General features: G+C 71.0%; 53 protein-coding genes (2 of these 53 running past the window's edge). 15 read left to right on the forward strand and 38 right to left on the reverse strand.

The window, feature by feature from the left end:
• The 8 genes from LNW73_RS00790 to LNW73_RS00825 form a co-directional block, all read right to left on the reverse strand.
• Positions 1-874, reverse strand: the 5' portion of a protein-coding gene (locus LNW73_RS00790) for an acyl-CoA carboxylase subunit beta (protein ID WP_250992763.1). 671 nt of this gene lie to the left of the window's left edge; only the first 874 of its 1,545 coding nucleotides appear in the window; the start codon lies at positions 872-874; its stop codon lies off the left edge, out of view.
• 150 nt (positions 875-1,024) lie between these two features.
• The gene (gene ahcY, locus LNW73_RS00795) at positions 1,025-2,479 is read right to left on the reverse strand and encodes an adenosylhomocysteinase (RefSeq protein ID WP_250988440.1); all 1,455 of its coding nucleotides are present in this window, start codon (positions 2,477-2,479) and stop codon (positions 1,025-1,027) included.
• Positions 2,457-3,350, reverse strand: coding sequence for a methylenetetrahydrofolate reductase [NAD(P)H] (gene metF, locus LNW73_RS00800; protein WP_250988441.1), 894 nt, complete (start codon positions 3,348-3,350; stop codon positions 2,457-2,459). Before metF ends, ahcY begins: the two co-directional genes overlap by 23 nt.
• A complete protein-coding gene (gene metH, locus LNW73_RS00805; RefSeq protein ID WP_250988442.1) occupies positions 3,347-6,844 on the reverse strand; it encodes a methionine synthase in 3,498 nt (1,165 codons plus the stop codon). The genes metF and metH overlap by 4 nt, the downstream gene beginning before the upstream one ends.
• Positions 6,841-7,824: a carbohydrate kinase family protein gene (locus tag LNW73_RS00810; protein WP_250988443.1), complete on the reverse strand. Its 984-nt coding sequence runs from the start codon at positions 7,822-7,824 to the stop codon at positions 6,841-6,843. The genes metH and LNW73_RS00810 overlap by 4 nt, the downstream gene beginning before the upstream one ends.
• Positions 7,825-7,841: 17 nt before the next feature.
• Positions 7,842-9,050, reverse strand: coding sequence for a methionine adenosyltransferase (gene metK / locus LNW73_RS00815; RefSeq protein ID WP_250979237.1), 1,209 nt, complete (start codon positions 9,048-9,050; stop codon positions 7,842-7,844).
• An 87-nt stretch (positions 9,051-9,137) separates the two neighbouring features.
• Positions 9,138-10,004 carry an NAD(P)-dependent oxidoreductase gene (locus LNW73_RS00820; protein WP_250979236.1) on the reverse strand — a complete coding sequence of 289 codons (867 nt, stop codon included), beginning with the start codon at positions 10,002-10,004 and terminating at the stop codon, positions 9,138-9,140.
• Between the two features lie 20 nt (positions 10,005-10,024).
• On the reverse strand, positions 10,025-10,384 hold the full coding sequence (locus LNW73_RS00825) for an antibiotic biosynthesis monooxygenase family protein (RefSeq protein ID WP_250979235.1): 360 nt from the start codon (positions 10,382-10,384) through the stop codon (positions 10,025-10,027).
• Positions 10,385-10,550: 166 nt separating this feature from the next.
• Between LNW73_RS00825 and LNW73_RS00830 the strand changes: the two genes are divergently transcribed.
• On the forward strand, positions 10,551-11,768 hold the full coding sequence (locus LNW73_RS00830; protein WP_250979234.1) for an FAD-dependent oxidoreductase: 1,218 nt from the start codon (positions 10,551-10,553) through the stop codon (positions 11,766-11,768).
• 74 nt (positions 11,769-11,842) lie between these two features.
• Here the strand turns inward: LNW73_RS00830 and LNW73_RS00835 are convergent, their stop codons facing one another.
• From LNW73_RS00835 to LNW73_RS00860, 6 genes are all read right to left on the reverse strand, one after another.
• Positions 11,843-12,595, reverse strand: a complete 753-nt coding sequence (locus LNW73_RS00835) for an SDR family NAD(P)-dependent oxidoreductase (protein ID WP_250979233.1) — start codon at positions 12,593-12,595, stop codon at positions 11,843-11,845.
• A 61-nt stretch (positions 12,596-12,656) separates the two neighbouring features.
• The gene (locus LNW73_RS00840; RefSeq protein ID WP_250979232.1) at positions 12,657-14,009 is read right to left on the reverse strand and encodes an FAD-dependent oxidoreductase; all 1,353 of its coding nucleotides are present in this window, start codon (positions 14,007-14,009) and stop codon (positions 12,657-12,659) included.
• A 30-nt stretch (positions 14,010-14,039) separates the two neighbouring features.
• Positions 14,040-15,329 carry a lysine N(6)-hydroxylase/L-ornithine N(5)-oxygenase family protein gene (locus LNW73_RS00845; protein WP_250979231.1) on the reverse strand — a complete coding sequence of 430 codons (1,290 nt, stop codon included), beginning with the start codon at positions 15,327-15,329 and terminating at the stop codon, positions 14,040-14,042.
• A 198-nt stretch (positions 15,330-15,527) separates the two neighbouring features.
• Complete coding sequence (locus LNW73_RS00850; RefSeq protein WP_250979230.1) at positions 15,528-16,295, reverse strand: SDR family NAD(P)-dependent oxidoreductase; 768 nt, start codon at positions 16,293-16,295, stop codon at positions 15,528-15,530.
• Positions 16,296-16,399: 104 nt separating this feature from the next.
• A complete protein-coding gene (locus LNW73_RS00855) occupies positions 16,400-17,599 on the reverse strand; it encodes a cytochrome P450 (protein WP_250988444.1) in 1,200 nt (399 codons plus the stop codon).
• Positions 17,600-17,678: 79 nt separating this feature from the next.
• The gene (locus LNW73_RS00860) at positions 17,679-18,839 is read right to left on the reverse strand and encodes a nucleotide disphospho-sugar-binding domain-containing protein (RefSeq protein WP_250988445.1); all 1,161 of its coding nucleotides are present in this window, start codon (positions 18,837-18,839) and stop codon (positions 17,679-17,681) included.
• 141 nt (positions 18,840-18,980) lie between these two features.
• Between LNW73_RS00860 and LNW73_RS00865 the strand changes: the two genes are divergently transcribed.
• From LNW73_RS00865 to LNW73_RS00875, 3 genes are all read left to right on the forward strand, one after another.
• A complete protein-coding gene (locus LNW73_RS00865) occupies positions 18,981-19,670 on the forward strand; it encodes a TenA family protein (RefSeq protein ID WP_250988446.1) in 690 nt (229 codons plus the stop codon).
• A gap of 108 nt (positions 19,671-19,778) precedes the next feature.
• On the forward strand, positions 19,779-21,638 hold the full coding sequence (gene asnB / locus LNW73_RS00870) for an asparagine synthase (glutamine-hydrolyzing) (RefSeq protein ID WP_250988447.1): 1,860 nt from the start codon (positions 19,779-19,781) through the stop codon (positions 21,636-21,638).
• Positions 21,639-21,643: 5 nt separating this feature from the next.
• Entirely contained in the window at positions 21,644-23,314 is a 1,671-nt protein-coding gene (locus LNW73_RS00875) for an MFS transporter (RefSeq protein WP_250988448.1), read from the forward strand.
• Here LNW73_RS00875 and LNW73_RS00880 read toward each other — a convergent pair.
• Positions 23,307-23,549, reverse strand: a complete 243-nt coding sequence (locus LNW73_RS00880) for a ferredoxin (RefSeq protein WP_250979224.1) — start codon at positions 23,547-23,549, stop codon at positions 23,307-23,309. The genes LNW73_RS00875 and LNW73_RS00880 overlap by 8 nt on opposite strands.
• Before the next feature lie 14 nt (positions 23,550-23,563).
• Positions 23,564-24,685 carry a cytochrome P450 gene (locus tag LNW73_RS00885; RefSeq protein WP_250979223.1) on the reverse strand — a complete coding sequence of 374 codons (1,122 nt, stop codon included), beginning with the start codon at positions 24,683-24,685 and terminating at the stop codon, positions 23,564-23,566.
• Between the two features lie 309 nt (positions 24,686-24,994).
• On the opposite strand from LNW73_RS00885, the gene LNW73_RS00890 reads away from it, so the two are divergent.
• On the forward strand, positions 24,995-26,005 hold the full coding sequence (locus tag LNW73_RS00890) for a methyltransferase (protein ID WP_250988449.1): 1,011 nt from the start codon (positions 24,995-24,997) through the stop codon (positions 26,003-26,005).
• A gap of 10 nt (positions 26,006-26,015) precedes the next feature.
• Positions 26,016-27,062, forward strand: a complete 1,047-nt coding sequence (locus LNW73_RS00895; protein ID WP_250979221.1) for an acetylserotonin O-methyltransferase — start codon at positions 26,016-26,018, stop codon at positions 27,060-27,062.
• A gap of 70 nt (positions 27,063-27,132) precedes the next feature.
• On the opposite strand, the gene LNW73_RS00900 is transcribed toward LNW73_RS00895, so the two are convergent.
• Positions 27,133-27,816: an SDR family NAD(P)-dependent oxidoreductase gene (locus LNW73_RS00900; protein WP_250988450.1), complete on the reverse strand. Its 684-nt coding sequence runs from the start codon at positions 27,814-27,816 to the stop codon at positions 27,133-27,135.
• Between the two features lie 137 nt (positions 27,817-27,953).
• On the opposite strand from LNW73_RS00900, the gene glnT reads away from it, so the two are divergent.
• The gene (gene glnT, locus LNW73_RS00905; RefSeq protein WP_250988451.1) at positions 27,954-29,315 is read left to right on the forward strand and encodes a type III glutamate--ammonia ligase; all 1,362 of its coding nucleotides are present in this window, start codon (positions 27,954-27,956) and stop codon (positions 29,313-29,315) included.
• A gap of 9 nt (positions 29,316-29,324) precedes the next feature.
• Here the strand turns inward: glnT and LNW73_RS00910 are convergent, their stop codons facing one another.
• From LNW73_RS00910 to LNW73_RS00930, 5 genes are read right to left on the reverse strand one after another with little or no spacing between them, the layout of a single operon-like run.
• Positions 29,325-29,660, reverse strand: a complete 336-nt coding sequence (locus LNW73_RS00910; RefSeq protein ID WP_250979218.1) for a hypothetical protein — start codon at positions 29,658-29,660, stop codon at positions 29,325-29,327.
• Positions 29,657-31,042, reverse strand: coding sequence for an FAD-binding oxidoreductase (locus LNW73_RS00915; RefSeq protein WP_250988452.1), 1,386 nt, complete (start codon positions 31,040-31,042; stop codon positions 29,657-29,659). Before LNW73_RS00915 ends, LNW73_RS00910 begins: the two co-directional genes overlap by 4 nt.
• On the reverse strand, positions 31,039-32,109 hold the full coding sequence (locus LNW73_RS00920) for an NAD(P)/FAD-dependent oxidoreductase (protein ID WP_250988453.1): 1,071 nt from the start codon (positions 32,107-32,109) through the stop codon (positions 31,039-31,041). The genes LNW73_RS00915 and LNW73_RS00920 overlap by 4 nt, the downstream gene beginning before the upstream one ends.
• Positions 32,106-33,452 (reverse strand): class I tRNA ligase family protein, encoded by a 1,347-nt coding sequence (locus LNW73_RS00925; RefSeq protein WP_250988454.1) that lies wholly within the window; start codon positions 33,450-33,452, stop codon positions 32,106-32,108. The genes LNW73_RS00920 and LNW73_RS00925 overlap by 4 nt, the downstream gene beginning before the upstream one ends.
• Positions 33,442-33,822, reverse strand: coding sequence for a cupin domain-containing protein (locus LNW73_RS00930; protein WP_250988455.1), 381 nt, complete (start codon positions 33,820-33,822; stop codon positions 33,442-33,444). Before LNW73_RS00930 ends, LNW73_RS00925 begins: the two co-directional genes overlap by 11 nt.
• 115 nt (positions 33,823-33,937) lie before the next feature.
• Between LNW73_RS00930 and LNW73_RS00935 the strand changes: the two genes are divergently transcribed.
• The gene (locus LNW73_RS00935) at positions 33,938-34,420 is read left to right on the forward strand and encodes a hypothetical protein (RefSeq protein WP_250988456.1); all 483 of its coding nucleotides are present in this window, start codon (positions 33,938-33,940) and stop codon (positions 34,418-34,420) included.
• 15 nt (positions 34,421-34,435) lie between these two features.
• Here the strand turns inward: LNW73_RS00935 and LNW73_RS00940 are convergent, their stop codons facing one another.
• Positions 34,436-35,965: a right-handed parallel beta-helix repeat-containing protein gene (locus tag LNW73_RS00940; protein WP_250988457.1), complete on the reverse strand. Its 1,530-nt coding sequence runs from the start codon at positions 35,963-35,965 to the stop codon at positions 34,436-34,438.
• A gap of 133 nt (positions 35,966-36,098) precedes the next feature.
• Between LNW73_RS00940 and LNW73_RS00945 the strand changes: the two genes are divergently transcribed.
• The gene (locus LNW73_RS00945) at positions 36,099-38,216 is read left to right on the forward strand and encodes an MMPL family transporter (RefSeq protein WP_250988458.1); all 2,118 of its coding nucleotides are present in this window, start codon (positions 36,099-36,101) and stop codon (positions 38,214-38,216) included.
• An 89-nt stretch (positions 38,217-38,305) separates the two neighbouring features.
• Here the strand turns inward: LNW73_RS00945 and LNW73_RS00950 are convergent, their stop codons facing one another.
• The gene (locus LNW73_RS00950) at positions 38,306-39,325 is read right to left on the reverse strand and encodes an acetylserotonin O-methyltransferase (RefSeq protein WP_250979210.1); all 1,020 of its coding nucleotides are present in this window, start codon (positions 39,323-39,325) and stop codon (positions 38,306-38,308) included.
• A gap of 211 nt (positions 39,326-39,536) precedes the next feature.
• On the opposite strand from LNW73_RS00950, the gene LNW73_RS00955 reads away from it, so the two are divergent.
• The gene (locus tag LNW73_RS00955; RefSeq protein ID WP_250988459.1) at positions 39,537-41,165 is read left to right on the forward strand and encodes an FAD-dependent monooxygenase; all 1,629 of its coding nucleotides are present in this window, start codon (positions 39,537-39,539) and stop codon (positions 41,163-41,165) included.
• Positions 41,166-41,305: 140 nt separating this feature from the next.
• On the opposite strand, the gene LNW73_RS00960 is transcribed toward LNW73_RS00955, so the two are convergent.
• The 13 genes from LNW73_RS00960 to LNW73_RS01020 form a co-directional block, all read right to left on the reverse strand.
• Positions 41,306-42,172, reverse strand: a complete 867-nt coding sequence (locus tag LNW73_RS00960; RefSeq protein ID WP_250988460.1) for an LLM class flavin-dependent oxidoreductase — start codon at positions 42,170-42,172, stop codon at positions 41,306-41,308.
• On the reverse strand, positions 42,165-42,902 hold the full coding sequence (locus tag LNW73_RS00965; RefSeq protein WP_250988461.1) for an SDR family NAD(P)-dependent oxidoreductase: 738 nt from the start codon (positions 42,900-42,902) through the stop codon (positions 42,165-42,167). The genes LNW73_RS00960 and LNW73_RS00965 overlap by 8 nt, the downstream gene beginning before the upstream one ends.
• A gap of 22 nt (positions 42,903-42,924) precedes the next feature.
• Positions 42,925-43,236: an antibiotic biosynthesis monooxygenase family protein gene (locus LNW73_RS00970; RefSeq protein ID WP_250979206.1), complete on the reverse strand. Its 312-nt coding sequence runs from the start codon at positions 43,234-43,236 to the stop codon at positions 42,925-42,927.
• Positions 43,226-43,549, reverse strand: a complete 324-nt coding sequence (locus LNW73_RS00975) for an antibiotic biosynthesis monooxygenase family protein (RefSeq protein ID WP_250979205.1) — start codon at positions 43,547-43,549, stop codon at positions 43,226-43,228. Before LNW73_RS00975 ends, LNW73_RS00970 begins: the two co-directional genes overlap by 11 nt.
• Positions 43,549-44,301 carry an SDR family NAD(P)-dependent oxidoreductase gene (locus LNW73_RS00980; protein WP_250979204.1) on the reverse strand — a complete coding sequence of 251 codons (753 nt, stop codon included), beginning with the start codon at positions 44,299-44,301 and terminating at the stop codon, positions 43,549-43,551. The genes LNW73_RS00975 and LNW73_RS00980 overlap by 1 nt, the downstream gene beginning before the upstream one ends.
• Positions 44,302-44,312: 11 nt before the next feature.
• Positions 44,313-44,774, reverse strand: a complete 462-nt coding sequence (locus LNW73_RS00985) for an anthrone oxygenase family protein (protein WP_250979203.1) — start codon at positions 44,772-44,774, stop codon at positions 44,313-44,315.
• Between the two features lie 27 nt (positions 44,775-44,801).
• The gene (locus tag LNW73_RS00990) at positions 44,802-45,257 is read right to left on the reverse strand and encodes an SRPBCC family protein (protein ID WP_250979202.1); all 456 of its coding nucleotides are present in this window, start codon (positions 45,255-45,257) and stop codon (positions 44,802-44,804) included.
• A 42-nt stretch (positions 45,258-45,299) separates the two neighbouring features.
• Positions 45,300-46,535, reverse strand: a complete 1,236-nt coding sequence (locus tag LNW73_RS00995; protein WP_250979201.1) for a ketosynthase chain-length factor — start codon at positions 46,533-46,535, stop codon at positions 45,300-45,302.
• Between the two features lie 2 nt (positions 46,536-46,537).
• Positions 46,538-47,815 (reverse strand): beta-ketoacyl-[acyl-carrier-protein] synthase family protein, encoded by a 1,278-nt coding sequence (locus tag LNW73_RS01000; RefSeq protein WP_250979200.1) that lies wholly within the window; start codon positions 47,813-47,815, stop codon positions 46,538-46,540.
• Positions 47,812-48,237, reverse strand: coding sequence for a cupin domain-containing protein (locus LNW73_RS01005; protein WP_250979199.1), 426 nt, complete (start codon positions 48,235-48,237; stop codon positions 47,812-47,814). Before LNW73_RS01005 ends, LNW73_RS01000 begins: the two co-directional genes overlap by 4 nt.
• Positions 48,234-48,569 carry a TcmI family type II polyketide cyclase gene (locus LNW73_RS01010; RefSeq protein ID WP_250979198.1) on the reverse strand — a complete coding sequence of 112 codons (336 nt, stop codon included), beginning with the start codon at positions 48,567-48,569 and terminating at the stop codon, positions 48,234-48,236. Before LNW73_RS01010 ends, LNW73_RS01005 begins: the two co-directional genes overlap by 4 nt.
• 213 nt (positions 48,570-48,782) lie before the next feature.
• A complete protein-coding gene (locus LNW73_RS01015) occupies positions 48,783-49,163 on the reverse strand; it encodes a SchA/CurD-like domain-containing protein (RefSeq protein WP_250979197.1) in 381 nt (126 codons plus the stop codon).
• Between the two features lie 108 nt (positions 49,164-49,271).
• Positions 49,272-49,529 carry an acyl carrier protein gene (locus LNW73_RS01020; RefSeq protein WP_250979196.1) on the reverse strand — a complete coding sequence of 86 codons (258 nt, stop codon included), beginning with the start codon at positions 49,527-49,529 and terminating at the stop codon, positions 49,272-49,274.
• Between the two features lie 200 nt (positions 49,530-49,729).
• Here LNW73_RS01020 and LNW73_RS01025 point away from each other — a divergent pair, with 200 nt between their 5' ends.
• Together LNW73_RS01025 and LNW73_RS01030 are read left to right on the forward strand one after the other, a co-directional pair.
• Complete coding sequence (locus LNW73_RS01025; RefSeq protein WP_250979195.1) at positions 49,730-50,776, forward strand: acetylserotonin O-methyltransferase; 1,047 nt, start codon at positions 49,730-49,732, stop codon at positions 50,774-50,776.
• Complete coding sequence (locus LNW73_RS01030) at positions 50,769-52,382, forward strand: FAD-dependent monooxygenase (RefSeq protein ID WP_250979194.1); 1,614 nt, start codon at positions 50,769-50,771, stop codon at positions 52,380-52,382. The genes LNW73_RS01025 and LNW73_RS01030 overlap by 8 nt, the downstream gene beginning before the upstream one ends.
• Before the next feature lie 108 nt (positions 52,383-52,490).
• Here the strand turns inward: LNW73_RS01030 and LNW73_RS01035 are convergent, their stop codons facing one another.
• Positions 52,491-54,080 carry an FAD-dependent monooxygenase gene (locus LNW73_RS01035; protein ID WP_250988462.1) on the reverse strand — a complete coding sequence of 530 codons (1,590 nt, stop codon included), beginning with the start codon at positions 54,078-54,080 and terminating at the stop codon, positions 52,491-52,493.
• Positions 54,081-54,270: 190 nt separating this feature from the next.
• Here LNW73_RS01035 and LNW73_RS01040 point away from each other — a divergent pair, with 190 nt between their 5' ends.
• The 3 genes in view from LNW73_RS01040 to asnB (LNW73_RS01050) are tightly spaced (each overlapping or abutting the next) and all read left to right on the forward strand, a layout consistent with a single transcriptional unit that may run on beyond the window.
• Positions 54,271-54,732 carry an anthrone oxygenase family protein gene (locus LNW73_RS01040; protein WP_250988463.1) on the forward strand — a complete coding sequence of 154 codons (462 nt, stop codon included), beginning with the start codon at positions 54,271-54,273 and terminating at the stop codon, positions 54,730-54,732.
• Complete coding sequence (locus LNW73_RS01045; protein ID WP_250979191.1) at positions 54,729-55,262, forward strand: hypothetical protein; 534 nt, start codon at positions 54,729-54,731, stop codon at positions 55,260-55,262. The genes LNW73_RS01040 and LNW73_RS01045 overlap by 4 nt, the downstream gene beginning before the upstream one ends.
• Positions 55,259-55,960: the start of an asparagine synthase (glutamine-hydrolyzing) gene (gene asnB, locus LNW73_RS01050; RefSeq protein WP_250988464.1), read on the forward strand. Its footprint extends 1,179 nt past the window's final position; 702 of the gene's 1,881 nt are visible here — the first part of the coding sequence; its start codon is at positions 55,259-55,261; its stop codon lies off the right edge, out of view. Before LNW73_RS01045 ends, asnB (LNW73_RS01050) begins: the two co-directional genes overlap by 4 nt.

Below are 55,960 nucleotides of genomic sequence, written 5' to 3' on the forward strand. Positions count from 1 at the left end.
CGACGATCTCCTCGATGACGGCCCGCATGTCGTACGCCTGGGTCGGGTCCGCCGGGACGAGGTCCACCAGGGCGTCGTTGGGCCGGTCGACCGGGTCGTCGCAGGGCCAGACCGGCGGCAGCTCACGGTTGTTCGACGGCAGCAGTGAGAGCAGGAACCTGACCTCCTCCAGGCACTCGTCCTCGTTGTCGTAGGCGAACGCCGCGACGCCCGAGGTCGCCGCGTGGGTGTCGGCGCCGCCGAGCACCTCCTGGGTGACCTGCTCACCGGTGACCGCGTGCACCACGTCGGGACCCGTGATGAACATCTGCGAGGTCCCGCGCACCATGAAGACGAAGTCGGTGAGCGCCGGCGAGTACGCCGCACCGCCCGCGCACGGGCCGAGCATCACGCTGATCTGCGGGATCACCCCGGAGGCCCGGGTGTTGCGGGAGAAGATCCCGCCGTAGCCGGCCAGCGCGGTGACGCCCTCCTGGATCCGGGCGCCCGCGCCGTCGTTGAGACTGACCAGCGGGGCGCCCGACGACTCGGCGAGGTCCATCAGCTTGTGGATCTTCTCGGCGTGGGCCTCGCCGAGCGCCCCGCCGAAGATCCGGAAGTCGTGCGCGTACGCGAAGACGGTGCGGCCGTGCACCTTTCCCCAGCCCGTCACCACTCCGTCGGTGTAGGGCTTGCGCGCCTCCAGGCCGAAGCCCGTCGCCCGGTGCCGGCGGAACGGCTCCACCTCGTTGAACGAGCCCTCGTCGAAGAGCAGTTCCAGCCGCTCGCGGGCGGTGAGCTTCCCGCGGTCGTGCTGGTTGCGGGTGGCCTGCTCACTCGGTCCCGCCTCGGCCTGCGCCTTGCGGCTCTCCAGTTCGGCGATCCGGCCGAGCATGTCCGCGGGCACGGCGGGACGGACGACGGGGGCCGGGTCCGGGTTCGGTGACGAGGGCGGCATGGTGACCGGTGGAGCACCGGTGATCTGTCGTTCCAGCTCGAAGATGCTCATGGTTTCCTTGTCGGTTCGCCGGACTGTGCCGATGGTTCAGTAGCGGTAGTGGTCCGCCTTGTACGGACCCTCGACCGGGACGCCGATGTAGGCGGCCTGCTCCGGGCGCAGCGTGGTGAGTCTGACGCCGAGGGCGTCGAGGTGGAGGCGGGCGACCTTCTCGTCCAGGTGCTTGGGAAGCACGTAGACGCCGGTGGGGTACTCGCTCTGCTTGGTGAACAGCTCGATCTGGGCCAGGGTCTGGTCCGCGAAGGAGTTGGACATGACGAACGAGGGGTGACCGGTGGCGTTGCCGAGGTTCAGCAGCCGGCCCTCGGACAGCATGATGAGGACCTTGCCGTCGGGGAACGTCCAGGTGTGGACCTGCGGCTTGACCTCGTCCTTGACGATGCCCGGGATGTTCGCCAGGCCCGCGATGTCGATCTCGTTGTCGAAGTGGCCGATGTTGCCGACGATCGCCTGGTGCTTCATCTTCGCCATGTCCTGGGACAGGATGATGTCCTTGTTCCCGGTGGTGGTGATGAAGATGTCGCCCTCGGCGACCACGTCCTCCAGCGTGGCGACCTGGTAGCCGTCCATCGCCGCCTGCAGGGCGCAGATCGGGTCGATCTCGGTGATGACGACCCGGGCGCCCTGGCCGCGCAGCGACTCCGCACAGCCCTTGCCGACGTCGCCGTACCCCAGAACGACGGCGACCTTGCCGCCGATGAGGACGTCGGTGGCGCGGTTGATGCCGTCGATGAGCGAGTGCCGGCAGCCGTACTTGTTGTCGAACTTGGACTTCGTCACCGCGTCGTTGACGTTGATGGCGGGGAACAGCAGCGCCCCGGCCTGGTGCATCTCGTAGAGGCGGTGGACGCCGGTGGTGGTCTCCTCGGTGACGCCGCGGATCTCCGAGGCGACCTGGGTCCACTTCTGGGCGTCCTCGCCGAGGGTGCGCTTGAGGAGCCTCAGGATGTAGCCGTACTCCTCGCTGTCCGCGGCGACCGGCTCCGGAACAGCGCCGGCCTTCTCGAACTCGACGCCCTTGTGTACGAGGAGCGTGGCGTCGCCGCCGTCGTCCAGGATCATGTTCGGGCCGCCGGTGGGGGTGTTCGGCCAGGTCAGCGCCTGCTCCGTGCACCACCAGTACTCTTCGAGGGACTCGCCCTTCCAGGCGAAGACCGGCACACCCTGCGGGTTCTCGGGGGTGCCGTTCGGGCCGACCGCGATGGCGGCCGCCGCGTGGTCCTGGGTCGAGAAGATGTTGCACGACGCCCAGCGGACGTCCGCGCCGAGCGCGACCAGGGTCTCGATGAGGACGGCGGTCTGGATCGTCATGTGCAGCGAGCCGGTGATCCGCGCGCCGGTCAGCGGCTGCGCGGCAGCGTACTCGGCACGGATCGACATCAGGCCGGGCATCTCGTGCTCGGCCATGATGATCTCCTTGCGGCCGAACACGGCGAGGGAGAGGTCCGCGACCTTGAAGTCAGCGGCGGTGAGGGACGGCATCTGCGCTCCTAATGTTCCGGTGGATCTCCAAGGCGGCCGTGGACCGATTCAGAGTGATGTAGTGAAGTCCCGGGGCGCCGGCGTCCAGCAGGCGCTGGGCCAGCCGCGTCGCGTGGTCCACCCCGATCCGGTGGGCGACGTCCGGGTCGTGCTCGACCGCGGCCAGCTGCGCGGCCAGGTCGTCGGGGAACGTCGCGTTGCTCAGTTCGGCGAAGCGCCGGATCTGCCGGACGTCGGTGGCGGGCATGATCTCCGGGATGATCGGCAGATCGCATCCCGCGGCCGCCACCCGGTCCCGGAGCCTGAAGTAGTCCTCGGCCCGGAAGAACATCTGGGTGATGGCGTAGTCGGCCCCGGCCCGCGCCTTGGCGACGAAGTACCGGACCTCGGACTCCCAGTTGGGTGAGCGGGGGTGCAGTTCGGGGAAGGCCGCGACGCCGATGCTGAAGTTCCCCGACCCCTTGACCAGCGCGACCAGTTCCCGGGCGTAGTTCAGCCCGTCCGGGTGCGGCACCCAGGCGCCGCGCGGGTCGCCCGGCGGGTCGCCGCGCAGCACCAGGACGTCCCGGACACCCGCGTCGGCGTACTGCCCGATGATGCGCCGCAGTTCACCGACCGAGTGCCCGACCGCGGTCAGATGGGCCACCGGGCGCAGACTGGTCTGCGCGGCGATCCGCTGGGTGACCGCGATGGTGCGGGTGCGGGACGAGCCGCCCGCGCCGTAGGTGACCGAGACGAAGGTGGGGGCGACGGCCTCGATCCGGCGGATGGTCTCCCACAGCGAGCGCTCGCCCGCGTCCGTCTTCGGCGGGAAGAACTCGAAGGAGAAGGACCGGGTTCCCGAGGCCAGGATCTCCCGCAGGGTGCTCATGAGGGGCCCCCATGTGCGTTGAAGTAGCTGGCCTCCGGATGGTGGATGACGATCGCGTCGGTGGACTGCTCGGGGTGCAGCTGGAACTCCTCGGAGAGGTTGACCCCGATGCGTTCCGGCTTGAGCAGGTCCATGATCTTGGCGCGGTCCTCCAGGTTCGGGCAGGCCGGGTAACCGAGGGAGTAGCGGCAGCCCTGGTACTCGGTGCGGAACATCGCGTCCAGGTTGTCCGGGTCGGCTGAGGCGATGCCCAGCTCGGACCTGACCCGTCCGTGCCAGTACTCCGCCAGCGCCTCGGTCAGCTGCACCGACAGCCCGTGCAGTTCCATGTAGTCGCGGTAGGCGTTCGCGGCAAAGATCTCGTTCGCCGCGACCGAGACCCGGTTGCCGACGGTGACGACCTGCATCTCGATGACGTCGATCTCGCCGGAGTCCTCCGGACGGAAGAAGTCCGCCAGGCACAGCCGGCGCCCGCGCCGCTGCCGGGGGAAGGTGAAGCGGGTGCGCTCGCCGCCGTCCTCGCCCAGGATGATCAGGTCGTCGCCCTTGGACACGCAGGGGAAGTAGCCGTAGACGATGGCCGCTTCGAGCATGTTCTCGGTGTGCAGCCGGTCCAGCCACATCCGCAGCCGCGGCCGGCCCTCGGTCTCGACGAGTTCCTCGTACGAAGGGCCGCTGCCGCGGGCCGACTTCAGACCCCACTGCCCCTTGAAGAGCGCCGCCTCGTCGACCCAGGCCGCGTAGTCCTTGAGCGGGGTCCCCTTGATGATGCGACTGCCCCAGAACGGCGGGGTGGGGACCGGGTTGTCGGTGACCACGTTCGACCGGACCGAACCGCGTTCCTCGTCCGGCTCGTCGACGACGATGGCCGGCCGGGCCGCGACGCGGCGCTGCTTGAGCTCGGGAAGGACGGCGCCGGGGACGCCGCGCTTGACGGCGATCAGCGCGTCCATCAGCCGCAGGCCCTCGAACGCGTCGCGGGCGTAGCGGACCTCGCCTTCGTAGATCTCGTGCAGGTCCTGCTCGACATAGGCGCGGGTCAGCGCCGCTCCACCCAGAATCACCGGATAGTCGGCGGCCATCTTGCGCTGGTTGAGCTCCTGCAGGTTCTCCTTCATGATCACGGTGGATTTCACCAGGAGACCCGACATCCCGATCACGTCGGCCTTGTGCTCGGTGGCCGCGTCCAGGATCGCCGCCACCGGCTGCTTGATCCCCAGGTTCACGACGTTGTAGCCGTTGTTCGACAGGATGATGTCGACGAGGTTCTTACCGATGTCATGGACGTCCCCGCGAACCGTGGCCAGCACGATCGTGCCCTTGCCCTCCGCGTCGGACTTCTCCATATGCGGTTCCAGATACGCCACCGCGGTCTTCATGACCTCGGCGGACTGCAGCACGAACGGCAGCTGCATCTGTCCGGAGCCGAACAGCTCACCGACGACCTTCATGCCTTCCAGCAGCGTGTCGTTGACGATCGCCAGCGCGGGGCGGGTCGTGAGCGCCTCGTCCAGGTCCCGGTCCAGGCCGTTCTTCTCACCGTCGATGATGCGGCGCTGCAGCCGCTCATCGAGCGGCAGCGCGGCCAGCTCTTCGGCGCGGCCGGCCTTCACCGACTTCATGTCGACGCCCTCGAACGCCGCCAGGAACGCCTGCAACGGGTCATAGCCCTCACGACGCCGGTCGTAGACCAGATCCAGGGCGATCTCCCGCTGCTCCTCGGGAATGCGGGCGATCGGCACGATCTTCGCGGCGTGCACGATCGCGGAGTCCAGCCCCGCCGCCACGCACTCGTTGAGGAACACGGAGTTCAGCACCACGCGGGCGGCGGGGTTGAGGCCGAAGGAGATGTTCGACAGCCCGAGGGTCGTCTGCACCAGGGGATGGCGGCGCTTCAGCTCCCTGATCGCCTCGATCGTGGCGATGCCGTCCTTCCGGGACTCCTCCTGACCGGTCGCAATAGTGAAGGTCAAGCAGTCCACCAGGATGTCGGACTCCTGAATGCCCCAGTTCCCCGTCAGGTCCTCGATCAGCCGCTCGGCGATGGCGACCTTGTGCTCCGGGGTACGGGCCTGGCCCTCCTCGTCGATCGTCAGCGCGATCAGCGCGGCACCGTGCTCCGAGGCCAGCGCCGTGACTTGCGCGAAACGTGACTCAGGTCCGTCACCGTCCTCATAGTTCACGGAGTTGATGACCGCCCGGCCACCCAGCTTCTCCAACCCCGCCCGCAACACCGGGACCTCGGTCGAGTCCAGCACGATGGGGAGGGTGGAAGCCGTCGCGAAACGGCCCGCGATCTCACTCATGTCGAGGGCCCCGTCGCGGCCGACGTAGTCCACGCACAGGTCCAGCAGATGCGCGCCCTCGCGGATCTGATCGCGGGCCATCTCCACGCAGTCGTCCCAGCGGCCCTCCAGCATCGCCTCACGGAACTTCTTCGACCCATTGGCGTTCGTCCGCTCACCGATCGCGAGATACGACGCATCCTGCTTGAACGACACCGTCTGGTAGAGCGACGCCGCACCCGGCTCCGGGCGCGGGCTGCGCGGGACCAGATCCAGGCCCCGCACCCGCTCCACGACCTGTCGCAGGTGCTCGGGGGTGGTGCCGCAGCAACCGCCCACCAGGGACAGCCCGTACTCACGCACGAACGTCTCGTGCGCGTCCGCCAGCTCCTCGGGCGACAGCGGGTAGTGCGCGCCGTCCTTGCCCAGCACCGGCAGCCCGGCGTTCGGCATGCACGAGACGGCGATACGGGCGTGCTGCGCCAGATAGCGCAGGTGCTCGCCCATCTCGGCAGGACCCGTCGCGCAGTTCAGGCCGATCATGTCGATACCGAGCGGCTCCAGCGCCGTCAGCGCCGCACCGATCTCGGACCCCAGCAGCATCGTGCCCGTCGTCTCGACGGTCACGTGCGTGATGATGGGGAGGTTGCTGCCCAGTTCCCGCATCGCGCGGTGCGCGCCGAGGATGGCGGCCTTGGTCTGGAGGAGATCCTGGGTGGTCTCCACCAGGATCGCGTCGGCGCCGCCCTCGATGAGGCCGGCGACGTTCGCCTGGTAGCCGTCCCGCAGCGCCACGTACGGCGCGTGGCCGAGCGTGGGCAGTTTGGTGCCGGGGCCGACGGAGCCGAGCACCCAGCGCGGCCGGTCCGGCGTGGCGAAACCGTCCGCCACCTCACGGGCCAACCGGGCTCCCGTCAGGGACAGTTCGTGGATCCGCTCAGGGATGTCGTACTCCCCCAGCGCCGCCAGGTTCGCCCCGAAGGTGTTGGTCTCGACGCAGTCCACACCCGCAGCGAAGTACTCCTCGTGCACCGACCGGACGATGTCCGGCCGGGTGACGTTCAGAACCTCGTTGCACCCTTCCAGGTTCTCGAAGTCGTCCAGCGACGGATCCTGCGCCTGCAGCATCGTGCCCATCGCACCGTCCGCGACCACCACCCGCGTCGCGAACGCCGCCCGGAGGGCGTCGGCCCGGGAGGTCCCGCTCATGACACGGCCGCCAGATTCGGTTCGATCTCGGCGGCGACGACTCCGCCGTGGGCGCTGTCGATCCGGCCGAGCAGGTCGGCGGCCGAGAGCACGTACTCCTGGGGGCCGACGGACTCGAGGACGACGGTGGCGAGGGTGCAGCCGAGCTGGGCGGACCGTTCGGCGGTCCACTTCCAGGCGGCGCCGGCCAGGAATCCGGCGCGGAACCCGTCACCGACCCCGGTGGGGTCGGCCGGCGTGTCGGTGAGCACGGCGGGGACCCGGATGACGGGCTCGCCGGTGCGCTCGATGCGGACGCCGTCAGCGCCGAGGGTGGTCACCCAGGTGCCGACCCGGTCGAGCACCTGGGCGGCCGTCCAGCCGCTGTGCTCCTGGAGGAGCGAGGCCTCGTACTCGTTGGTGAACAGGTACTGGGCGCCGGTCACGAGTTGCCGCACCGACGGTCCGTCCAGGGTGGCGAGCTGCTGCGAGGGGTCCGCGGCGAACGGGATCCCCAGGCAGCGGCACTCCTGGGTGTGCCGGAGCATCGCGTCGGGGTCGTTGGCCCCGACGACGACCAGGTCGATGCTGCCGGTGCGGGCCACGATGGGGCCGAGTTCGATCTCCCGGGCCTCGGACATGGCGCCCGGGTAGAACGTGGCGATCTGGTTCTGGTCGGCGTCGGTGGTGCAGACGAAGCGCGCGGTGTGCCGGGTTTCGCTGACCCGCACCGGGGACGTGTCGACGCCGTTCTTCTCCAGCCACTGCCCGTACTCGGCGAAGTCGGTACCGGCCGCCCCGACGAGCAGCGGCCGGATGCCGAGCCGCCCCAGCCCGATGGCGATGTTGGCCGCCACCCCGCCGCGCCGGACCACCAGGTCGTCGGCGAGGAAGGAGAGGGAGACCTTGTCGAGCCGGTCGGCGAGCAGCTGCTCGCTGAAGCGGCCCGGGAAGTTCATGAGATGGTCGGTCGCGATCGAACCGGTGACGGCGATCTGCACAGCGCTCTCTCCTTCGGTCAGCCCCGCACGGTGGCGAGCAGCTTTTCGACCCGGTCGGTGCGCTCCCAGGTGAGGTCCGGCAGCTCGCGGCCGAAGTGGCCGTAGGCGGCGGTCTGCGCGTAGATGGGCCGCAGCAGGTCGAGGTCGCGGATGATGGCGGCCGGGCGGAGGTCGAAGACGCTCCGGACGGCGTCCTGGATCTGTTCGACCGGGACGGACTCGGTGCCGAAGGTCTCGACGAACAGCCCGACCGGGGCGGCCTTGCCGATGGCGTACGCGACCTGGACCTCGCAGCGGCGGGCGAGCCCTGCGGCGACGACGTTCTTGGCGACCCAGCGCATCGCGTAGGCGGCCGAACGGTCCACCTTGGACGGGTCCTTGCCGGAGAACGCACCGCCACCGTGCCGGGCCATCCCGCCGTACGTGTCGACGATGATCTTCCGGCCGGTCAGCCCGGCGTCACCCATCGGACCGCCCACCTCGAACCGCCCGGTCGGGTTGACGAGCAACCGGTAGCCCTCCGTGGAGAGTTCGATGCCGGCGTCGGCGAGGGCCGCCAGCTCGGGCTCCACGACGAACTCGCGGATGTCCGGGGCGAGCAGGGAGTCCAGGTCGATGTCGGAGGCGTGCTGGGAGGAGACCACCAGGGTGTCGAGCCGCACCGCCTGGTCGCCCTCGTACTCGACGGTTACCTGGGTCTTGCCGTCCGGGCGCAGATAGGCGAGGGAGCCGTCCTTGCGGACCTGCGTCAGCCGGTGGGCGAGGCGGTGGGCCAGGGCGATCGGCAGCGGCATCAGCTCGGGCGTGTCATCGCACGCGTACCCGAACATCAGGCCCTGGTCGCCGGCGCCCTGACGGTCGAGGTCGTCCTCGCCGCCCTCCACCCGCGACTCGTACGCCGCGTCGACGCCCTGCGCGATGTCCGGGGACTGCGCGCCGATCGAGACCGACACACCGCACGACGCGCCGTCGAACCCCTTCGCGGACGAGTCGTACCCGATGTCCAGCACCGTCTGCCGCACGATCGCCGGAATATCGGCGTACGCGGACGTGGTGACCTCGCCGGCGATGTGCACCTGGCCGGTCGTGATCAGGGTTTCGACAGCGACCCGGGATGTCGGGTCCTGTCGCAGCAGCGCGTCCAGGATGGAGTCGCTGATCCGGTCGGCGATCTTGTCGGGGTGGCCCTCGGTCACGGACTCCGAGGTGAACAGTCGGCGGGACACGGTTCCTCCAGTTGGTCGGCGACCTCGGCCCATGCTGCGAGCTGTGCCTGCAAGGCGGCTCAAGACGGGGTCGACGCGGTCGGTGCGTCAGGTCCTGGTGTGCTCGATGAGGATGGCGGCGTCCTTGTCCCCGTCGCCCGCCTCGATGACCTCGGCGAACCGGGCGCGGACCATGTCGAGGACGGGGAGCAGGATGCCGGCCTCCTGGGCCGCCTTGTTGGCGAGCCGCAGGTCCTTCTCCATGAGCGAGGCACGGAAGAAGGCCGGTTCGTAGTTGCCCTTGAGCATGAGTTCGGCCCGGAAGCGCATCACCATCGAGCTGAACCCGCTGCCCGCGATGGACTGGATCAGCAGGTCACGGTCGAGGCCGGCGGCCACCCCGTAGGAGACGCCTTCGGCGAGTGCCGCGATCTGCGCGCCGAGCAGCAGGTTGAAGATCAGTTTGATGGTGCTCGCCATGCCCGGGTCCCCGGCCATGATCACTTCCGAGCTGATGACGTCCAGGACGTCGCGTACCTCGGCGATGTCCTCCTCCGCCCCCGAGACGAACACCCGCAGCTCACCCTTGTGAGCCTGGAACGGGTTGCCGACCACACACGCCTCCACCCGGCGCAGGCCCAGTTCCGCGAGGCGTTCCGCGGAGTCCCTGGCGTACCGGGGGGAGACGGTGGAGGTGTCGATCACGATGCTGCCGCGGTCCAGAACCGGCGCCACCTGGTCGAAGAGGATCTGTTCGACGGCGTGCTCGTCGCTGAGGCTGAGCAGGACGACGCGCTGCCCGGCAGCCGCCTCCTGGGGGGTCGGGGCGTTCCAGGCGCCCTGTGCCACCAGCGCCTCGGCCTTCTGCGCGGTGCGGTTGTACACGGTGAGCGCGTACCCGGCCTTGAGCAGGGTGTGTGCCATCCCTCTGCCCATGTTGCCCAGTCCGATGAAGGTGAGCTCCTTCGCGTCCATGCCACTCCTCGTTCGACGGGTCAGGCGGTCGCTGCGGCGGCGCCCACACCGCCGAGGTCGTACACGATCTGGGTGAGGATCATCTGGCCTCCGGTGCGGAAGGGCTTCAGCCGCCGCCGGTGCTCGACATGCGCTTCGCTCCGCTCGAACTCGCGGAAGCTGGGTTCGTCGCGCCAGTCGGTGATCACGTAGTAGACGCTCTCCTCCTCGACGCTGCGTACGAGCACCTGGCCGAGGTTGGTGGGCTCCAGCGCGATGAGCCGGCCCACCTCCAGCCAGGTGTGCTCGAAGCTGACGTGCGAGCCGGGGTGGATCTCCATCCGGAGGATCACCCTGAAGGGCGGGGCGCTGTGGGATCCCCTGCCGTTGCTGCCGTTCATGTCACCGCCTAGTCCCGATGCCAGCCGCCGAATCCCGTCCGGCGGTCGGCGGAACGCTGGCAGGGCCCGATCGAGGACAGCTCAAGAAGTTCCTCCAGCGGTGCACGAGCGCCCGGCCCGACCCTGCCGGGGTCAGTGCCGCCAGCAGGGGAAGGTGCCGGAAGCCATGCGGACAACTCGCTCACCCATGCACGTCCTTGTCATCGGCGGCGGCATCGGCGGCCTCTGCCTCGCCCAGGGGCTGCACCGGGCCGGGATCGCCGTCACGGTGTACGAACGCGACGAGTCGGCGGAGGGCCGGCGGCAGGGCTACCGGCTGCGGATCAGCCCGGAGGGCGAGTACGCGCTGCGCGAGTGCCTGCCGCCGGCGCTGGTGGAGCTGCTGGTCGCCACGTCCAACGAGCGGGACGACGCCGGCCTGGTGGCGTACGACGAGCACCTCGTCCAGCAGTGGGCGCCGGCCTTCGAGGATCCGCGCGGGAACGCGCCGGACAAGATCGACGCCGTCGACCGGGTGACCCTGCGGCGGATCCTGCTAGCGGGCCTGGGCGACGTGGTCCGCTTCGGCAAGACCTTCGAACGCTATGAGCGGACGGCCGACGGCCGGGTCGTCGCGCACTTCGAGGACGGTTCCACCGCCGAGGGCGACGTGCTGGTGGCGGCGGACGGCACCAACTCCCGGATCCGCGCCCAGGCCAGGCCCTGGGACGTGCCCAGGGATCTGGGAGTGCGGACGGTCTTCTCCCGGATCCCGCGGGCCTCGGCCGTCGACGGCGGCATGCCGGAGGTGCTGCGCGACCGGTTCAGCTATGTGATCGGGAGCGACGGCCACCACATCGGACTGATGCCGATGACGTTCCGCAACCGGCCCACCGAGGCCGCGGCCCGGCTGTGGCCGGACGCGGAGCTGGTCGACCTCGACGACTACTACATGTCGGTCTTCAATGTGCACGGTGAGGACCTGGGCATGACGGACGAGGCGTTCTTCGCGCTGAGCGGTGAGGAATTGTGCGCGCTCGTCGTCGAGCGGACCAGCGCCTGGCACCCGGACCTGCGCGGGATCTTCCGGCACGCCGAGCCGGCGGTCACCTTCGCGGTGGCGCTGCGGGCCACGGATCCGGTCGAGGCGTGGGAGGACGGCCCGGTGGTACCGCTGGGGGACGCCGTGCACACGATGCCGCCCTCGGGCGGTGTGGGGGCCAACACGGCGGTGCGGGACGCCGCCGCGCTCACCCGGGCGCTGGTGGCCGTCGAACGCGGCGAGCGGGAGCGGACCGAGGCCTTCGCGGAGTACCAGAAGGCGATGGTCGAGTACGCGACCGAAGGTGTTCAGATGTCGCTGAAGATCGCCCAGTGGTCGATCAAGAAGGTGCAGGACGCGTAGCGGAGGACGCACAGCGGTCAGCCCCCGGACGATCCGTCCGGGGGCTGCTCACTGGGGGGAGTACGGGTCCGGGGTCAGCGGCCGCCCGCGGTGTGCACGATTTCACCGTTGACGTTGCCGTTGGCCTCGGAGCAGAGGAAGACGATGACCCGCGCCACGTCCTCGGGGGTGCTCAGCCGGCCGCTGGGCGTCTCCGAGCCGCTGTGCGCGACGATGGCCGGGTCGACGTTCTGCAGGCTCTCGGTGAGGGTGCCGCCCGGGGAGACGACGTTGACCAGGATGCCGTCCCTGGTCCACATCAGGCCGCGCGCGAACCCGTGCAGCGCCGCCTTCGCGGCCCCGTAGATCTCCGACCCCGGGCTGCCGTGCTCCGCCGTGACGGAGGACAGCAGGACGACCCGTCCCCAGCGCCGCTCCCGCATCCCGCGCAGCGCGTGCCGGACCACGAGCATGTGGCCCTCCACGTTGTCGCGCAGCAGCGGGAACCAGTCCTCGGTGGGCAGTTCCTCGAAGCGCGGCAGCTGGTCGGGGTCGACCCAGAGGAACGACTGGGCGTTGGCGACCACGATGTCGACACCGCCCCACGCCTCCTCCACCCCGCGGACCGCCGCCTCGATGGACGCCGGGTCACCGAGGGCGCAGTGGGCGGCGCGGGCGCGGTCCGGGCCGCCCAGTTCCTTGACGACCTCTTCCGCCTCGTCGGCGGCCGAGTGGTAGGTGATCGCGACGCGGGCGCCCTCCTCGGCGAACACCCGTGCCGTGGCCCGGCCGATACCCCGGGTGGCACCGGTGATGAGGACACGTTTGTCCCTGAGTCCGAGATCCACGCCTGCTCCGTCTTCTTGATCTTGAGGCTTCTTGAGGTCCGGTGATCCTTACGGCGGTCGGTCAGAAGTCGTCCCGGTCGCCGCCGCGGTAGGTGTAGAGCTCCTGGGCCATCTTCTGCTTCATCGACGGCACCCTCGCCGCCAGCCAGAAGTAGCCGCGCATGCTCGCCAGCACCAGCCGGCCGGTGAAGGGCTTGTGGATCGGCTGGTCGCCGCCGGTCTGCTTCTTCGACGCGATGACGGCCTCGAAGCCGTACTTGACCATCCGGGACTCGTACGCGTGCACGGCGTCGACCAGAGTGCTGCGGCCCTCGGTGAACTCGGTGATCTGGTGGCACAGCAGGGCCGCGTCGCGCAGCGCGGTGTTGGCGCCGACGCCCTGGCCGGGGGTCATGGTGTGGATGGCGTCACCGATCAGGGTGATGTTGCTGGACTTCCACTGCTCGATCGGCACCGAGGTACGGATGTTGATGACGAAGGTGGTGCTGGGCTCCCCCATGCGGAACAGCTTGCGCAGGTCGGGGTTCCAGTCCTTCGTCATGTCCAGGGTCAGCTGGATGAGGTCCTCGCGGCTGCGCTTGAGGACATCGGCCGGGAACTTGTCGGTGGAGGCCCAGAAGCCCCAGTTGATGTAGTCCCGGGTGTTGTCGAACAGCATGCCGGGCCACTGGTCGAGCAGCTCGGCGTCATTGCCGCCGATGCCGTTCTTGACCTTGCCCTCGCGGTCCCACTTGAACTCCATCGTGTGCAGGATGCAGCTGTAGCCCTTGGGCGCGACCACCAGCCCGATGCCCTCGAAGACCTCCTTCGGGAGCAGGGCCTTGCTCTCCTCGGTGAGCGGGACCTTCGACGAGATCGAGATGATCTTCGCGTCCTCGACCTTGGACTGTGGCAGGTACTGCTCGCGCACGGCGGAGTTGGCGCCGTCCGCGGCGACCAGCAGATCGCAGGTGGCCTCGGTGCCGTCGGCGAAGAACGCGGTGACCCTGCCGTCCTCGTTCTTCTCGTAGTGCGTGTACTTCTTGTCGAAGTGCACGAGGTCCTCGACGCCGGTGAACAGGACCTGCCGCAGCGTCATACGGCTGACGGACTTCTCGCTGTTGACCGGGTCCTCGTCGACGACCAGCGGCAGGACGATGTTCGGCTTCATGTCCTCGCGGAGGAAGCTGAAGTACTTCGGCGAGCGGGCGCAGGTGCTGACGAAGACCTCGAACAGCTCGGGCGGCAGCAGCCGCTTGAGTGCCCGGCTGCCGTCCGGGTCGATGCCGACCCGGTAGCCGTGCAGACCGCTGGTCCTGGTGCGGTCGCGCTCGTACACCGCCACGCTGATCCCGGCCCGTTTCAGACCGTGGGCCAACGCCATCCCACCGGTGCCGCCGCCGATGATAATCACGTGGAACGGTTGTGTCGTCATTCCTGGTGCATCCTTTCGATACTCCGTGCGTCAGGCCCAGACCGTGTTCATCTGCTCGTCCCGGATCGCGAACACCTGCCGTTCCAGAAGGGAGTTGACGATGACGGCGGACCGGACGGCGAGCAGGCTCAGATTGGGGTCGGCGAGTCCATGACCGACCCGGCTGCGGTTCTGCACGTACATCCGGCAGTGTTCCGAGAACTTCCACCGTATCGAGTAGTCGGCGTCCACCACCGGCTCTCCGCTCGAGTCCGTCTCGAGCAGTCCGAGCAAGTGGGGGGAGATGGGCAGCGGTGAGGCCTTGCGCCCGGTGGCGAGCACGACGGTTCGGGCGGAGTGCCGTTCCCGGCCGCCCCAGTCGCGTTCGCACCACAGTGCGATGGTGCCGTGCCGCTGCGAGGCCTCGACGACGCTGCGGCCGGGCAGCATCATCACCGGTGACCGGCCCTCGCGCAGGAACGCCTCGTAGTTGGCCTGGTAGAGCACCTGCAGCGTGGTCATCGAGACGCCGTCGCTGGTGAGGGTCTGTTCTGCGACGTACCGCTCCCGGACGGACTCCGGCAGCCCCTGGAAGAAGCGCAGATACGTCGGGCGGTAGAAGTCGTTCGCCGAGGGCGATTCGTCCATGGGTGCGAACCACTGCCGGCGCCCGATCCAGCGGATGTCCCGGAAGCCGCGCTGCACGAGGTTGAGCACGCATTCGGCGCCGGTCTGCCCGCCGCCGATGACGATGGCCTGCTCGTACGGCACGCTCGGGACGGTGGCCAGATGGGACTCCAGCTGCTCGGCCTGCACCACGCCGTCGATCTGCTGGCCGGCGAAGCAGGCCGGTACGTCGGCGCGGGTGCCGAGGCCGAAGACGACGTGGGTGGCGGTGGCCACCGGCCCTTCCGGGCCCCGCAGGACGAACCTGCCGTCGGCGAAGTCGACCTCGGTGATCTCCGAGCCGTAGCGCACCGAGCCCAGCCGGCCGGAGGCCCAGGCCAGGTAGCGGGCGTACTCCAGACGCGGGATCGATTCGTACTGGGCGTTGAGGAACGCGTAGATCCGGCCGGTGGTGACCATGTAGTTGAGGAACGACAGCCGGTTGCGCGGGTCGGCCAGCGAGACCAGGTCCTTGATCCAGGACGTCTGCAGCTGGGTGCCGGAGCCGAGCAGTCCGGGGTGCCATGCGGGCCCCTCCCGACGTTCGAAGAGAACAACGCCGCCGGGCACCACGTCCTCCCCCAATGCTGCGAGGCTGAGGTTGGCGGGTCCCGCTCCAAGGCCCGCCACATGGTGGTGCGGCACGACGTCTTCCCGACGATCTGAGGTCCGCATGGCATCTCCCATCACGACCGATGGTGATCGCACCCCTTGGAGCAGGCCTTGAGCGGCGCTTGACCGTGCCGCGCGCAGTCCGCCCGCCCAGGGCGGCGAGCGCCTCGATCACGTTTGTCTGTGGAATGGCGAGGATCGGGAGGGGTCCGGAATTGATCCGGGAGGGATCGGAAGTGACCGGGAGAGTACGCGGGCGGATCAGACGGACTTGAGCATGCCCGCGTCGATCAGCCAGTCACCGCCGGTGGCGCCGGGCAGCCGGTCCGAGGCCAGCAGGGCGACGATCGCGGCCACCTCCTCCGGCTCGATGATCTTCCCGGTGGTGAGTCCCATCCACTTCGGCACCGCGGCCACCAGTTCCTCGGCCGTGGCCATCCCCATCCGCTTGGCGCGCTCCGGGCTGTCCCAGGTGTCGGTGCGGACCGGCCCGGGGGACACGGTGTTGACCCGTACGCCCTGCGGTCCGAACTCCTCCGACAGGGACTTGGTGAGGTTGGTCAGCGCCGCCTTGGCGGCCGAGTACTCCACCAGGCGCGGCGCGGCGAGCCGGCCGTTGACCGACCCGATGTTGACGATCGCGCCCCTGGACTCGATCAGGCTGGGCAGGGCGGCGCGGATGGTCCGGATGGCGCTGAAGAAGTTCAGGTCGAACCCCTTGGCCCAGCCCTCGTCGTCCAGGTCAAGGAAGCCCTGCGCCGACACGGTGCGGCCGCCGACGTTGTTCACCAGGATGTCCAGGCCGCCGAACGTCTCCACCGCGTGCCCGACCAGCCGGGCCGGACCGTCCGTGGTGGTCAGGTCGACCTCCAGGGTGTGCGCGGCGGCCTCGGACAGCGCCGGTCCGATGGTCCGCGCGCCTCCGAGCACCTCCACGCCCTCGGCGGCCAGGGCGCGGACGATGGCGAGACCGATGCCCCGGCTGGCACCGGTGACGACGGCCCGCTTTCCCTTCAGCTGCAGATCCATGACGACTCCTCACACATAGGAATTCAGGCGTACGGACGTTCGGTCTTTCCGGACGTCCGGCGGCGCGGACGCACAGGTCTTCAGGTCTTCAGGTGTCCAGGTGTTCAGGCGTCCCAGGTGACGGGCAGGGTGTGCGGGCCGCGCACCAGGCCGCCCGTGCACCAGGTGAGCTCCTCGGGCGGGACCGCCAGCCGCAGCCCGGGAAAACGGCTCAGCAGCGCCTGCATGGCCTCCTGCAGCTCCAGCCGGGCGAGCGCGGAGCCGAGGCAGCGGTGCACGCCGAAGCCGAAGCCGAGGTGCTGGTTGTGCGGACGCTCGAAGTCGACCACGTCGGCCGCGGCGAACACCGTGTCGTCCCGGTTGGCGGCGGTCATGACGGGCAGCACGTACTCCCCCGACCGCACCAGGGTGCCGCCGAGTTCGACGTCCTCGGTCGCCCGCCGCGGGGAGCCGGTGCTCACGCCCAGCGGCGTGTAGCGCAGCATCTCCTCGACCGCGGCGGGGATCAGCTCCGGGTCGTCCAGCAGCTGCCGGTGATGGCCGGGGTGGGTCAGCAGGAAGTAGGTGAAGTTGGCGAGCTGGTCGGCGAGCACCTCATGTCCGGCGATCAGGATGGTGACCGCGATCCCGACCAGTTCCCCGTCGCTCAGATCGCCCTCGGCGACCAGCGACCCGAGGAGGTCGTCGCTGGGCTCGTCGTGCCGGCCGGCCACCAGGTCCGTCAGATAGCGCCGCAGCTCCTGCCCCGCCGCCCCGATCTGCTCGGCCGTCAGCTGGTGCAGCTTGGCGGCGAGGAAGGACTCGGCGAGCGCGCGGAACCGGGCGCGGTCGGGCTCGGGCACGCCGAGCAGCTCACAGATCATCAGGATCGGCACCGGCAGCGCGAACAGCTCCATCAGGTCGGCGGGGCCGTCCTGCTTCCCGACGGTGTCCAGCAGGTCCGAGATGATCTCCCGGGCGCGCGGCCGGAGCCGTTCCACACCCCGGACGGTGAAGGCCGCCGCGAGCAGCCGGCGCAGCCGGTCGTGCACCGGGCCGTCCGAGGCGATCAGCAGATTGGCGCGCTGCACGATCGGCAGCAGCCGGGGTTCGTCGGGCCCCACGGAGGCGGCCCGGCTGAACCGCCGGTCGGACAGCAGGGACTTGACGTCCTGGTGGCGCACCGCCAGATACCCGGGGCCGCCGTAGGGCAGCTGGACCGGGCAGAGGCCGGCGCCGGCGCGCAGCCGGCCGAGTTCCGGCTCCACGTCCAGGCCCGCCGGGTCGCTGAAGGGGAAGGCCACAGGTTCGGTCGGTGTGGGCATCTCGCAGGACCTCTTCCCGGTCGCGTCGGGGCCCCACGCTGGCGGGACGCCCTCGACAACGGCTCGAACGACGACAGGTTCAGCTCCCGGCGGCCAGCGTCTCCAGTTCCGCGGCCACCTCGCTGGGGGTGGGCTGCGCGAGCATCTCCGTGCGCAGCGCGGCGGCCGCGGCCCGCTCGGGTCCGTCGGCGACCAGCCGGCTCACCTCGGCCCTGATCCGCTCCGCGGTCGCCTCGTCCCGGGTGAGTACCTCGCCCGCGCCGGCCGCCAGGACCCGCGCGGCGTGTCCCGCGTGGTCGGGCAGTTGTGGGATCAGCAGCATCGGCACCCCGTGCAGCAGCGAGGTGAGGACGGTGCCGGCGCCGCCGTGCGCGACCACCAGGTCGCACTCCGGGAGCAGTTGGTGCAGCGGTGCGTCGACCTCGATGCGGACGCCGGGTGCCAGCGGGCCGAGCAGCGTCCGCTGCTCCCCCGCGACCGCGAGGACCACTTCCACGTCCAGGCCGGCGATCGCCCTGGCCACCTCGCCGGCCAGGAACCGCCGGGGGTCCAGCCGGGCCATCGTGTGGCCCCAGGTCACCAGCACCCGCGGCCGGTCCCGGCGCTCCGGCAGCGGTTCCGGCCGCTCGCCGGGGCCGTTGAACGGCACGTAGCGCAGCGGCAGCCGGCGGTACTCCCCCGGCACCTGGAGCCCGGCCGGCGTCGGGTCGACGGTGACGGCGCCGAACGGGTCGGGCCCGGCCACCCCGAAGCGGGCGGCGAGCGGCGCGATGGCGTCCGGCAGCATCTGCTGGGCGCGCAGCATCAGGTCGGTGCCGTACAGCAGCCGGACGGCCGGTACGCCGACGGAGGCCGCGGCGATCGGTCCGGCCAGCGCCGTCGGCTCGAAGACCACCAGGTCGGGGCGCCACTCCTTGGCGAGCCCGACCAGGTCCTCGGTCATCGACTCGGCGTGCGCGAGGAACATCTGCAGGGCCCGCGGGCCGCGCGCGGCGTGCGGCGCGCTGCTGACCGGCGGACCGTCGGTCTCGGACGGGAGGATGTAGCCGCGCACCATCCCCACTCCGTCGACGTCGTACCCCACGGCGGTTCCCTGCAGCCCGGTCCGCAGTACTTCCTCGCGCAGCCCCGGCTGGGTCGCCACCAGCACTTCGTGGCCCGCCGAGCGGAAGGCCCACGCCATCGGTACGAGTGCGTACAGATGTGACGGCCAGGCCCAGGTGGTGAACAGCACCCGCATGTCTCGTCCCAACCCTTCACCGATATATGACTCGTGACGGACGGCCGGCGCCCGCACCGGCGCGCGCTGTCGCACACCTTGTCGCCATGGCCCCGTGAGCCGCTCGAGCGGCGATTGAGCCGGGGTGCGCAGGCTGCCCTCATGGCGACGCGAACCTCAGTCAGGGCCGAACTCACCGGCACCGTCACCGACGGCGCCCGGCGGATCAGTGAGCACCCCTACTACCGGGGTCTGCGGGACGGCACGCTGCCGGGGGCCGCGCTGGTCCACTTCACCCTGCAGGACTCCTGTCATCTGCTCCCCTCCTACGGCAGGGCGCACGCGCGGTGCGCGGCGCTGGCCCGGGACAGCCGCCGGGCGGCGCTGCTGAGCCGGATGGCGGCCGGGTCGCTGGAGGACTGCACGGCGCGGCTGACCGGCTTCGGCGAGACCGCCGAGCGGCTGGGACTGCCGTACGCGGCGGACGCCGGTCCGCCGCCGGCCGCCCCGGCGACGCTGAGCTACGCGAGCTTCCTGGGCGACTCCTGCGCGGCCTCGCTCGCGGCCGGGATCGGCGCGCTGATCCCGTCGGCGTGGCTGTACCTGCTGGTCACGGACGAGCTGCTGGACCACCACGACCCCGCCTCGCGGTATGCGCCCGAGGTCCGCAAGGCCCACCCCGGGGACTTCTACCGGGGCATGCTCGACGAGTTCCTCGACCTGGCCGACGAGATCGCGGCCGAGTCCTCCTCCGCGGACCGCCGGGAACTGGTGCGCCGGGCCGGGCACGCGGTGCGGTACGAGTGGGCGTTCGTCGACGCCGCCTGGCGGCTGGAGTCATGGCCGTTCTGACCCCCTGTCCCGGCCGGGTTCCGGCCGGACTTGAGCACCCGTCCAGGCAGTCGGAAGACGATGGCTGCCGGGATGCCCCGAAACCGAGAAGAGCAAGGGAGTTTCCGCATGTGCGGTATTGCCGGCTGGGTGGATTTCGGGCGCGACCTCACCGAGGAGCGGCCGACCGTTGACGCGATGACCGACACGCTCGGGAAGCGCGGTCCTGACGCCCGGGGCGTGTGGATCGCGCCGCACGCGGCGCTCGGCCACACCCGCAACTCGATCATCGACCTGGCCGGCGGCGTACAGCCGATGTCGGCCGAGGAGGACGGGCGGGAGCTCGCCGTCCTCGCCTACACCGGCGAGGTCTACAACTTCAAGCAGCTGCGCACCGAACTGGAGGGCCGCGGCCACCGCTTCCGCACCCGCAGCGACACCGAGGTGGTGCTGCGCTCCTACGTGGAGTGGGGCACCGGCTGTGCCAACCACCTGGAGGGCATGTTCGCCTTCGCGGTGTGGGACGTGCGGCGCGAGGAACTGGTGCTGATCCGCGACCGGATGGGCATCAAGCCGCTGTTCTACAAGACACTGCCCGAGGGCCTGCTGTTCGGCTCCGAGCCGAAGGCGCTGTTCGCCAACCCGCTGGTACGCCCCACCGTGGACGCCGACGGGCTGCGCGAGCTGTTCTCGACGGCGAAGGTCCCCGGGCAGAGCGTCTTCAAGGAGCTGCGCGAACTGCCGCCCGGCCACACCCTGACCGTCAGCCGCCGCGGCGCCGTGCTCCACCGGTACTGGGCGCTGGAGGCGAAGCCGCACACCGACGACCTCGACACCACCATCGCGACCGTCCGGTCGATGCTGGAGGAGATCGTCACCCGCGAGCTGGTGGCCGACGTCCCGCTCTGCACCGCCCTGTCCGGCGGCATCGACTCCAGCGCCATCACCGCGCTGGCCGCGATCGCCCGCGCCCAGGCCGGGGACGACGCGGTGCGCACCATCACCGCCACCTTCGTCGGCTACAGCGAGAACTTCACCCCGGACGACCAGCGCGACACCCCGGACGCCCCGTACGCGGCGGAACTCGCCCGGCACGTCGGCGCCGACCACACCGACATCGTGCTCGGGACCGCCGACCTGATCGACCCGGCGGCCCGGCAGGCGGCGATCATCGCGCAGGACATGCCGACGATGCTCGGCGACATGGACACCTCGCTGTACCTGATGCTGCGGGCCACCCGTGAGCACTCCACGGTCGCGCTGACCGGCGAGACCGCCGACGAGATCTTCGGCGGCTTCAAGTGGCTGCACGACGAGGAACTGGTCGGCATGGAGACCTTCCCCTGGGTCGCCGCCGAGAAGCGGCAGCAGGGCAGCAGCAACGGCCAGGGCCGCGGGCTGTTCTCCGCCGGCCTGCTGGGCAAGCTCGACATGTACGGCTACTACGCCGACAACTACCGGACGACGCAGGCCGAGACCCCGCACCACGAGGGCGAGAGCGTCCGCGAGCACCGGATGCGCGAGCTGAGCTACGCGCACCTGGCCCGCTGGCTGCCGATGCTGCTCGACCGGGGCGACCGCCTCGCGATGGCCTCCAGCCTGGAGACCCGCGTGCCGTTCTGCGACCACCGGCTCGTCGAGTACGTCTACAACACCCCGTGGGAGTTCAAGATCTTCGACGGGCGGGAGAAGAGCCTGCTGCGCGCGGCCACCCGTGACCTGCTGCCCAAGTCGGTCATCGAGCGTCCGAAGAGCCCGTACCCCGTCACCCAGGACCCGACGTACACCCAGGCCCTGCACCGGGAGTTCGGCGCCGTGCTCGACGACTCGAACTCGCCGGTCCTGCCGTACCTGGACGTGGACGCCGCCCGGCAGGCCATCAAGGACCCGTCAGGTGTCGCCCACGAGTGGCACAGCCGGTCGAACATCGAGATGGCCCTCGGCTTCGACTTCTGGCTGCGGACCTACGGCGTACAGATCGACGTCTGACAGCCGTGACGGAAACCGTCCGGCGCCCCTGGCCCTGCCTGCTGGTCGTCCTGTTCGCCGCGTTCATGGACATGATGGACCTGGGGATCGTGAGCGTCGCGGCCCCGTCCATCCAGCGTGATCTGCACAGCGACTACGCCTCGGCGCAGTGGTTCATGGCCTCGTACGCGCTCGCCTTCGCCGTCCTCCTGATCCCGGGAGGGCGGCTCGGCGACATCTACGGGCGCAAGCGGGTCTTCATGACCGGGGTCGCCGGGTTCACCGTCGTCTCGGTGGTCTGCGCGCTCGCGCCGACGGCCGGGGTGCTGATCGCCGCCCGGTTCGTCCAGGGCGGCTTCGGGGCGCTGATGGTGCCCCAGGTGCTCGCGGTGCTCCAGATCCTCTTCCCCGCCACCCGCCGCGGCTTGGCGCTGGCGGCCTACGGCACCGTGATGAACCTGGCGCAGCTCAGCGGCCCGATCCTCGGCGGGATCATGGCCACCGACGATCTGCTGGGACTGGGCTGGCGGGCGATCTTCCTGGTGAACGTGCCGATCGGCGCCCTGGTGCTGGTCGGCACGGCGGTGCTGCTGCCCGAGTCCCGCTCCGACCGGCCGCTGCGGCTGGACGTCACCGGCATCGTGCTGGTGGCGCTGCTGGCCGGGCTGGTCAGCTATCCGCTGCAGCAGGGGCGGGCGGCGGGCTGGCCACCGTGGATGCTCGCGGCCCTGGCCGCCGCGCTGCCGGCCGGTCTGCTCTTCGCCTGGCACCAGCGGCGCCGCGGACCGCAGGCGGCCCTGGTGCCCGTCGCGCTGTTCCGCCGCCGCTCCTTCGTCGCCGGCATCGTGCTGTTGCTGCTGGTGTACACGGCGCTGCTGGCCCAGCAGATGGTCGTCATCTGGCACACCCAGATCGGGCTGGGCTGGTCACCGCTGCGGACCGGTGCGGCCGGCGCCGGCTGGGTGCTCGGGCTGTTCCTGCTCGGCGGCTTCGCCGTCACCCTCGCCCCGCGCATCGGGCGGGCCCTGCTGGTCTCCGGCTGCCTCCTCGTCGCGGCCTCCATCGCGGTGCTGAGTGAGGTCATCTCGCATGACGCGCTCAGCTTCTGGCGGCTCTTCGGCTGTATGACGGCGCTGGGCTGTGGGCTGGGGCTGGTCGTCCCGATCCTCGTCGACCTGGTGCTCGCCGGTGTCCCGAAGCGGGACGCGGGCGGCGGCTCCGGAGTGGCGAACGCGGTGATCTACTTCGCCTCGGCGGTCGGCATCGGGCTGAGCGGTCTGGTCTTCTTCGGCCAGGTGGCTTCGGGCGGCGACGCGCACGCCCGGGCCCAGGAGTACCGGGTCGCCGACGCCGGGCCCGGCGCGGCCGACGCGCTGCGGGCCTGTGTGCACGACCGGTCGGCCGCGGCCGACCCGTACCGGATCCCGGCGAGCTGCCGCACCTCCCGGGCCGCGGACCCGGTGGTGGCCGCGGCCACCACCGAGGCACTGCGGCGGAACTTCGCGGACTCGGCCGCCAACAGCCTCTGGTACCCGGCCGGCGCGTTCCTCGCCGCTGTGGCGCTGGCTCCGCTGCTGCCGCGCGGGAGCGGTACGGCGGACGCCGGTGACGCGGACGGCGGAGTCGTCGCGGCGGACGGCAGCGGGGCCCGGCCGGAGAATCCGGCCGGGCCCCGCGTGGACGTTCCCCTCAACTAGCCGGCGCCTCGGGGGCCGGGGCCGGGTCCTCGACCACCACCCCGTTCAGCTCCACCTGGATGGACCGCGTCGGACAGCCGCGCCGGGCCCGCAGCACCTCGTGCTGGAGCTCGGCCGGCGGTTCGGCGTCGAGGACCACGACCCGGCCCTCCGCGTCCTGGTCGAAGACGTCCGGGACCCGGTAGACGCACAGGCTGCTGGTCACACAGGTCGTGTTGTCGGCGGTCACGCGCATCGCACCCACCGCCGTCACCACACGACCGGGATCTCGGCGTACCCGGCGAGGAATCCACCGACCGGGCGCACCAGCTTCTCGCCGGGGATCGCGAGCTGCAGTCCGGGGAAGCGGCGCAGCAGACCGTCGGTGGCCTCCTGCAGCTCCATCCGGGCGAGCGCGGCCCCGGCGCAGAAGTGGATGCCGGCGCCGAACGTCATGTGGTGGTTGTCCTGCCGCCGGATGTCGAGGGCGCAGGCGTCGGGGAAGGTCTCCTCGTCCATGTTGGACTCGACCGACAACATCACCGTCGACCCCTTGGGGATGACCGCGCCGTCGCTCACCTCGATGTCCTCCAGCGCGTAGCGCAGCGAACCGAGGGAGGTGCCCATCATCTGGTAGCGGAGCAGTTCCTCGACCGCGGACGGCACCAGCGACAGGTCCGCCTTCAGATCCGCGGCGGCCTCCGGGCGGTGCAGCAGGACGGCGGTGCCGGTGCCGATCTGCGAGGCGGTGGTGACATAGCCGGCGATCAGCAGGGTCTTGACCCAGTGCTGGAGCTGGTAGTCGGTCAGCTTCTCCGGGTCCTCCTCGCTGACCCGGATCAGCTCGCTGATCAGGTCGTCGCCGGGGTTGGCCCGCTTGTCGGCGATCAGCTCGCTGAGGTAGTTCCAGTAGTCGACGCGGCAGCGTTCCACCTCGTCGGCCGGCAGGGCCGTCACCGAGAGGTAGCCGTCGATGAGCCGGCGGAACTTCGCCCGGTCCTTCGGCGGTACGCCCAGCATGTGACAGATGACCAGGATGGGCAGCGGGTACGCGAACGCCTCCATGAGGTCGGCCGGGCGCGGCCCGGCCTCCATGGCGTCCATCAGCTCCGCGGTGATCTCGCGGACGACGGGCCGCAGCGCCTCGATCCGGCGGGCGCTGAACGCCCGCATGACGACGGCGCGTTCCACCAGATAGCGCGGCGGGTCGTTGTCGATCTCCGGGTCCCCGAACAGGTCGTTGTCCGCGGAGATGCGGGAGGCGGGGTGGCGCGACGTGTTGCGGCTCAGCCGCTCGTCGGCGAACAGCCGCCTGACGTCCTTGTACCGGGTCACCAGCACGGCCGGGTCACCGCTGGGGAGGGCGACGTGCAGCAGCGGTGCGTCCCGCATCGTCCGCCAGTCCTGCGGGATGTCCGGCGCTGGGGCCCATGGGAAGGGATAACTGACCGGGCATGACGGGCTCGAGCTCACCTGGCACCTCTCTCGTCTCCGTGACAGGGCTCCGACAGCCCTCAGTGTCGGCAGCCGCGCTGGGGGCGGGCTCAACGGCCGCTCGAACGCGGCCGGTACCAGGGCGGGTCGAGTCATCCTCCATCCCGCGCTGGGAGATTCGCGGCCGACAGCGCGGTCAGGAGTGCGGCCGGACAGTGCGGGCCCACGAGCGCGCCGCGGAAGCGGCCAGGAACGGGAGACGCCGATATGTCATCCACCGCTGCGGACACCGGAACGGCCGCGGGCATCCTCCGGCTCGGCAACCGGTTCTGCGACGCCAAAGCACTGCTCACCGCCGTCCGGCTCGATGTGTTCGGCACGCTCGCGGACGGCCCGGCCACCGCCGGGGAACTGGGCGAACGACTGGGGCTGCACGGCCGCGGCCTGTCCGACTTCCTCGGCCTGCTGGCCGCGCTCGGACTGCTGCGCCGCGACACCGACGGGCGGTTCCGCAACGCCGAGGGCGCCGACCGCTATCTCGTACCGGGCCGGCCCGGCTGTGTGGCGGGCTTCCTGACCGGCGCCGATGTCAACCTCTACCCGGTGTACGGGCGGCTGGCCGACGCGCTGCGCACCGGGAAGCCGCAGGCCGACGGTGACTTCACCGGGATGCTCGACGACCCGGAGGCGCTCGGCGGGTTCGTCCGCATGATGGACGGCCTCACCCAGGGCCTGGGCGTCGAGCTGTCGGCGGCCCTGGAGGGCACCGAGTACCGCTCGGTGCTCGACGCGGGCGGCTGCCGCGGCCATCTGCTGGGCCAGCTGCTCGCGGACCGCGCGGATCTCACCGGTCAGGTCTTCGACCTGCCGCAGATGGAGCCGTTCTTCCACGCCTACATGGCCGAACTCGGCCTGGACGGACGGACGTCCTTCCACCCCGGCGACTTCTTCCAGGACCCGCTGCCGCCGGCCGACGTGATCGTGCTCGGCCACATCCTGCACGACTGGGACGCCGCGCAGCGCCGGCTGCTGCTCGACAAGGCGTTCGCGGCGGTGAACCCCGGCGGGACCGTCCTGGTCTACGACCGCATGCTCGGCCGCCGCGCCGACGACACCGAGAACCTGGTGGCCAGCCTCAACATGCTGCTGGTCACCGAGGGCGGCGGCGAGTACAGCGCCGAGGACGTCGGCGAGCAGGCGCGCCGCGCCGGGTTCGCCTCGGTCACCGACCGCCCGCTCGCCGACTTCGACACTCTCGTGATCTGCCGCAAAGGCTGAGGGGATTGCCATGACCGGTCCGACCACCGACCAGCCGACTCCGGCGGAGTATCTGCCGCTGCTCTTCGGATTCGCCGTCTACCAGATCGCCGGGGTCACCGCCCGGCTCGGAGTGCCCGACGCCCTCGGCGACGGGACGCGGACCGCCGCGGAACTCGCGGAGGCCACCGGCACCCACGCCCCGTTCCTGGAGCGGCTGCTGCGCGCCGCCGTCTCGGCGGGCCTGCTCACCTCGGACGAGGAGGGCGGCTTCACGCTGACCCGGCTCGGCTCCATGTACCGCAGCGAGTCCCCGGTGCAGGGCGCCCCGTTGGACGCCATGCACGCCGCGGCCCCGGTCTGGCAGGCGTGGGGCGCGCTGGAGGAGTCCGTGCGGACCGGCCGGCCCGCGTTCGACCTGGTGCACGGCAAGGGGCTGTTCGACCACCTGAAGACGGACGACGAGCTCGCCGGGCACTTCCACGCCGCGATGGCGGCCGGCAGCGCGGTCCAGCTGCCCGCCATCACCGGCGGGTTCGACTTCAGCCGCTTCAAGTACGTGATGGACGTCGGCGGCGGCAACGGCACCCACCTGGCGGCCATCCTCGCCGCCAACCCCAACCTCATCGGCAGCGTCTTCGACACCGCCAACGGGGTGCTGGAGGCGCCGTCCGTCATCGAGGTGGCCGGGGTCGCGGACCGCTGTGAGATCGCCACCGGATCGTTCTTCGACTCGGTGCCGGCCGGCCCTGACGCGTATCTGCTGAAGAACATCCTGCACGACTGGAACGACGACGAATGCGTGCGCATCCTGGAGAACTGCCGCAAGGGGCTCGCGCCGGGCGGCCGTGTCGTGGTCTTCACCTCGGTGCTGTCCGAGGGGCGCCGCAACGAGGACCCGGTCGAGGCGCTGGGCGCCTCCATCTTCGACATCGAGATGATGGTCGTGACGACGGGCCGGGAGCGCACCCTCACCGAGTTCGAGGAGCTGTTCACCCGGGCCGGTCTGCAGCTGGACTCGCTGACCGCGCTGCCCTGCCCGTTCCTCTACTACGGCCTGGAGGCCGTCGCCGTCTGAGCCGGGTGCGCGACGCGTACGGTCCGGGCCGGTTCACACCGGCCCGGACCGTTCGTGCTGCGGTGGGACGTCACCAGGGGAAGGTCTGCTCACCGCGCCGGAAGGTACCGGTGGGGCCGCCGTCCGGCAGGGTGGCGGCGTCCGCGATGTCCACGGCGGCCTCCTCCGCGGTGCGCTGCGCCTGCGGCATCATGCGGGTCCTGACCGGGCCGGGGTTGACGGAGTTGACCAGCACCCCGGAGTCCTTGGTCTGGGCGGCGAGCATCTGGGTCAGCCCGTTGACCGCGGTCTTCGACACCGAGTAGCCGGGGCTGGCGGTGAACAGGCCGTGGCTGAAGGAGCCGGTGCCGCTGGAGATGAACACCACCCGGCCCCAGCCCCGTCGCACCATGTCCGGGACGAAGGCCTGCGCGACCCGCCAGCTGCCGAGCAGGTTCACCGCGAAGGTCCGCTGCACCAGGTCGAGGGAGACACCGAGCGGATCGCTGCCGGCGTCCAGCAGCACCCCGGCGTTGGAGACCAGCACATCGACCGGGCCGATGCCTTCGGCCGCCCGCTTGACGCTCTCGGTGTCGGTCACGTCCAGCGCGTGCGCGCTCGCGCCGGGACCGAGTTCGGCGGCCGCCGCGAGCGCCGCGTCGCCGTCCCGCGCGGTGAGCACCACCCGCAGTCCGCGGCCGAGCAGTTCGGCGGCGACCGCGCGGCCGAGCCCTCGGTTGGCTCCGGTGATCAACGCTGTCCGCTGAATGGTCACTGTGTCCTCCTGGCATCGCCCGCGTCCGCCGGCTCTCCTGGCGCGGATGCTGACCGGTCCGTCTCAAGCCCGGCACGAGCCGTGGCGGACACCGTGGACCGTCGAGTCACCTTTGAATTCCCACCCTGGAGGCCGCGATGACGGCGTTGTCACCCGCACCACCGAGGGACGCCGAGGAGCTGGCCCGGGCGGTCGCCCGGGACGGCGTTGAGTTCCTGCTGGTCATGTTCGTCAACCTGTACGGAAAGCCCTGCGCCAAGCTGGCCCCGGTGCGGACCCTGGACCAGCTGCTGAGCGACGGGCTGGGTTTCGCCGGCAATGCCGCGGACGGTCTGGGCCAGTCGTCGGCCGACCCCGACGTCGTCGCGATCCCCGACGTCACCTCGTACGTCAAGGCGCCGCTGCAGGACGGCCTGGGCATCATCCAGTGCGATCTGTACGTCGAGGGCGAGCCCTGGCCGTACGCCCCGCGGCACATCCTGCGCAACCAGCTGCGGCTGCTCGCCGAGCAGGGCCGGCAGCTGAAGGTCGGCGCGGAGCCCGAGTACTTCCTGGTGCGGCGCGCCGAGGACGGTTCGATCAGCGTCGCCGACGAGCTGGATGACGCCGACTCGCCCTGCTACGACGCCAACGCCGCCACCCGCGCCTTCGGCCATCTGTCCACCATCAGCCGGTCGCTGGACGAGCTGGGGTGGGAGAACTACTCCAACGACCACGAGGACGCCAACGGGCAGTTCGAGCACAACTTCGGCTACGCGGACGCGCTGCGCACCGCCGACCGCGTGATCATCTTCCGTCATCTGGCGAAGATGGCGGCGCACCGGTCGGGTCTGATCGCCACCTTCATGCCGAAGCCGTTCACCGACCTCACCGGCAGCGGACTGCATCTGCACGTGTCGCTGTGGGAGGGCGAAACGTCGCTGTTCGACGACACCGACGACCCGCGCGGGCTGAACACCTCACCGCTGGGCTACGGCTTCATCGCCGGGCTGCTGGACCACGCGCCCGGTCTGATGGCGCTGACCTGCCCCACGGTCAACTCCTACAAGCGGCTCGGCGCCGGCTCCGACACGCTGTCCCGGTCCAGCTGGGCGCCCGGATACGCCAGCTACGGCGGCAACAACCGCACCCACCTGGTCCGGATCCCCGACACCGGGCGGATCGAGGTGCGCTGCGTGGACGGCGCGGCCAACCCGTACCTCGCCATCGCCGGCATCGCCGCGGCGGGCGCCGACGGGATCGCGCGCGGCGCCGACCCGGGCGACCCGGTCGCCCGCGACCTGGAGGCGGCCGCGGTGCCCGCCGGGCTGCGCCCGCTGCCGCCCACCCTGCTGCACGCGGTGGACGAACTGGTCGCCGACGGGGTGCTGCGCGAGGGGCTCGGCAAGGTGCCGGACGGTTCGTACGCGGACTACTACGCCGAGGTGAAGCGGACCGAGTTCGCCCGCTATCACCGCGAGGTCACGGACTGGGAGCTGCGCCGCTACCTGCAGAGCTGACGGCACGGCTCAGTCCCGCGGGACCTCCTCGATCCAGGAGGTCCCGCGGGATCCGTCCGTCCGCTCCCAGTCCTCCCGCAGCCGCACGCGCCCGTCGGGCAGCGGCTCGGGGGTGCTCAGGCAGGTCCCGCACACCACCTGGCCGTCGGCCAGCACCTGGCTGTAGGCGGCGGTGAGGACGCCGTCGGGACCGGCCGTGCCGACGAGCCGGCCCAGCCGTACGGCGCCGCCGGAGAACTCCGCCCACACCAGGTCACCGCTCTGGTGGTAGTGACCGGTCGGCGTGGCGTCCCCGGCGGCGGTCTCCGCCGCGTGCGAGCGGAAGACCCGTCCGTCGTAGCTCACCGCCCGGCCCCGGGGGCGACGTTGTAGTTGGAGCGGAAGAAGTTGTCCGGGTCCAGCCGCCGCTTCAGCGCCGCGAGCCGGCCGTACGCCTCGGGGCCGAAGGTGCGCAGCGCCCGGTCGGCGCCGGGCGCGCCGCTGTCGCCCACGTAGTTGATGTAGCCGTCGCCCCAGCGGCCGTGCGGTTCCGCGGCGGCCGCGACGGACTTGGCCCACGCGGTCTGCTGCTCGTCCGCCTCCGGGTGGGCGGGGTCCCAGATCGCCATGCCGGTGACGTTGAAGGCCGCGTCGCGGAAGGGCACCGCGCTCCCGGCGGAACCGGCCCTGCGGACCGCGCCGTTGATGGGTTCCAGCAGCACCGTGTCGTTGAACGGGTCGGTGATCCGGGCCTCCTGGAAGCGCGCGGCGACGGTGTCCACCAGTTCGTCGGGCAGTCCGTCCACCAGCCGGGCGCTCCAGTAGTGGCGCAGCCCGAACGGCAGGCGTCCCAGGCACAGTTGCATGGAGACGTAGCTGCGGTGCTCGATCCGCCAGTCCAGGACGTCGATCCGGCGCAGCGTCTTGTCGAGGGTGGCGCGGTACTCCTCGTCGTCGCCCGCGTAGCAGACGCTCATCACGGCGGCGGGGCCTTGGCCGGGGCCGTAGCGCTCGAGCAGCATCGTGCAGGTGAGGTCGTCGGGCGCTTCCAGCATGAGGTCGCGGAAGAGCCGGACGGCCGCCGCCGGATCGTCGCCGGGGTAGGCGACGTAGCCGCCGTAGACCCGCTCGACCGGATGCAGCCGGAAGGTGAACTCGGTGACGGCGCCGAAGTTGTGGCCGGCGCCGCGCAGCGCCCAGTCCAGCTCCGGGTCGGTGTGCGGGCTGACGTGCAGCCGTTCGCCGTCCGCGGTGACCAGGACGTACGACTCGACGTTGTCGCAGGCCAGTCCGTGCCGGCCCATGAGGTGGCCGATGCCGCCGCCGAGGGTGAGGCCGCCGACGCCGGTGTCGTCGAAGGTGCCCCCGGTGCTGGCCAGCCCGTAGCTGGTGGTCGCCAGGTCGAAGTCGGCCCAGGTGGAGCCGCCGCCGGTGCGGGCGAGGCGTTCGACGGGGTCGACGGCGGTCCTGTTCAGCAGCCGCAGGTCGATGACGAGGCCGCCGTCGAGCGATCCGGACCCGGCGATGTTGTGGCCGCCGCCGCGGATGGTGGTCGGCAGACCCGCGTCGCGAGCGGCCCGGACCGCACCCTGGACCTCGGCGGTGTCGGCCGGCAGGCAGATCAGCCGCGGGCGGTGGTCGTGCATCCCGTTGAACAGCAGCCGCACACGGTCGTACGCCGGATGGCCGGGGGTGATCACCCGGTCCGGGCAGACGGCCTCCAGGGCGCTGCGCGCGTCGTCGGTCATGAACGCTCCCCCTCGGTGATCGGGATCGGTGCCAGCAGTTCGGCCGCCGCCACGGACGCGGCGGCGAGCGCGGTCTTGGCGGCGCCGCCACTGCCTCCGGTGAAGGTGAACAGGCCGCTCGGGTAGGGCAGTGCCGCCCGCAGGGCGAGCCGGCCCTCGGGGGCGTAGGCCTCGGACATGGCGATGAAGCGGTGCGGCGCGTTCAGGGTCAGGCCGGGCAGCCGCAGGGCGGCGGTCCGCCGGACGGTGCGCTCCTCGCGGTCGAGGAACACCCGCTGGCCGGGGTCGGTGTCCCAGCGGTCGGTGGGCAGGCCGAGCAGCATCCGGCCGGGTCCGGCCGGGCGCCCGTACAGCCCGCTGGTCTCGTCGACGAAGGGCGGCGGGCGGTCGCCGGACGTGGCGTACACGGCGCACTGGATGACCTTGGTGCGCAGGTCGGGGGCGGGCAGCCCGAGGCCGGTGAGCAGCCGTCGGGTCCAGGCGCCGGCGGCGACCACCATCAGGTCGGCCGTGCCGCGGGCGGCGCCGGTGCGGTAGCTGACCTCGCCGCCGTCCGGCCGCTCGAGCTCGCACAGGTCGGTGGTGTCCAGCACCCCGCCGCGGGCGGCGAAGTCGGCGCGCGCGCCGCGCCGCAGCGCGTCGGGTGAGAAGTGTCCGGCGTGCCGTTCCAGTACCGCGGCCGACTCCTCGGGCAGTCCGCTGAAGCCGTAGCGGACGGCCAGCTCACGGCGGTCGAGGATCAGCACCGAGCCGGGCAGGCTGCGGTCCACGTCGATCAGCCGGCGCAGCGGCGGCGCGGAGTGCAGGATGTACAGCGATCCGGCCTCCTGGTACTCCGACCATTCGCGCAGCAGCGCGCTGGAGCGCAGCTCCTGCAGGCTGCGCGCGGCGAGTTCGGCCGCCCGGGGGTCGGTCTCGAAGCCGCGGACGAGCCCGCCGGAGACACCGGTGGAGTCCCGGGTGCCGGGCGCTCCGGTGACCAGGGTGACCCGTAGTCCTGGATGGCGCACCAGGCGCCAGGCGAGCAGCATTCCGGCGAGTCCGCCGCCGACGACGCAGATCCTCATGGCCCGGCCACCGTTCCGCCGCCGGTGAGGACGTCGAGCAGACCGTCCGCGGTGCCGCCGGTGCCGCCGAGCAGGCAGCGCGCGGCGAGGGCGCTGTCGAAGGTCGCCAGGGCCAGCGCCTGTTCGGCGCGGGCCAGTTCCGCGGGGTCGGGGCTGCCGGAGCCGTCGGTGAGGTTCCAGCCGGCGGTGGCGGCCCGGTACCGTTCCCAGGTGAAGTTCGTGGCGTGCGGCGCGGGCCGGTCCCAGCTGAGGAAGGCGCGCACCGCGCGCGGGTCCTCCTGCTCCAGCAGCTCGTGGGCCCAGACGGCGTGGCCGCGGCTGGTGGAGAACTTCGCCCCGTCGAGCCGGTAGAACTCGTTGACGACGAGCCCGCCGTGCACGCTCTGCGGTACCCCGGCGGCGGCGAACAGCGCCGGGAACAGGGCCAGGTAGTAGAAGGCGTTGTCCAGGCCGAGGAAGGTCCAGACGGAGTCGACGCCGTCCCAGGCCTTCACGTGCTCGGCGAGTCCGGTGGCGCCCGGCTCCAGCCGCCGTCCGATGGTGTGCAGATAGCCGAGGCCCATCTCGGCCCACACATCGATGCGCTGGCCGGGGAAGCCTTCCGCCTCGATGCCCCAGTCGGTGGGGTAGCTCAGCGGAACGGTCGGCAGCTCGTCACTGAGCAGCAGCCGCCAGGCCAGTTCCCGTGCCCGGGGCGGCAGGGCCGCCCGATACCAGACGTTCTGCAGCACCGACCGGTACTCCTCCAGGCGGATGACGGGTCCGGTCACCGTCCTCGTCCCGGTGGCGGGTGATCCACAGCGGGTGCATCGCGGGTCGACCAGCGCGGCCGCGGGTGTGTAGCTTCCGCAGCCCTCGCAGGTGCCGCCGCCGGACGGGCCGTCGCAGTGCGCGCAGCGCCCGCTGACGTAGGCGTGGTGGGCGATGCCGGGGCAGTTCGCGCAGACCGGGGTCCGCCACTCCTCGACGGGCAGCGTGCCGGCCTCCACCAGCTCGCCGAGGAACCCCGCGACCGCCGAACGGTAGCCGGGGTCGTCCAGGGGTTCGGTGAAGCCGTCGTGGCCGACGCCGACGCAGTCGAACACCCCGCGGATCAGCCCGGCGTAGCGGTCCCGCAGTTCGCGGACACCGGTGCCTTCCTGGCGGGCCTTGGCCAGGACGTAGTTCTGGTGGTCGTCGAGTCCGCACAGCGCGAACACCCGCTCACCGCGGCGGCGGGCGGCGCGCACCGCGATGTCTGCGGCCAGGTACGGGCCGGCGAGATGGCCCAGGTGCAGCGGGCCGTTCGGGGTGGGCGGCGGCGACAGGACGACGGTGGTGCCGGGCGCGCGGTCAGTGGGCATCGGCCGGCTCCGCCCCCTCCGGCTCCGCCCCGGCGGGTGCGGCGTCGCCCGGCAGCCAGTAGATGCTGAGGATCCGGACGGGCTCGTCGCCCGCCGTGATCACATGGCGGTCGCCCGGGGTGAGCAGGATCGCGCTGCCGGCCGGGGCCGCGGTGTCCTCGCCGTTCACCGTGAAGACGGCGTCGCCGCCGACGACCACGGCGAGTTCGACCTCGGGGTGATTGTCCAGCACGCTCTGGGAGTTGGCCGGGACCTGGCACCACATGGCGCTGAACGGCAGCCCTGAGGCGGCCGCGTACTGCTCCCAGCGCCCGATGTGGATGCCGTACTCGCTCGTCAGGGGCGAGTCGTCGATGCTGAACTTCTGCACTGGAGTTCTCCCTACGCGCGGGCGTGGATCTCTCGGCGCCATCGTCACGCGCGGGGCTCGAAGGGCCCTCAAGGGGAGGTTGGCGGCCGCCGCACGGCATGTCACCATCACCGCCATGACGACCCCTCAGACGCAGGTCGGCGAGCGCCCGGTGGAGTACCGGCCGCGCGCCCTGAGCACACTAGCCCCGGAGTCGGAGCACGGCTGGACCGTCAAGCGGTACACCGTCTCGTCGTTCCGCGACGTACCGGCGCCGGACGTCCTGGAGTTCGCGCGGCGCGGCGTGCGGCTGTCGCTGCCGGATCCGTATCCCGGTCTTCCCTCGCACGCGTTCAGCGTCGTGCACGAGGACGAGGACGCCTGCTACGTGGTGGTGGGCTGGTGGAGCCGCAACCGCGTGATCCTGCACACCCGCACCTGGCTGGCCGACTGGGACGCGCTGTCCAGGCCCGTCGAGGCGCCCGCGTACGCCACCGCGTGCATCTGGGAGATGGCCGCGATGGCGCACGAGCGGGACGCCTGGGTCCGGCATGTGGTGGTCCCGGAGCGGCCGGACTTCCCGGCCTACTTGGCCTCGGCCGTCTCCGGGCCCCACTGACCTGACGTGCCGGCTCTAGGAGACGGCGCAGCCCTGGTACGCCCCGATGTTCGGGGATGCGGACGGGACCGGGTTGCCGAAGTAGTCCCGGCCGCCGTTGCCCGCGACCGGCGTTCCGGTGTGCAGCGCCGGCGAGCCGGAGCGCAGCCGGTAGCCGGCGGTGTCGGTGCGCGAGTGCGCGGTGCCGGGGGCGGTCAGCAGCGGATCGCCCGTGAACGGGTGGGCGCCGAGCGGCGATCCGGCGGCCACGTTCTGGTACACGTTGTGGCTGTAGGTGCTGGTCGCGTCGCTGATCACGGATCCGGCGGGGCTGCCGACGAAGATGTTGTCGGTCAGCTGCATCGTCGAGGTCCCGTAGACCTGGATCAGGTTCGCGGCGGTCGGCGCGTAAACGGTGTTGTTGTAGATCCTGGTGCCGGGTTCATCACCGCACGGGCTGGTGATGACGCCGAAGAAGCCGTCACCGCGGTCGTTCTGGCTGATGTTGTAGCGGACGGTGCCGCCGCTGGCGGTGATGCCGGACGGGCAGATGAACAGGAAGCCCGCGCCGTTGTCGTGGCTGAAGTTGTACTGGTAGAGCGTGTCGCTGCTGCCGCCTTCCAGGTCGAAGGCCATCCCGGGGGCCACCCCGCCGGAGACCTCGTTGTACTGGAACACCGCCCGGTCGGAGTTCCACGCGTAGGCACCGACGTTGTAGTCGGTGGAGCGGGTGTTGTAGCCCGCGACGGTGTTGCGCTGGACGAGGGGTTCCACCCCGTTGACGACCATGATCCCGTCGCCCCCGGTGTCGCCGACCCGGTTCTCCTCGATGAGGACGTGGGTGTTCGGCACGAACTGCGTGCCGGGTCCCGTCGGGTTGGACGCCCGGCGCTGCCAGGACGAGGCGATGCCGATGCCCGCCCGGTCCACATGGGTGACGTGGTTGCCGGTCACCCGGATGTCGTCGAATCCGGTGGGGACCGACGCGCCGCCCGCGGTGAACACGATGCCGCCGCTGGTGTCGTTGTCACGGCAGTCGCAGCCGTTGACGTCGTGCACGGTCAGATCGTCGACCGTGTAGTGCCGGCCCGTCCCGTAGTCCTCCAGCAGCACGTAGACCCCGACGCGCTGCTGGGTCGCCGCGGGCGCGGGACCGGTGTTCGTGATGTCGAGATGCCGCAGGACATATCCCTCGACGTTGTGCAGGAAGACGGCCGCTGTAGCGCCCTGGCCGTCGATCCGGGCGGCCGAACCTGATCCGTAGGTGTTGACCGTGACGGGATGTTGTGCCGTTCCCGAGCCGCGCGGGGTGAGCGTGCCCCCGCAGCTGGTACCGGCCTTGAAGCGGAGGGTGTCCCCGGGGTGCAGCACCGTGGCGTTGACCTTGGTGAGGCTGCGCCAGGCAGTGGTGGTACTGGTTCCGGCAGCGCTGTCGCTGCCGGCCGCGCAGTCCACGTATCGCGTGGTCCCGGTGGTGCCCGCGGACGCGGGTACCGCCATCGCGAAGAGCAGGACTGCGGCAAAACAGGCGCCGGTGAGTGTCCGCACCGGCTTGATTCTGGTCATTTCCAACCCCCATTCGAGCCACTGACTGGCCGGATCCTTGCGGTGGTCGCTCGAGCTGCGCTCAAGCCCCTACCGGGACCATGGCCGCCCCGGTTCGATACGAACTGCCGCTGATGTACGGAGGTGCCCCACCATGACCCGTAGACGCACAGAGGCGTCCGGTCGCCGGCTGCGGTGGCTGGTGCCGCTGCTGCTCGTCCTCGGATGGCTTCTGGTGAGCGGTGCGACCGGATCGTTCGAGGGCAAGCTCGGCGACGTGGTCACCAATGACGGCGCGGCCTATCTGCCCGCCAAGGCCGAGTCGGTGCACGCCGACAAACTCCAGGCCCAGTTCTCCGACAACAAGACCTATCCCGCGGTCGTCGTCTACGAACGCGCGTCCGGGATCACCCCCGCCGACCGCCAGGCGGTCGCGTCGGACGCCGCCGCGGCGGCCGAACTGGCCGGTGTGCGCGGGCAGATCAGCCCCGTCACGCTGTCCAAGGACGGACGGGCGCTGCAGTTCACCGTCCCGCTGGTCAACCAGATGGACCCGGTCACGGACGCGGTGAAGGCACTGCGCGCCACGGCCGACACCCATCCGGGACTGACCGGCCATGTCACCGGCCTCGGTGGCATGTACTCCGACTTCGGCGGGGCCTTCAGCAGCATCGACGGCCAGCTGCTCGTGGTGGCCGTCGGACTGGTGATCCTGGTCCTGCTGCTCGTCTACCGCAGTCCCACGCTGCCCGTCCTCGTTCTGCTGGGCATCGCCTTCGCGTCCGGGGTGGCCGCAGCCGTGGTCTACGGGCTGGCCAAGCACAGCGGTCTGACCCTCACGGGACAGAGCCAGGGTGTGCTGTCGGTGCTCGTCGTCGGCGCGACGACGGACTACTCACTGCTGCTCGTCAGCCGCTATCAGGAGGAGCTGCGCAAGACCCAGAACAAGTACGACGCGCTGGCCACCGCCTGGCGCGCGGTGCTCAAGCCGGTGCTCGCCTCCGGCGGCACCGTCATCCTGGGCACCCTGTGCCTGCTGTTCAGCAATCTCAACAGCAACCGGAGCATGGGCCCGGTCGCCGCGATCGGCATCGCCGCCTCGCTGCTGGCCGCACTCACCTTCGTCCCCGCGGTGCTCGCCCTGATGGGCCGCGGCGCGTTCTGGCCGTTCCGTCCCGCCTTCGGCACCGCCGAGCGCACGGGCGAGGGCCTGTGGGGCAAGGTCGCCGGGCTGGTCGGCCGCCGGCCGCGCGGCATCTGGATCGCCGCGGGTCTGCTGCTGGTGCTGGCCGCGGCCTTCACCACCCAGTTCCGGGCCGACGGGGTCTCGGTGTCGGACAACTTCACCAAGAAGCCCGACTCGGTGCACGGTCAGCAGGTGCTCAACGCCCACTTCCCGGGCGGCTCGGGCGTCCCGGTGACCATCATCACCAAGGCCGCGGCGGCGGAGCAGGTGGCGACCGCGGCGCGCGGCGTCCCCGGCATCACCTCGGTGACGCGGCTGCCCAAGGAGGTCGGCGGCTACACGGAGATCGACGCTGTGCTGGCCACCACACCCGACGCGCCGGCGGCCGTCGACGCGGTCAAGCGGCTGCGTGACGTCGTCCACGCGGTGCCGGGCTCCGACTCCAAGGTCGGCGGCTTCACCGCCACCTCGATCGACACCCGGGTGGGCGGGGTCCGCGACTTCAAGGTCGTCGTCCCGCTGGTGCTGATCGCGATCCTGATCGTCCTCGCCCTGCTGCTGCGGTCGCTGGTCGCGCCGCTGCTGCTGATCGCCACCGTCGTGCTGTCGTACGCGGCCAGCATGGGTGTGGCGGCACTGATGTTCAACCACGTCTTCCACTTCGCCAACGCGGATCCCTCGGTGCCGCTGATGGGCTTCGTCTTCCTGGTGGCGTTCGGCGTGGACTACAACATCTTCCTGATGCACCGGGTCAGGGAGGAAGCGCTGCTGCACGGCACGCGCAACGGAACGCTCTTCGCGCTCCGGCGTACCGGCGGGGTCATCACCTCGGCCGGTGTGGTGCTGGCGGCGACGTTCGCGGCGCTGGCGGTCGTGCCGATGGTGGCCATGGCCGAGCAGGCGTTCATCGTCGCGTTCGGTGTGCTGCTGGACACCATCGTCGTCCGGTCGCTGCTGGTGCCGGCTCTGACGCTGGAACTCGGCGACCGTGCGTGGTGGCCGTCGAAGGCCGTCTTCGGCGCTCCGGTCCCGGCGTCCCGCGCCGGGCAGGCGGAGACCGAGCGGGAGCCGCAGCCCACGGGCTGACCGGCCCGCGCGGCCCGATCGTACAGCGGAGAGCCCCCGGTCCTGGATCCAGGACCGGGGGCTCTCCGTCGTACCGGGCGGCCGCGGTGTCAGCCGGCCTTGCGGGCGACTATCAGGGTGTCGTAGTCGCTCAGCGGGGTGACCTCGATGCCGGTGAAGCCGGCGTGCTCCGCGTAGCCGGTGATCTCGGCCGCGGGGTACTCCGATCCCCCGTCGGTCACCAGCAGCATGTCGAGGCTGATGACCAGGTTCTCGGCGTGCTCCGGCTCGTCGTCGAGCATCCGGTCGTAGACCAGCAGCGCACCGCCGGGCAGTACCGCGTCGAAGGCCTTGTGGACCAGGTAGCTGCGCTGGCTGGGGTCCCAGTCGTGCAGCACATGGCCCAGGACCACCACTTCGGCCTGCGGCAGCGGGTCGTCGAAGAAGCTGCCGCCGTGGAACTCGACCTTGCCGGTGAGTCCCAGTTCGGTGGCGAGCTCCGCGGCGAGCGGTGCCATGGCCGGCAGGTCGAAGACGTGCCCGGCCAGGTGTGGCTGGGCCCGGACGATCTGCGAGCAGAGGTTGCCGCGCGCGCCACCGACGTCCAGGACCGAGGAGAAGCCGGACCAGTCGAAGGCTTTGACCAGTTCGGCGCCCAGGACGTTGGTGAAGGCATCCATGCTGCCGACGAACTGACGGAGGATCGCCTGGTTCTTGGTGACCTCCTCGAAGTCGCTGCCGGACTGCTGCTTGCCGGTCCGCAGGGCTTCCTCGAGCCGGCCCCAGGCCGGGTACAGATTGCGGCTGGACCGCAGCAGGAAGCCGCCGATGTAGGCGTCCCCTCCGCGGACCAGGTGCCGGGCGGTGCCGGAGGAGTTGCGGTACGCGCCGTCGGCGCGTTCCAGGACCTCCAGGGCCACCAGCAGGTCGAGGAAGTCACTCAGTCCCCGGCCGTGCAGGGACAGCAGCTCCTTGACCTCGTCGGCGGTCGCCTTGCCGCCCGGCGCCTGCGCCAGCTGCGTGAACAGATCGAGTTCCACGGCGGTGAGCAGGGCCTTGGCATCGCAGAACGCGTTGCCGAGCCGGAGGATCCCGGCGGCCGTGCTGACGTCCGGGGGATTGGTCGTCATCGGGCGGACTCCTTCCTGGACGCCTGGCCACCAGGCGCCGGTGCCATCGCGTGAACTTCGCAGTCCCGCGTGGAGCTGTCCTCGAAGGGGCCTCGAACCGCAGGCGGGAGCACGGGCCCGACCGGGATGCCAGGGATCCTTGAGCCCAGGTCAGTACCCCTGACCCTGTGCCGCGGACAGTCCGCATGGCAGTGTTCCTGAGGGGATACACATGTATGACGTGAACATCCCTGTTCTCATCGTGGGAGCCGGGCCGGTCGGCCTGTCCACCGCCCTTTTCAGCGGCCGCCACGGGATCAGCACGATGCTGCTGGAGAAGCGCTCAGCCACCTCGACCCTGCCCCGCGCGCCTGGCCTGCAGGCCAGGACCCTGGAGCTGTTCCGGGCCGCCGGGATCCGCGAGGAGATCCGGGCCCTGGAGATGGGTGACTCACATCCGTTCTTCGAGGGCGGGATCATCCAGGTCGACACCTTCGCCGAGATCGACAAGGCCGTCGTCCTGGAGTCGCCCTCACTGGACGGCCCCACCGTCAGCCCCGAGCGGGTGATGGGCTGTGGCCAGGACCGTTACGAGAAGGTCCTGGTCGACAAGGCCCGGGAGTTCGGCTCCGACATCCGCTTCGGTACCCGGCTGGTGGAGTTCACCCAGGACGACGAGGGCGTCACCGCCGTCGCCGAGGAGCTGGCCACCGGCAAGCGCTTCACCATCCGGGCCGGCTACCTGGTCGGCGGGGACGGCGCCAACAGCGCGGTCCGGCAGCAGCTCGGAGTGGAACGCACCGGCCGGGGCACCGTGTTCGACGCCCTGAGCATCTACTTCACCGCGCCGGAACTGGAGGTCATGCTCAAGGACCGCCCGTTCATCCTGTGCTACGCCAACGTCAACGGGACGCTGATGGGCCTGTCCAGGCTGCACGGCTGCAACCCGTTCCTGGCCGCCCCGATCTACCACCCCGACAAGGGCGAGAAGCCCGAGGACTTCACCGACGAACGCTGCGTCGAGATCGTCCGGGCGGCCTCCGGGCGGCCGGAGATGGACGTGGAGATCGTCGCCAAGGTGCCGTGGCAGGGCGCTCAGCTGGTCGCCGAGCGCTTCCGCACCGGCCGGGTCTTCCTCGCCGGCGACGCCGCGCACCTGCACCCGCCGGCCGGCGGTTTCGGGGCCAACACCGGTATCCACGACGCCCACAACCTTTCGTGGAAACTGGCCGCGGTCATCAAGGGCTGGGCCGGCGACACCCTGCTCGACACCTACCACGACGAGCGGCACGCCGTCGGCTCGGCCATGGCCGAGCAGGCGATGGTCCGCAACCGCATCCGGCACGGCTACGCCTCCGACGAGGACCGGGCGACGATGGTGGACGACATCATCATCACCCTCGGCTACCGGTACGTGTCCACGGCGATCAGCAGTGAGAAGCCGGGACCGGTCCTCACCCCGCACCTGGAACTCACCGGTGAGCCCGGCACCCGGGCGCCGCACCTGTGGCTGGAGCGGGACGGCGTCACCCTCTCCACCATCGACCTCTTCTGGGACTCCTACGTCCTGCTCACCGACCCCGCAGGGGCCGCCTGGGCCAAGGCCGCGGAGAACGCGGCGGCGGCGCTGGGAGTGCCGCTGAAGGCTCATGTGGTGGGTCCGGACAGCGAGTTGCGGACCACCGACCGCGACTTCCACAGCGTCTACGGGATCTCCCCCGGCGGCGCCGTACTGGTCCGGCCGGACGCGTTCGTCACCTGGCGGTCGGACGGCTCGGCCCAGGACCCCGACACCGTGCTCGGCGAGGTCCTCGCCCGCGCGGCGGGCCTGGACCCGGTCGCCGCACCGGCAGCGCACTGAAACCGCCGGGGGCGGTCCGTCGTACCTGACACGACGGACCGCCCCCGGCACTCGTACGGCCCCCGGCAGCGGGCACAGAAAACGCCACGGCCCGGACTCGAAGTCGAGTCCGGGCCGTGGCTGTTCGGCAGAGCGGAACGTCAGAGCGCGGCTTCGGCCAGCAGGCCGACCTGCTTGAGGTCCGCGGTGCACGGCAGCAGGATCAGCTCGTCGCAGCCGGCCTGCTCATAGGCGCCGACGGCCTCCCGGATCTGCTCCGGGTCCACGAGCACCCCGGTGGCGGCCCGCTCGGCCTTCACGTTCACGAAGGAGTAGTAGTCGCGCAGATAGCGGCCCGCCGTCGGTCCGGCGTCCGGGCCGAGGCAGGCGTACACGAGCGAGAACATGCGCGGCCGGTCGGTACGGCCCGCCGCGGTCCACTCCTCCTTCGCGCGGCGCACCAGCTCGCCGTAGTCCGTGGCCGAACTGCCGCCGGCGATCCAGCCGGTGCCGTACTTCGCCGAGCGGCGCATCGCGGTCCGCGAGTGGCCGCCGACGAGCAGCGGGATCCCGCCCGGGCGGTCCGGCCGGGGGCCGATGCCGGGCACCGGTCCCGCGCCGTCCCAGGTGGCGCGCAGCTCGTCCAGCAGGGTGTCGAGCCGCGGCCCCCGGCCGGGGTAGTCCGCGCCGGTGGCGTTGTAGTCGTCCTCCCGGCCGCCGGCCGCGACCCCGAGGGTCAGCCGGCCGCCGGAGATCGCGTCGACGGTCGCCGCCTGTTTGGCGAGCAGCGCCGCCCCGCCGCGGTAGCCCGCGATGAGGATGGTGCTGGCGAGCCGGATCCGTTCGGTCACCGCCGCGGCGGCGGCCAGCGAGACGAGCGACTCGAAGTTGTCGTACACCAGCCGGTCCAGCACGCCGAGGCTGGCGAAGCCGGCCTGCTCGGCCTCGCGCGCCCAGGAGGGCAGTTCCGTCCCTGACTTGTCGGGGACGGTGGTGGGCAGGCCCAGTCCGATGTCCACGTCAGACACCGCCGTCGACGTTGAGCGTGGCGCCGGAGATGTAGCGGGAGGTGTCACCGGCCAGGAAGAGCACCGCGCCGGCGACGTCGTCCGGCCGGCAGATCCGGCCCAGCGCCGTCATCCCGACGATGCGCTCCACCGCCTCCGGCGGCAGCCCGGCGCCCGGTTCGGTCTCGGTGAGGCCGGGGGCGATGGTGTTGACGCGGATGGAACGCGGCCCGAGCTCCTTGCACAGCGCACGGGTCAGTCCGATCAGCGCCGCCTTGGACGCGGTGTAGTGCACCCCGCGCACCCGGCCGCGCAGGGCGACGGACGAACCGATGTTGATCACCGAGGCGCCGTCCGCCAGCAGGTCGAGCACGGCCTGCGTCACCAGGTACGCCGAGGTGACGTTGTGGTCGAAGACGCGGTGCCACTCGGTCTCCGGCAGCTCGCCGAACCAGACCTGGCCGTCCACGCCCACGTTGTTCACCAGGACGTCCAGCGTGCCGAACGTCTCCCGGACCCGTTCGGCGAGCTGCCGGACGTCGGCCGCGTCGGTGACGTCCGCCTGGAGCAGCAGATGGCCGTCGCCGAGCTCCTTCAGCTCCCGGGTGAGCGATGCGCTGTCCTCCCCCGCGCCCCGTGAGACCACCACGACGCTCGCTCCGGCACGTGCGAAGGCCAGCGCCGAGGCGCGGCCGATCCCCCGGGTTCCACCGGTGATCAGTACGCGCTTGCCGGCCAGTCCCTGCTCCATCTCCTGCTCCTTCTGTGAGTCCTCAGTACGCGGCGTCGACCTCGTAGATGCCGAAGGGCATGGCGAGCCGGGTGTCGCGGTACGGCCGCAGCGGTGCGGTGTCGCCGCGGTGCCCGGCCCCCTCCTCCCAGACGCGGAAGGCGGCCAGGTCCGCCCAGCGGCTCATCACGACCACGGCGGTGGGATCGACGGCGGACTGCAGCAGTTCGTTGCCGAGCATGCCCGGCACCTCCGCCAGCCGCTTGCTGACCAGGTGGTACGCCTCCCGCAGCGCGGCCTGTTCGGCCTCGTCGCGCACCTGGTGATGGATCATCACCAGCACTTCACCGGGCATGGGCGGCACCCTCGATGTGCTCCACCACCCGCATCGTGTCGAACGTGGCGGACGCCCGGTAGGCGTGCAGCCGCTCGCGGTGGGCGACGTGGGCCTTGCCGTCCTCGAAGGCGCGGAAGCCGGTCTCGTCGGTCCAGTCGCTGACGATGTAGTACGTGTCCTCGTCGGCGGTGCTGCGGGCCAGCCACTGGCCGATGTTGGCGGGGTGGCCGGTCACCGCGTCGGTGCCGCTGCGCCACTCCTGCTCGAACTCGGCCGCCAGGCCCGGCTTGATGGTCATTTCCAGCATCACCCGGAACGCTCCGCCGGCCATCAGGAGATCCCCCCGTCGACCGAGATCGTGGCGCCGGTGACATAGCGCGACAGATCGCTGGCGAGCCAGAGGATGGCGCCGGCGACCTCGTCGGGCAGTCCGAGCCGGCCCAGCGCGGTCTTGTTGCTGTACCGCTCGACCATCAGGTCCTGCTGTTCCTGCGGCAGGGCGTACAGCGCCTCGGTCTCGATGACGCCGAGGGAGACCACGTTGATCCGGATGCCCTGGGAGCCGAGTTCCTTGGCGAGCGACCGGGTGAGCCCGATCAGGGCCGACTTCGTCGCCGTGTAGTGCGCCCGCAGCGGTATGCCCGCCTCGGCGCCCTTGGAGCCGATGCTCACGATGGAGGAGCCCTCGCCCAGCAGCGGCAGCGCGCCCTGCGTCACCAGGTGGGTGGAGGTGAGGTTGGTGGTGACGATCCGCTGCCACTCCTCGAAGGGCAGCTTCGCGTACGGGATGTGGCTGATGGTGCCGGCGTTGTTGACCACCAGGTCGAGGTGGCCGTACAGGGTGCCGGCCTGCTCCAGCAGGTCCGCGACCTGGGCCGGGTCGCCGACGTCGGCGCGCAGCACATGGTGGTCGCCGCCGATCTCCTTGAGCTCGCGCTCCAGGGTGGAGACCCGCTCGCCCTCCTGCAGATAGCAGGTGATGACATCGACGCCGGCCCGCGCCAGCGCCAGCACGATGCCGCGCCCGACACCGCGGGTACCACCGGTGACCAGCGCCTTCTTCCCTCTCAGACCGAGATCCATATAAATCCTCCTCAAAGAAGCGTGGCCAGCGCCGCGCAGTTGGACAGCAGGGCGAGCATGGTGATCACGCTGCGCCGCTTGTTCCACAGGCCCCACTGGCCGCGGCGCTGTGTCGCGTCGAAGCCGGCGGGCAGGTTGTCCGGGTCGACGGTGCGGATCCACCGGTTGACGGGGACGTTCTTGGCGAACGAGATGACCACGGTGCACAGCGCGAGCAGTGCCGCGGCGGTGAAGCAGGACCGTGCCCAGCCGTCACCGACGGTGGCGGCGAGCACGGTGTCGCCCAGCAGGGTGCCCAGGGTGCAGATGGGCATGTACGGGTCGTAGCGGCCGGAGAAGAACGCGTGCGTCCGGACGTAGCCCTCGTCGGGCAGCCCCGCGAGCAGCGGCCAGCCGCCGAGCAGCGTGCCGAGCATGCATCCGGCCGCGAGCCCGTTCATCAGCAGCACGAGTGGGATGAGGAGAGCGGGCACCGGTGACCTCCGGGGGTGCGTCCGCGGCTACTTCCGGGTGGAGGCGGCCTCGACCTTGTCCTTGATCAGGGACATCTGGATGGCTGTGTTCCGGTTCAGGTGCGCGGTCATGCCGGCATCGTCCACGGGGGCCTGCGGCTTCATGTGGAAGTCCTGGACCCAGCGCATCCGCACGCCGTCGGGCGTCTCGGTGTACTCCCAGAAGATGTTCATGAACTCGAACGGGCCGGTCTCCACCCGGTGCGCCCGCACCGTGCGGGTGGCCCGGTCGGGGGTGCGCTCCGAGACCCAGCTCCACACCTGGCCGTCGTCGTCCGGGTGCATCGTCAGCCGGAACGTCACGGTCTCCCCGGACTGCTCCAGGATCTCGGCCTTGGCGTACTCGCTGAACAGGTCCGGCCAGTTGACGACGTCGTTGGTGGTGTCCCAGACCTCGTCGATCGGCGCGTTGATCACTATCTCGTTGTCCGTGTGCCCGGCCATCGCCACTCTCCCTTGTCTCTCGCCTTCGTCCCGATTCCGCCGTCAGGAGGCGGAACGTCCCAGTACCAGGGCCGCGTTGAAGCCGCCGTGTCCCCGGGCGAGGACCAGTACGGTGCGCAGTGCGGCGGCCCGGGGTTCGCCGAGGACCAGGTCCAGGCCGTACCCGGGGACCGGTGCGTCCGGTCCGACGGTGTGCGGGATGACCTGGTCGCGCAGGGCCAGTGCGGCGGTCGCCACGTCCAGCGCCGCGCCGCCGCCGTACAGGCGTCCGGTCAGCGTCTTGGGAGCCGTGACCGGCACCCCGCCGGGCCCGAACACGGCCCGGATCGCGGCGGCCTCGGCCGCGTCCTGCGCCGGCACGCCGGACGCGTCCGCGAAGACCACGTCCACGCCGGCCGGTGTCACTCCGGCGTCCGCGAGGGCCGCCTCCAGGGTGCGGCGCAGCGCCGGCGGCCGCTCGGAGCCGGGCGCCGGGTCGAAGCCCGCCGCGTAGCCGAGCACCTGGGCGTAGCCGCCGCCCGCGCCGCGCGCCTCCGCGTCGGCGGCGCGTTCGAGGATCAGCATCGCGCCGCCCTCACCGGGCACGTAACCGCTGGCCGCGGCGTCGAACGGCAGATAGGCCCGGCCCGGGTCGCTGACGGTCGACAGGTTTCCGGTGCTCAGCTGGGCGGTCAGGCCGTACGGGCACAGTGAGGCGTCCGTACCGCCGGTCACGACCAGCCGGGAGGTGCCGCGCAGCAGCCGCCGGCTCTGCCCGATCGCGTCCAGGCCGCCGGCCTGTTCGCAGCAGAGCACACCGCAGGGTCCGCGCATGCCGTGCCGGATGGAGACCTGGCCGGTGGTCGCCGCGTAGAACCAGGCGATCGACTGGTAGGCGCCGACCCATGTCGGGTCGTTCTTGTACAGGTTCTCCATCTCGTGCTGGCCGAACTCGGTGCCCCCCGAGGAGGCCGCGGTGACCACGGCCATCTCGAACTCCGGCAGTTCGGCCGGCACGACCTTCGCGTCGGCCAGTGCCTCGGCGGCGGCGGCCAGGCCCAGGTGGGTCCAGCGGTCGGTCTGGGTGACCAGCCGGCTGGGGACCTGTGCCTTGGTGTCGAAGTCCGCCACCTCACCGGCCAGTTGGACGGGGTAGCTGCTGGGGTCGAAGCGGGTGATCCGCCCGATCGCCGGTTTTCCGGCCAGGACCGCGGCCCAGTGCTCGTCCACCGTCAGTCCGGTCGGCGCGGTGACCCCCAGCCCGGTGATCACCGGGGCGGCTTGCGTCGCGCTGCTCACCGTCAGCTCCTCTCGTACGGGACGGCGCCGGGCCTGGCCAGCACCATCGCGCTCTGGAAGCCGCCGAATCCGCTGCCCACGCTGAGCACCACGTCCATGGCGTGGTCCCGGGCGGTGACCGGCACGTAGTCCAGGTCGCACTCGGCGTCGGGGTTCTTCAGGTTGGCGGTGGGCGGGACGACCTGCCGGTCGAGAGCCAGCGCGCAGGCCGCGACCTCGATGGAGCCGATGGCTCCCAGCGAGTGTCCGACCATGGACTTGATGGAGCTGACGGGCACGTGGTAGGCGTGATCGCCGAGGCTCCGCTTGAACGCGGCGGTCTCATGACGGTCGTTCTGCTTGGTGCCGGAGCCGTGGGCGTTGATGTAGCCGACGGCGGTCGGGTCGAGCTTCGCCTGGTCCAGGGCGACCCGGATGGCCTCGGCCATCTCACGGCCCTCGGCCTTGAGTCCGGTCATGTGGAAGGCGTTGCTGCGGCCGGCGAAGCCGACGAACTCGCCGTAGATCTTGGCGCCGCGCGCCTCCGCGGCCGACTTCTCCTCCAGGACGAGGACCGCGGAGCCCTCCGCCAGCACGAAGCCGTCCCGGTCCCGGTCGAACGGCCGGGAGGCGTGCTCCGGGTCGGCGTTGTTCGATGTGGTCGCCCGGATCGCGTCGAAGCAGGCGGCGGTGATCGGTGAGAGCGGTGCGTCGGTGGCCCCGGCCAGTACGACGTCGGCCGAGCCCTCCTCGATCAGCTGCACACCGTGCCCGATCGAGTCCAGCCCCGAGGTGCAGCCGGTGGAGACCAGCGCCACCGGGCCCTCGGCGCCCACCGCGTGGGCGACCTCCACGGCCAGGGTGCTGGGCACCATGTAGCCGTACAGGTGCGGAACTCCGTAGGTGCTGTCGACGAGCCAGTGCTTGCCGCCGTCGCTGAGGGTGACGTACTCCTCCTCCAGGCCCATCGTGCAGCCGACCGCGCTGCCGATGGAGACCGCGATCCGCTCCGGCGGGAGCGCGGACAGCTCGGCGCCGCTGTCCTCCAGTGCCTCCCGCGCGCAGACCACCGCGAACTGCGCGGCCCGGTCCATCCGGCGGATCTGCTGGGGTGTCAGACCCGATGCGACCGGGTCGAAGTCCACTTCCGCGGCCACCTGGGAACGGAACGGCGCGGGATCGAAGAGCGTGATCCGCCGGGTCGCGGTGCGTCCGGCGGAGAGCTGGTCCCAGAATCCCTCCCGGCCCACGCTTCCCGGTGCCAGGACGCCGATCCCGGTGACCACCGCACGACGGCTCACGGGGCGCCACCCACGTTCGGGTTGGGCGCCTGCGGGTTCGTCGGCAGCTCGGTGTCCACGTGCCCGAGATCCGGGCGGGGGGCCAGCGGGGAGAGGTGGAAGGCGCAGTGCGCCTTGACCTCGCCGATGTTGACCAGCCGGTGGCGGACGCCGATGGGCACCAGCAGGGAGTCCCCCGGGCCCAGCTTGAGCGGCTCGCCGTCCAGCGTCATCTCGAGTTCCCCGTCGATGACGTGGATGAACTCCTCGGAGTACGGGTGGTAGTGCTCGGTCACGAACTCGGCGGGGTCCAGGTACATCACTCCGCCGAAGCCCGAGGTCGAGCCGGCCGTCACGGGGCTGAGCGTGACCCGGATGTCGCCACCGCGCTTGCGGTTGGGCGACACCTCGTCCGCCGAGATCCGCACAGGCTGCGCGGTCATTGGATCCTCCCCTGCTCGGGCGTCCACACGTAGAAGGGCACGGCCATGGCGTCCTTGGGCTCTTTCCAGTTCGGGTCGAACGGCGACACGCACTCCGCGAGCTTGCGGTTGATGTCGTCGTAGAGCGGGTGGCTGCGCGCCCGGTAGAGGCCGTCGGTGATGTCCTCGTCCGCCTCGACCAGATGGAAGTACAAGTCATGGAAGGCGAAGAGGGTCCGTCGCGACACGCCAATCATGTGCGGCAGATCCGACGCGTCAGACTCCGCGAAGATCTTCGCGATGTCATCGGCCTTACCCGGCCGCATCTTCGCCACGATCAAAGTCCGGTGCACCGTCGACCTCCTTCGATACGAGTTGCTCGGACCAACAGCCGGAACCGTCACAGCAGGCTCTAAAGACCTGCTCGAATCGGACTGCAGCTGGGGACCTGCGCGCGAACTCCGGCCGAACGGCCGGGAACGCGACAGCGCTCCGCGCGTCCCGCCGGAAGGGGCGGGGACGCACGGAGCGGCTGGGGGAGAATCCGTCGGGCCGTCAGAGCACGGTCAGGACTTCGTCTCCAGGGTGTCCACGCTCAGCTGGAGGATGCTGCGCATGGAGGCGTTGCGGAAGAAGGCGCCGAACGCCTGCGGCGACGAGGTGTCCCGCTCCTCCAGCAGGTACGGGGCCAGCCGGCTCTCCGCCGCGTGCACACCGGGCTGCATGGCCATGTGCTTGCCCACCGCCGCGAGGTCGCCCTCGTAGTGGATGCAGCGGACCATCACATCGTCCTTGATGAAGAGCCCGGTACCGAGAATGCGACCGGCGTCCGTACCCTCGTCGGTGCGCAGGTCGGCGGTGTCCACCCGGTTGAAGTTCTCGAAGATCTTGGCGATCTCGTCCTCGTTGCCGGGCTTGACCCGGTAGACGATCGCTGCGTACGGCATGCGATTCCTCCCACAGATTCGAACTCGATAGCGGCCGGTCGCCCCAGCCGGCCGGTGGCGCTGTACGGATCGGTCAGGCCCTACGCCGGTGGTGACCGCCGGCGGCGGTCAGCGGCTCTGCGCCGGGCTGGTGTTGATCATCTTCAGCAGGATCCGCGGGGTCTCCGCCTCGACCACCGCGTCGTCCGAAAGGTCGATACTGCGTTCCCGCTTGATCACGCCGGTCACCTGGAGCAGCGCGAGCGAGTCGTAGCCGAGTTCCATGAAGGGGGTGTCCTGGACGTCTCCGTCGAGGTCGACACCGTCGGGCTCACCCGCGCATTCGCGCAGCTTCGCGGTCAGCTCCTGCAGAGTGAAGTCACTCATCCGGTTTCCTCTCCTCACTGTCGTGAGCCCCGCTGAAGGACCCGGACGGCAGCGTGCCCACCGCTCCTCCAGAAGGACTTGAGCCGGAGTGGGACGCGGCTGTCGGAGCCGAGTGCTGCGCGACCGGCCTTCTAGCCGGGTTCGACGCGGCCCGGCGATGGTCGGGCGATCCAATGTCCGGTCACTCCAAGGAGGATCATGTGACGACGACCGGAGACCTGCCCGCCACCGCGGAAGTAAGCCCTGGGCCGCTGATCCGGCTCTCCATCGCGGACTGCGGGGCCAAGGTGCTGCAGGGCGCGGTGCGCGTGGGGGTTTTCACCGCCCTGGCGTCCGGGCCCGCCACGGAGTCCGAGATCCGGGAGCGCACCGGTCTGCACCCCCGGTTCTCCGCGGACTTCCTCGACGCCCTGGTCGGCCTGGGCCTGCTGGACCGGGAGGACGGCGCCTACCGCAACTCCCCGCTGTCCACGGCCTATCTGGTGGAGGAGACCGAAAGCTATCTGGGCGGTTTCATCGAGCTCACCAATGAGACCCTCTACGACACCTGGGGGCGGCTGCCCGACGCGCTGATCAGCGGAGAGCCGCAGACCCTCGACCCGGACAAGGGCGGTTTCTTCGGCGACCGCCATGAGAACCCGGACAAGATGAAGCGGTTCCTCAAGGGCCTGGACGCGTTCAGCGACCGCATGGGCACCGAGCTGGCCGCGTGCATCGACTGGAGCGGGATCGCCACTTTCACGGACCTCGGCGGTTCGCGCGGCAACCTGTCCTCGGTACTGGCCCGCACCCACCGGCACCTGACGGGGGTCTGCTTCGACCTGCCCCGCACCCAGCCGCTCTTCGAGGAGCACATGGGCCGGCTCGGACTCACCGACCGGGTGACGTTCCAGGGCGGGGACTTCTTCGCCGACACGCTGCCGAGCACCGATGTCGTCGTACTCGGCCACATCCTGCACGGCTTCGACAGCGAGCACAGTCTGGCGCTGCTCAAGCGGATCCACGACAGCCTGCGGCCCGGTGGCCAGGTGCTCATCTACGACCGCATGATCGACGACGACCGGCGGGACTCCGACCGGCTGCTGAGCAGTCTGCACATGAAGCTGGTCAGCCAGAACGGCCAGGAGTACCGGGTCGGCGACTGTGTGCAGTGGCTGCACGAGGCAGGCTTCGCCGAGGCCTCCGCACAGCCGCTGCTCAGCACCCACACCCTGGTGATCGGACGGAAGGGAGATCGCAGTGGCTGACGAGAACGTGCCGGTGCTCGTCATCGGCGGCGGCCTGACCGGGCTTTCGGCGAGTGTCTTCCTCACCCACTTCGGGGTGCGTTCCCTGCTGGTGGAGCGGCACCCGGACACCTCCGGTCACCCCAAGGCGCGGGCCATCAACCCCCGCACCATGGAGATCTTCCGCGCGGTGGGCATGGAGGACGCCATCCGCGCCGAGGAGTCGCCGATCGCGGGCAACGACGTCCTGGTGCACGTGGAGACCCTCGCCGGCCCCGAGCGGGTCCGGATGCCCAGTGCGGCGCCCGAGGACCTCAGCCGGATCAGTCCGGCGCGCTGGGCGATGATCGACCAGAACCAGCTGGAGCCGCTGCTGCGCAAGCAGGCGGTGGCGACCGGCGCGGAGGTGCGGTTCAGCACCCAGCTGGTGTCCCTGGAGGAGGACCTCGACGGGGTGCTGGCCACGGTGCACGACCGGTCTACCGGCGTCACCAGCACCATCCACGCGAACTACGTGATCGCCGCGGACGGCAGCCGCAGCCCGGTGCGCCGGATGCTGCGGGTGCCCGACCGGGGCAGGGGAACCATCACCAACCTGGTGAGCTTCTTCTTCCACGCCGATCTGAGCCCGGCACTGGCCGGCCGCAAGGTCATCGCCGCGTACGTCAACAACCCGGTGGTGCGCGGCACGCTGATCCCCATCGACAACGAGAAGCGCTGGGTGTTCAACGTCTCCTTCTACCCCGAACAGGGCGAGGGGCCGGAGGACTTCACCGAGCGGCGCTGCCTGGAACTGCTGCGCAGCGCGATCGGCGTCGACGACCTGCCGGCGGAGATCGAGGACGGCAGGATGCTGCCGTGGGAGATCTCCATGCGGATCGCGGAGCAGTTCCGCGCGGGCCGGGTGTTCATCGCCGGTGACGCCGCGCACGTCATCCCGCCGACCGGCGCGTTCGGGGCGAGCACCGGCATCCAGGACGTCTACAACCTCTCCTGGAAGCTGTCACTGGTGCTGGCCCGGGCCGCGGGCCCCGGTCTGCTGGACACGTACGGCACCGAACGCCGCCCGGTGGCCCTGGAGACGGCCAAGCAGGCGGGCCTGCGCTTCGCCGTCCGGGAGGGCAAGCGGCTGGAGGACGTCGCGGACGAACTCGTCGACGAGACGACCATGACGTTCGGCTACCGCTACCGGTCGGGCGCCTTCTCCCCGCAGTTCGCCGAACCGGCGGGACCGCTCCTGGAGGACCCGGACCACCCGTCCGCGCAGCCCGGGGCACGGGCGCCGCATGTGATCGTCCAGGCGAAGGACGGCCCGGAGATGTCCGTCGTGGACCTCTTCGGCCGCGGCTTCGTCCTGTTCACCACGGGCGCGGCCGACAGCCTGGCCGCCGCCGCGGCCCAGACCGCGGGCCGGCTCGGGGTGGACCTGGTCGCCTACCGGGTGGGACCCGACGGCGAACTCACCGACCCGAAGGGCGAGTGGGCGGCCCGCTACAAGGTGGGCGACGACGGGGTGGTGCTGGTGCGCCCCGACGGATTCGTCGGCTGGCGTGCCGCGGGCGCGGTGCCCGGCACCGCGGATCTGGAGCGGGCGCTGCGCCAGCTCCTGGACCTCGGGGCGGCCTGAGCCGCGACCAGGTGCGGCATCACAGACGGGAGCCGCGCCACCGCCCGGGACAGGCGGTGGCGCGGCTCTCCTGTGTGCTCTTGTTCTTTACAAGGCGGCTCTTGCCCTTTACAAGGTGCGGGAGTGCGCCGCCCGGGAGAGGGCGTCGGCCAGGATCGCGGCCGGGTCGGCCACCGGGCCGCGGCTGCGCCAGGCGATGAACCCGTCGGGACGGATCAGCACCGCGCCGCCCTCACCGACCCCGTACGCCGTGGTGAAGCCCGCACCGGCCGGCTGGGCCAGTACCCCGATACCGGACCGGGCGGCCAGCGGCGGCGCCGCGGCCAGCCAGGCACGGCCGTCGTCGGTGGTGTCGTCGGCCAGCAGCACGAAGTCCCGGGCGATCAGGTCGTGCAGCGGTACCGGGCTGCCGCCGGGCCGCTCGATCATGAAGTGCGGTGCCCGGGTGCCGGGTGTTCCGGTGGCCAGGTGCGGGTCCTCGAAGACCGCTCCGTCGTCGGCACCGTCCGGGTCGGCCAGCACCGCGCCGGAGCGGTAGCGCTGACCGAACAGCACGGTCGGCTCGGGCCGGTGCCGTGCGGCGATCTCCTCGTCGAGCCCGTTGCGCTGCAGATAGCGGATGACGCCCTGTTCGACGGTGAACTCCGCGACCGGCAGCCGTTCCGGCTCGTAGCTGTCCAGCAGTGAGGGCCGGGCCAGTCCGCGCAGCACCAGGGCGAGTTTCCAGGACAGGTTGTGCGCGTCCTGGATGCCCATGTTGCCGCCGAACCCGCCGGTCGGCGGCATCACATGCGCGGCGTCGCCGGCCAGGAACACCCGGTCGTGGCGGAACCGCTGCGCCACCTTGGCGGCGATCTCCCAGTCCTGCCCCGACTCCACCTCGACGTCGAGGTCCGGTACGCCGACCGCGGCGCGGATCAGCGCCAGGCAGCGCTCCGTCGTGTAGTCGGCGGCGGACTCGTCGGGCTGCAGGCTGACCGCCAGGCACCACCGGTGGGTGTACGGGTCGAGCTGCCCCAGCACGCCGTGCACCTCGGCGTTCTTGACGAAGCACAGGAAGAACTCACGGCCGGCGACCAGTGCGGTCAGATCCGCGTGGAAGATCATGATGAGCTGGCGGCCGAAGGCGCCGGGGCCCTCCGCCTTGATGCCGAGCCCGTCCCGGATCGGACTGCGGTTGCCGTCCGCCGCGAACAGGTAGTCGGCGCGGACGTCGTGCTCCTCGCCGGTCTCCACCGAGCGGATCCGGGCGGTGACCCCGTCCTCGTCCTGGGTGTAACTCACCATCTCGGTACCGAACCGGATGTCGGCGCCCAGCTCCTCCGCCCGGCGCTTGATCACCGGCTCCAGCCGGTCCTGGCCGATCAGCGTCCAGCCGGTGGCGCTGACGCCCTGCGGATCGGCCGGGAACGGGCCGTCGAACCAGCCGAGTTCGGGCCCGGCCAGCGACTCGACCTGCATGATGTTGCCGTATTGGGCGTTGGGCGTCTCGGCGGCCCTGACGTCCGCCTCCAGTTGCAGCGCCCGCAGGATCTCCATGGTGCGCGGGCTGGCGGCCTGGGCGCGCGGCTGCACCGAGACGGTGCGGTGGCGCTCCACCACCAGCGGTGGGAATCCCTGGTGGGAGAGGAAGAGAGCGGCCGACAGGCCCACCATGCTTCCGCCCACGACCAGCACAGGTGTCCGTTCCTCGGCCATGCACAGCCCCCTTGACAGGTGATCGGGTGGGGTCCACTGAACGGCTCGGGGCTCGGTGCGCGGTGGAGCACCGCTCGCGACCTGATCCCTGCCACGGCCCGGATTCGACCGGTCTTCCAGTACCCGCCGAGAAGCCCCTGGGACGTTCCCGGGACCTGACCGTGGTCCCACAGTCGAGAGAGGGATGAGCATGGTGTTGCTGCAAGTGCTGAGCGTCGCCGTGATCCTGGGCACCGGCATAGTCGCCGGGGTGCTGTTCGCCGTGGCGATCAGTGTCATGCCCGCGTTGATCGCGATGCCGGCGGACCGATACATCACAACGCACAGACTGCTCGGCCGCCGCTACGACCACATCATGCCGTACATCGTCACGAGCTCGGTGGTCGTCGACGTCTTCGCGGCCTTCCGGACCGACTCGGCCGGGAGCCGCCCGCTGTTCGCCCTCGCGGCGGTGTTCATGGTGGGGGTCGCCGTGGTGTCCCAGACCCGGAACGTGCCGATCAACAACCGGGTGAAGAGCCAGGACGAGAACAACCTCAGCCCGGACTGGCAGGATCCGCGGCTGCAGTGGCGCAACTGGCACGCGGTGCGCACCACGTTCGCGATCGTGGCACTGGTCCTGACCGCGGCGGCCGTGGCGGTGCTCCGATGAGCCCCGCCGAGCGGCCCGTGATCGAGCTGGGGCGGCCGGGTGACGAGGGGCTGCCCGACAACGAGGCGGTGATCGCCGCGCTGTCGGCGCCCACCCCCGGCCCCATGGCGCAGCGGTTGCTGCTGCTGCACTTCACCGGCCGGCGCACCGGCCGCGCGTTCACCATTCCGGTGGGCGCCCACAGCCTCGACGACAACCTGGTGCTGGCCACGTCCGGCACCTGGCGGCACAACTTCGCCGGCGGCGCCGACGCCGAGATCACCTGGCTGGGGGAGCGCCGGGCCGCCCGGCTGGAGCTGGTGACGGAGCCGGTCCGGGTCGCCAACAGCTATCTGCGGCTGATCCGCCTCTACGGGCCCGCCGCGCAGCGCAGGCTCGACCTCACGATCAACAGTGACGGCCCGCCGACGACCGCGGACCTGCGGGACGCCGTCGAGCGGTACGGGCTCAGCCTCATCGACGTGCGGCTGCTCACCCCCGGGCCGTCCGCTCCCGCAGAAGCCGCAGCACCGGAGAGGACCAGGGCATGAGTGGAATCGTCGGCTGGGTCGACTACCAGCGCAATCTGTCCGGCGAGGCGCCGGTGCTGCGCGCGATGGCGGACACGCTCAACCATCGCGGCGGCGACGGCGAGGGGCAGTGGCTCTCCCAGCACGCCGGTCTCGCGCACCGCAGGTTCGCGGTGCTCTCCCCCGCGGACAGCCGGCAGCCGGTGATCGCGGACCACCACGGCGAGCCGCTCGCGGTGGCCCTGCTGGACGGGTCGATCTTCAACTTCCGGACGCTGCGAACCGAGTTGGAGGGGCGCGGGCACACCTTCCGCTCCGGCGGCGACGCCGAAGTGGTGGCCAGGGCTTATCTGGAGTGGGGCAAGTCCTTCGCCGAGCGCCTGGAGGGCGCCTTCGCGGTGGCCGTGTGGGACGTGCTGCGGCAGGAACTGCTGGTGGTGCGCGACCGCCTGGGCATCAAGCCGGTGTGCTTCGCGCGGACCGGCCCTGACTCCACCTCGGGATTCGTCTTCGGCTCCGAGCCCAAAGCACTGCTCGCCCACCCAAAGGTCGAACCCGTCGTCACCGCCGACGGGTTGCGCGAGGTCACCGCCCACGGCAAGAAGCCGGGGACGACGGTCTTCCGCGACATCACCGAGGTACGCCCCGGGCACCTGGTGCGGGTGCACTCCGGCGGGGTGACCGAGGAGCGTTACTGGGGGCTGACCGCGGAGCCGCAC

This window comes from Streptomyces sp. RKAG337, from assembly GCF_023701715.1.
Classification (GTDB): Bacteria; Actinomycetota; Actinomycetes; order Streptomycetales; family Streptomycetaceae; genus Actinacidiphila.

Bases quoted from the DNA above. Each gene is read 5' to 3' on its own strand.
- LNW73_RS00860 (WP_250988445.1), bottom strand. From the start codon at position 18,839: ATGCGGGTGCTGTTCACCACCTGGGCCTGGCCGTCACATCTGTACGCA.
- LNW73_RS00980 (WP_250979204.1), bottom strand. From the start codon at position 44,301: ATGGATCTCGGTCTGAGAGGGAAGAAGGCGCTGGTCACCGGTGGTACC.
- ahcY (WP_250988440.1), bottom strand. From the start codon at position 2,479: ATGCCGTCCCTCACCGCCGCTGACTTCAAGGTCGCGGACCTCTCCCTC.
- LNW73_RS00935 (WP_250988456.1), top strand. From the start codon at position 33,938: ATGACGACCCCTCAGACGCAGGTCGGCGAGCGCCCGGTGGAGTACCGG.
- LNW73_RS00840 (WP_250979232.1), bottom strand. From the start codon at position 14,009: ATGACGACACAACCGTTCCACGTGATTATCATCGGCGGCGGCACCGGT.
- LNW73_RS00830 (WP_250979234.1), top strand. From the start codon at position 10,551: ATGCGGACAACTCGCTCACCCATGCACGTCCTTGTCATCGGCGGCGGC.
- LNW73_RS00885 (WP_250979223.1), bottom strand. From the start codon at position 24,685: ATGCGGGACGCACCGCTGCTGCACGTCGCCCTCCCCAGCGGTGACCCG.
- LNW73_RS00990 (WP_250979202.1), bottom strand. From the start codon at position 45,257: ATGGCCGGGCACACGGACAACGAGATAGTGATCAACGCGCCGATCGAC.
- LNW73_RS00975 (WP_250979205.1), bottom strand. From the start codon at position 43,549: ATGGCCGGCGGAGCGTTCCGGGTGATGCTGGAAATGACCATCAAGCCG.
- LNW73_RS00945 (WP_250988458.1), top strand. From the start codon at position 36,099: ATGACCCGTAGACGCACAGAGGCGTCCGGTCGCCGGCTGCGGTGGCTG.
- LNW73_RS00865 (WP_250988446.1), top strand. From the start codon at position 18,981: ATGGCGACGCGAACCTCAGTCAGGGCCGAACTCACCGGCACCGTCACC.
- LNW73_RS00825 (WP_250979235.1), bottom strand. From the start codon at position 10,384: ATGAACGGCAGCAACGGCAGGGGATCCCACAGCGCCCCGCCCTTCAGG.
- LNW73_RS00955 (WP_250988459.1), top strand. From the start codon at position 39,537: ATGTATGACGTGAACATCCCTGTTCTCATCGTGGGAGCCGGGCCGGTC.
- LNW73_RS00940 (WP_250988457.1), bottom strand. From the start codon at position 35,965: ATGACCAGAATCAAGCCGGTGCGGACACTCACCGGCGCCTGTTTTGCC.
- LNW73_RS00890 (WP_250988449.1), top strand. From the start codon at position 24,995: ATGTCATCCACCGCTGCGGACACCGGAACGGCCGCGGGCATCCTCCGG.
- LNW73_RS00880 (WP_250979224.1), bottom strand. From the start codon at position 23,549: ATGCGCGTGACCGCCGACAACACGACCTGTGTGACCAGCAGCCTGTGC.
- LNW73_RS00845 (WP_250979231.1), bottom strand. From the start codon at position 15,329: ATGCGGACCTCAGATCGTCGGGAAGACGTCGTGCCGCACCACCATGTG.
- LNW73_RS00970 (WP_250979206.1), bottom strand. From the start codon at position 43,236: ATGCCCGGTGAAGTGCTGGTGATGATCCATCACCAGGTGCGCGACGAG.
- metF (WP_250988441.1), bottom strand. From the start codon at position 3,350: ATGAGCACCCTGCGGGAGATCCTGGCCTCGGGAACCCGGTCCTTCTCC.
- LNW73_RS00820 (WP_250979236.1), bottom strand. From the start codon at position 10,004: ATGGACGCGAAGGAGCTCACCTTCATCGGACTGGGCAACATGGGCAGA.
- LNW73_RS01045 (WP_250979191.1), top strand. From the start codon at position 54,729: ATGAGCCCCGCCGAGCGGCCCGTGATCGAGCTGGGGCGGCCGGGTGAC.
- LNW73_RS01035 (WP_250988462.1), bottom strand. From the start codon at position 54,080: ATGGCCGAGGAACGGACACCTGTGCTGGTCGTGGGCGGAAGCATGGTG.
- LNW73_RS00925 (WP_250988454.1), bottom strand. From the start codon at position 33,452: ATGCCCACTGACCGCGCGCCCGGCACCACCGTCGTCCTGTCGCCGCCG.
- LNW73_RS01020 (WP_250979196.1), bottom strand. From the start codon at position 49,529: ATGAGTGACTTCACTCTGCAGGAGCTGACCGCGAAGCTGCGCGAATGC.
- LNW73_RS00965 (WP_250988461.1), bottom strand. From the start codon at position 42,902: ATGGAGCAGGGACTGGCCGGCAAGCGCGTACTGATCACCGGTGGAACC.
- LNW73_RS00920 (WP_250988453.1), bottom strand. From the start codon at position 32,109: ATGAGGATCTGCGTCGTCGGCGGCGGACTCGCCGGAATGCTGCTCGCC.
- LNW73_RS00850 (WP_250979230.1), bottom strand. From the start codon at position 16,295: ATGGATCTGCAGCTGAAGGGAAAGCGGGCCGTCGTCACCGGTGCCAGC.
- LNW73_RS01040 (WP_250988463.1), top strand. From the start codon at position 54,271: ATGGTGTTGCTGCAAGTGCTGAGCGTCGCCGTGATCCTGGGCACCGGC.
- glnT (WP_250988451.1), top strand. From the start codon at position 27,954: ATGACGGCGTTGTCACCCGCACCACCGAGGGACGCCGAGGAGCTGGCC.
- LNW73_RS00915 (WP_250988452.1), bottom strand. From the start codon at position 31,042: ATGACCGACGACGCGCGCAGCGCCCTGGAGGCCGTCTGCCCGGACCGG.
- LNW73_RS00895 (WP_250979221.1), top strand. From the start codon at position 26,016: ATGACCGGTCCGACCACCGACCAGCCGACTCCGGCGGAGTATCTGCCG.
- LNW73_RS00855 (WP_250988444.1), bottom strand. From the start codon at position 17,599: ATGCCCACACCGACCGAACCTGTGGCCTTCCCCTTCAGCGACCCGGCG.
- metH (WP_250988442.1), bottom strand. From the start codon at position 6,844: ATGAGCGGGACCTCCCGGGCCGACGCCCTCCGGGCGGCGTTCGCGACG.
- LNW73_RS01015 (WP_250979197.1), bottom strand. From the start codon at position 49,163: ATGCCGTACGCAGCGATCGTCTACCGGGTCAAGCCCGGCAACGAGGAC.
- asnB (WP_250988447.1), top strand. From the start codon at position 19,779: ATGTGCGGTATTGCCGGCTGGGTGGATTTCGGGCGCGACCTCACCGAG.
- LNW73_RS01005 (WP_250979199.1), bottom strand. From the start codon at position 48,237: ATGACCGCGCAGCCTGTGCGGATCTCGGCGGACGAGGTGTCGCCCAAC.
- LNW73_RS00950 (WP_250979210.1), bottom strand. From the start codon at position 39,325: ATGACGACCAATCCCCCGGACGTCAGCACGGCCGCCGGGATCCTCCGG.